Origin of the sequence: Microbispora sp. NPDC049633, assembly GCF_040675265.1 — a bacterium.
GTDB classification, from domain to species: Bacteria; Actinomycetota; Actinomycetes; order Streptosporangiales; family Streptosporangiaceae; genus Microbispora; species Microbispora maris.
The window spans coordinates 1-45706 of the sequence record NZ_JBFAOO010000048.1; the positions used below are offsets into that span (position 1 = coordinate 1).

Annotated in this window: 40 protein-coding genes; 18 read left to right on the forward strand and 22 right to left on the reverse strand. The window is 72.5% G+C overall.

Translation table 11 applies throughout. The annotated features are described in order from the left end of the window. Both AB0J39_RS15235 and AB0J39_RS15240 read left to right on the forward strand, forming a co-directional pair. On the forward strand, positions 1-1095 hold a 1095-nt coding region (locus AB0J39_RS15235; protein ID WP_363464518.1), incomplete at its 5' end, for a 6-phospho-beta-glucosidase. Further along, on the forward strand, positions 1092-2132 hold the full coding sequence (locus AB0J39_RS15240) for a BadF/BadG/BcrA/BcrD ATPase family protein (RefSeq protein WP_363464520.1): 1041 nt from the start codon (positions 1092-1094) through the stop codon (positions 2130-2132). The genes AB0J39_RS15235 and AB0J39_RS15240, both read left to right, overlap by 4 nt. Here AB0J39_RS15240 and AB0J39_RS15245 read toward each other — a convergent pair. After that, positions 2081-2551: an Lrp/AsnC family transcriptional regulator gene (locus AB0J39_RS15245; protein ID WP_363464522.1), complete on the reverse strand. Its 471-nt coding sequence runs from the start codon at positions 2549-2551 to the stop codon at positions 2081-2083. The two genes, AB0J39_RS15240 and AB0J39_RS15245, sit on opposite strands and share 52 nt — an antisense overlap. A 411-nt stretch (positions 2552-2962) precedes the next feature. Between AB0J39_RS15245 and AB0J39_RS15250 the strand changes: the two genes are divergently transcribed. The 4 genes from AB0J39_RS15250 to fxsT all read left to right on the forward strand — a co-directional run bounded on the left by AB0J39_RS15250 (position 2963) and on the right by fxsT (position 11106). Beyond that, complete coding sequence (locus AB0J39_RS15250; protein ID WP_363464523.1) at positions 2963-5194, forward strand: FxsB family cyclophane-forming radical SAM/SPASM peptide maturase; 2232 nt, start codon at positions 2963-2965, stop codon at positions 5192-5194. A 74-nt stretch (positions 5195-5268) separates the two neighbouring features. After that, on the forward strand, positions 5269-5925 hold the full coding sequence (locus AB0J39_RS15255; RefSeq protein ID WP_363464525.1) for a TIR-like protein FxsC: 657 nt from the start codon (positions 5269-5271) through the stop codon (positions 5923-5925). Next, positions 5922-7181: a TIR-like protein FxsC gene (locus AB0J39_RS15260; protein ID WP_363464526.1), complete on the forward strand. Its 1260-nt coding sequence runs from the start codon at positions 5922-5924 to the stop codon at positions 7179-7181. Before AB0J39_RS15255 ends, AB0J39_RS15260 begins: the two co-directional genes overlap by 4 nt. Then, positions 7174-11106 (forward strand): FxSxx-COOH system tetratricopeptide repeat protein, encoded by a 3933-nt coding sequence (fxsT, locus tag AB0J39_RS15265; RefSeq protein WP_363464528.1) that lies wholly within the window; start codon positions 7174-7176, stop codon positions 11104-11106. Before AB0J39_RS15260 ends, fxsT begins: the two co-directional genes overlap by 8 nt. Here the strand turns inward: fxsT and AB0J39_RS15270 are convergent, their stop codons facing one another. Then, positions 11107-12018 (reverse strand): alpha/beta hydrolase, encoded by a 912-nt coding sequence (locus AB0J39_RS15270; RefSeq protein WP_363464530.1) that lies wholly within the window; start codon positions 12016-12018, stop codon positions 11107-11109. It abuts the gene before it with no gap. Positions 12019-12165: 147 nt separating this feature from the next. After that, complete coding sequence (locus AB0J39_RS15275; protein WP_363464590.1) at positions 12166-13284, reverse strand: Xaa-Pro peptidase family protein; 1119 nt, start codon at positions 13282-13284, stop codon at positions 12166-12168. 231 nt (positions 13285-13515) lie between these two features. On the opposite strand from AB0J39_RS15275, the gene AB0J39_RS15280 reads away from it, so the two are divergent. Next, the gene (locus tag AB0J39_RS15280) at positions 13516-14400 is read left to right on the forward strand and encodes a PP2C family protein-serine/threonine phosphatase (protein WP_363464532.1); all 885 of its coding nucleotides are present in this window, start codon (positions 13516-13518) and stop codon (positions 14398-14400) included. Positions 14401-14425: 25 nt separating this feature from the next. Beyond that, a complete protein-coding gene (locus tag AB0J39_RS15285) occupies positions 14426-15316 on the forward strand; it encodes a 5'-3' exonuclease (protein WP_363464592.1) in 891 nt (296 codons plus the stop codon). 36 nt (positions 15317-15352) lie between these two features. Here AB0J39_RS15285 and AB0J39_RS15290 read toward each other — a convergent pair whose 3' ends face one another. Beyond that, positions 15353-16207 (reverse strand): helix-turn-helix transcriptional regulator, encoded by an 855-nt coding sequence (locus tag AB0J39_RS15290; RefSeq protein WP_363464534.1) that lies wholly within the window; start codon positions 16205-16207, stop codon positions 15353-15355. Positions 16208-16348: 141 nt separating this feature from the next. Between AB0J39_RS15290 and AB0J39_RS15295 the strand changes: the two genes are divergently transcribed. Both AB0J39_RS15295 and AB0J39_RS15300 read left to right on the forward strand, forming a co-directional pair. Continuing rightward, positions 16349-17146 (forward strand): alpha/beta hydrolase, encoded by a 798-nt coding sequence (locus tag AB0J39_RS15295; RefSeq protein ID WP_363464535.1) that lies wholly within the window; start codon positions 16349-16351, stop codon positions 17144-17146. A gap of 9 nt (positions 17147-17155) precedes the next feature. Continuing rightward, positions 17156-18583, forward strand: a complete 1428-nt coding sequence (locus tag AB0J39_RS15300; RefSeq protein ID WP_363464536.1) for an RNB domain-containing ribonuclease — start codon at positions 17156-17158, stop codon at positions 18581-18583. An 8-nt stretch (positions 18584-18591) separates the two neighbouring features. Here AB0J39_RS15300 and AB0J39_RS15305 read toward each other — a convergent pair whose 3' ends face one another. Then, complete coding sequence (locus AB0J39_RS15305; RefSeq protein WP_363464538.1) at positions 18592-21309, reverse strand: DEAD/DEAH box helicase; 2718 nt, start codon at positions 21307-21309, stop codon at positions 18592-18594. A gap of 53 nt (positions 21310-21362) precedes the next feature. Further along, positions 21363-22283, reverse strand: coding sequence for a YegS/Rv2252/BmrU family lipid kinase (locus AB0J39_RS15310; protein WP_363464541.1), 921 nt, complete (start codon positions 22281-22283; stop codon positions 21363-21365). Positions 22284-22437: 154 nt separating this feature from the next. On the opposite strand from AB0J39_RS15310, the gene AB0J39_RS15315 reads away from it, so the two are divergent. Then, a complete protein-coding gene (locus AB0J39_RS15315; protein ID WP_363464543.1) occupies positions 22438-23400 on the forward strand; it encodes a bacteriocin fulvocin C-related protein in 963 nt (320 codons plus the stop codon). Between the two features lie 327 nt (positions 23401-23727). Here the strand turns inward: AB0J39_RS15315 and tatC are convergent, their stop codons facing one another. From tatC to AB0J39_RS15340, 5 genes are all read right to left on the reverse strand, one after another. After that, positions 23728-24597, reverse strand: coding sequence for a twin-arginine translocase subunit TatC (tatC, locus tag AB0J39_RS15320; protein WP_363464545.1), 870 nt, complete (start codon positions 24595-24597; stop codon positions 23728-23730). Between the two features lie 46 nt (positions 24598-24643). Further along, complete coding sequence (gene tatA / locus AB0J39_RS15325) at positions 24644-24967, reverse strand: Sec-independent protein translocase subunit TatA (protein ID WP_363464548.1); 324 nt, start codon at positions 24965-24967, stop codon at positions 24644-24646. Positions 24968-25082: 115 nt separating this feature from the next. Beyond that, entirely contained in the window at positions 25083-25226 is a 144-nt protein-coding gene (locus AB0J39_RS15330) for a hypothetical protein (protein ID WP_363464550.1), read from the reverse strand. A gap of 26 nt (positions 25227-25252) precedes the next feature. Beyond that, positions 25253-26203, reverse strand: a complete 951-nt coding sequence (locus tag AB0J39_RS15335; RefSeq protein ID WP_346227332.1) for a WYL domain-containing protein — start codon at positions 26201-26203, stop codon at positions 25253-25255. After that, positions 26200-27141, reverse strand: a complete 942-nt coding sequence (locus tag AB0J39_RS15340; protein WP_346227330.1) for a WYL domain-containing protein — start codon at positions 27139-27141, stop codon at positions 26200-26202. Before AB0J39_RS15340 ends, AB0J39_RS15335 begins: the two co-directional genes overlap by 4 nt. A 40-nt stretch (positions 27142-27181) precedes the next feature. On the opposite strand from AB0J39_RS15340, the gene AB0J39_RS15345 reads away from it, so the two are divergent. After that, positions 27182-28249, forward strand: coding sequence for a DUF3866 family protein (locus AB0J39_RS15345; RefSeq protein WP_363464554.1), 1068 nt, complete (start codon positions 27182-27184; stop codon positions 28247-28249). Here AB0J39_RS15345 and AB0J39_RS15350 read toward each other — a convergent pair. Both AB0J39_RS15350 and AB0J39_RS15355 read right to left on the reverse strand, forming a co-directional pair. After that, positions 28195-28671 carry a DUF3291 domain-containing protein gene (locus AB0J39_RS15350; protein ID WP_363464556.1) on the reverse strand — a complete coding sequence of 159 codons (477 nt, stop codon included), beginning with the start codon at positions 28669-28671 and terminating at the stop codon, positions 28195-28197. The genes AB0J39_RS15345 and AB0J39_RS15350 overlap by 55 nt on opposite strands. A 14-nt stretch (positions 28672-28685) precedes the next feature. Further along, the gene (locus AB0J39_RS15355; RefSeq protein ID WP_363464558.1) at positions 28686-29348 is read right to left on the reverse strand and encodes a transcriptional regulator; all 663 of its coding nucleotides are present in this window, start codon (positions 29346-29348) and stop codon (positions 28686-28688) included. 162 nt (positions 29349-29510) lie between these two features. Here AB0J39_RS15355 and AB0J39_RS15360 point away from each other — a divergent pair, with 162 nt between their 5' ends. Further along, a complete protein-coding gene (locus tag AB0J39_RS15360; RefSeq protein WP_363464560.1) occupies positions 29511-30377 on the forward strand; it encodes a chitosanase in 867 nt (288 codons plus the stop codon). 66 nt (positions 30378-30443) lie between these two features. On the opposite strand, the gene AB0J39_RS15365 is transcribed toward AB0J39_RS15360, so the two are convergent. The 5 genes from AB0J39_RS15365 to prcB all read right to left on the reverse strand — a co-directional run bounded on the left by AB0J39_RS15365 (position 30444) and on the right by prcB (position 35382). Continuing rightward, entirely contained in the window at positions 30444-31409 is a 966-nt protein-coding gene (locus AB0J39_RS15365; RefSeq protein ID WP_363464562.1) for an FKBP-type peptidyl-prolyl cis-trans isomerase, read from the reverse strand. Between the two features lie 72 nt (positions 31410-31481). After that, the gene (pafA, locus tag AB0J39_RS15370) at positions 31482-32840 is read right to left on the reverse strand and encodes a Pup--protein ligase (RefSeq protein ID WP_169982282.1); all 1359 of its coding nucleotides are present in this window, start codon (positions 32838-32840) and stop codon (positions 31482-31484) included. A 69-nt stretch (positions 32841-32909) separates the two neighbouring features. Then, positions 32910-33590 (reverse strand): hypothetical protein, encoded by a 681-nt coding sequence (locus AB0J39_RS15375; protein WP_363464565.1) that lies wholly within the window; start codon positions 33588-33590, stop codon positions 32910-32912. 130 nt (positions 33591-33720) lie between these two features. After that, the gene (prcA, locus tag AB0J39_RS15380; RefSeq protein ID WP_363464568.1) at positions 33721-34545 is read right to left on the reverse strand and encodes a proteasome subunit alpha; all 825 of its coding nucleotides are present in this window, start codon (positions 34543-34545) and stop codon (positions 33721-33723) included. A 21-nt stretch (positions 34546-34566) separates the two neighbouring features. Further along, a complete protein-coding gene (gene prcB, locus AB0J39_RS15385; protein WP_363464595.1) occupies positions 34567-35382 on the reverse strand; it encodes a proteasome subunit beta in 816 nt (271 codons plus the stop codon). Positions 35383-35639: 257 nt separating this feature from the next. Between prcB and AB0J39_RS15390 the strand changes: the two genes are divergently transcribed. From AB0J39_RS15390 to AB0J39_RS15400, 3 genes are all read left to right on the forward strand, one after another. Continuing rightward, positions 35640-36899, forward strand: a complete 1260-nt coding sequence (locus AB0J39_RS15390) for a CehA/McbA family metallohydrolase (RefSeq protein WP_363464571.1) — start codon at positions 35640-35642, stop codon at positions 36897-36899. Positions 36900-36965: 66 nt separating this feature from the next. Next, the gene (locus AB0J39_RS15395) at positions 36966-38180 is read left to right on the forward strand and encodes a Gfo/Idh/MocA family oxidoreductase (RefSeq protein ID WP_363464574.1); all 1215 of its coding nucleotides are present in this window, start codon (positions 36966-36968) and stop codon (positions 38178-38180) included. Between the two features lie 10 nt (positions 38181-38190). Then, a complete protein-coding gene (locus AB0J39_RS15400) occupies positions 38191-40875 on the forward strand; it encodes an alpha-mannosidase (RefSeq protein ID WP_363464576.1) in 2685 nt (894 codons plus the stop codon). A 78-nt stretch (positions 40876-40953) separates the two neighbouring features. On the opposite strand, the gene AB0J39_RS15405 is transcribed toward AB0J39_RS15400, so the two are convergent. After that, entirely contained in the window at positions 40954-41163 is a 210-nt protein-coding gene (locus tag AB0J39_RS15405; protein ID WP_142572552.1) for a ubiquitin-like protein Pup, read from the reverse strand. Positions 41164-41436: 273 nt separating this feature from the next. Between AB0J39_RS15405 and AB0J39_RS15410 the strand changes: the two genes are divergently transcribed. Then, the gene (locus tag AB0J39_RS15410; RefSeq protein ID WP_363464579.1) at positions 41437-42489 is read left to right on the forward strand and encodes a serine/threonine-protein kinase; all 1053 of its coding nucleotides are present in this window, start codon (positions 41437-41439) and stop codon (positions 42487-42489) included. A gap of 19 nt (positions 42490-42508) precedes the next feature. Here the strand turns inward: AB0J39_RS15410 and AB0J39_RS15415 are convergent, their stop codons facing one another. The 3 genes from AB0J39_RS15415 to AB0J39_RS15425 are packed head-to-tail and all read right to left on the reverse strand — an operon-like array spanning position 42509 to position 45001. Next, entirely contained in the window at positions 42509-42946 is a 438-nt protein-coding gene (locus tag AB0J39_RS15415) for a PepSY domain-containing protein (protein WP_363464582.1), read from the reverse strand. A 35-nt stretch (positions 42947-42981) separates the two neighbouring features. After that, positions 42982-44277: a HAMP domain-containing sensor histidine kinase gene (locus AB0J39_RS15420; protein WP_363464584.1), complete on the reverse strand. Its 1296-nt coding sequence runs from the start codon at positions 44275-44277 to the stop codon at positions 42982-42984. 43 nt (positions 44278-44320) lie between these two features. After that, positions 44321-45001 carry a response regulator transcription factor gene (locus tag AB0J39_RS15425; protein WP_363464587.1) on the reverse strand — a complete coding sequence of 227 codons (681 nt, stop codon included), beginning with the start codon at positions 44999-45001 and terminating at the stop codon, positions 44321-44323. A gap of 93 nt (positions 45002-45094) precedes the next feature. Between AB0J39_RS15425 and AB0J39_RS15430 the strand changes: the two genes are divergently transcribed. Further along, the gene (locus AB0J39_RS15430; protein WP_363464588.1) at positions 45095-45598 is read left to right on the forward strand and encodes a hypothetical protein; all 504 of its coding nucleotides are present in this window, start codon (positions 45095-45097) and stop codon (positions 45596-45598) included. Positions 45599-45706 lie beyond the last annotated feature (108 nt).

A 45706-nucleotide genomic window follows, 5' to 3' on the forward strand; every position in this document is an offset into this window, starting at 1 on the left:
GGGCACCCCGCCGCGCTGACCACCGCCACCCGCGTGGAGGACGGCGTCGCCGGGGCCGGGGCGGTGCTGCTGCAGTTGCGCGTCGGCGGCCAGGCCGCCAGGAACGTCGACGAGACCCTGCCGCTGGAATGCGGCTGCGTCGGGCAGGAGACCACCGGGGCCGGGGGTCTCGCCAAGGCCCTGCGGACCGTGCCGGTGGTGCTCGGCATCGCCGAGAAGGTGCGCGCGCTCGCGCCCGGCGCGTGGATCGTCGACTTCACCAACCCCGTCGGCATCGTCACCCGGGCGCTGCTCGACGCCGGCCACCGGGCGATCGGGCTGTGCAACGTGGCCATCGGGTTCCAGCGCCGATTCGCCGCCCTGCTCGGCGTGGCCCCCGAGCGGATCACGCTCGGCCACGTCGGGCTCAACCACCTCTCCTGGGAACGGTCCGTCCTGCTCGACGGCGCCGACGTGCTGCCCCGCCTGCTGGACGAGCACGGTGAGGTGATCGCCGAGTCCGTCGGCCTGCCGGTGGAGCTGGTCCGCCACCTGCGCGCCGTGCCGTCGTACTACCTGCGGTACTTCTACGAGCACGACCGCGTGGTGGCCGAGCAGCGGACCTCGCCGTCGCGCGCGGCCGAGGTGGCCGCGATGGAGGCGGAACTGCTGGAGATGTACGCGGACCCGGCGGTGGACACCAAGCCCGGCCTGCTGGACAGGCGCGGCGGCGCGTACTACTCCGAGGCCGCCGTCGCCCTGGTCGCCTCGCTCGCCGGCGACCGCGGGGACGTCCAGGTCGTCAACACCCGCAACAACGGCACGCTGCCGTTCCTCGACGACGACGCGGTGATCGAGGTCCCGGCCGCCGTCACGGCCGCGGGCGCCGTTCCGCTGCCCGCCGATCCCGTGGAGCCGCTCCACCGGGGCCTGATCGCCCACGTGTCGGCGTACGAGGCGCTCGCCCTGGAGGCGGCCCTGCACGGCGGCGAGGACCGCGTCAGGGACGCCCTGCTGGCCCATCCACTGGTCGGCCAGGCGTCCCTCGCCGGCGACCTGGCCGCGCGCCTGGTGGAGGCCAACCGCGCCTTCCTGCCCTGGGCGGTGTCGAGGTGACCCTGCCGCGTACCGTGCTGGCGGTGGACGGCGGCAACAGCAAGACCGACGTCGCCCTCGTCCGCGAGGACGGCACGGTGCTCGCCGCCGCGCGCGGGCCCGCGTTCCTGCCGCAGAGCGCCGGGGCCGCCGCCGCCGTCGACGTGATCGGCCGGACCGTGCGGCGCGCCCTCGCCGGCGGGACCGCCGCGCCGCCGTACGCCGACCACGTCGCGGCGTACGTCGCGGGCGCGGACCTGCCCGCCGAGGAGGAAGTGCTGCGGGCCGAAATGCTGGCCCGCGGCTACGGCGCGAGCGTGGTCGTCGGCAACGACACCTTCGCCCTGCTGCGGGCCGGGTCGTCCACCGGATGGGGCGTCGCCGTCGTCTGCGGCGCCGGCATCAACGCGGTCGGCGTCTCCCCCGCCGGGCGGATCGCCCGGTTCCCGGCGCTCGGCCGCCTCAGCGGCGACTGGGGCGGCGGGCAGCACCTGGGCGAGGAGGTTCTCTGGCACGCCGTTCGCGCCGAGGACGGCCGCGGCCCCGCGACCGCGCTGACCGAGGCCGTGCGCGCCTGCTTCGGCACCGCGACGGTCGAGGAGGCCGTCGTCGGGCTGCACTTCGGCGATCTGCCGGGCGACCGGCTGCACGCGCTCGTGCCGCCCCTGCTGGCCGCCGCCGCGGACGGCGACGCGATCGCCGGGTCGCTGGTGGAGCGGCAGGCCGAGGAGATCGCGCTGCTCGGCGTGGTCGCCATGCGGCGGCTCGGCCTGCTCGCCGCGCCCTGCGAGGTCGTGCTCGGCGGCGGCGTGCTGACCGCCCGCCATCCCCTGCTGACGTCGCTGGTCGAACGGCACTACGCCGAGCGCGCGCCGCTCGCCCGGCTCGTCGTGACCGGCGTGCCGCCGATCGTGGGCGCCGCGCTGCTCGGCCTCGACCGCCTCGGCGCGCCCCCCGAGGCGTACGCCCGGCTGCGGGCGCACTTCACGCGGGAGGGGGACGGCGCTCAGCCGGTCGCGTCGCCGTCCAGCTCCTTCTCGATCACCGGGGACCGGTAGTCGTAGGGCGTGCTGAGGACGACGGTCGTGCGCGTGCTCACGTTGGCCGACGCGCGGATCTGCTGGAGGAGCTCCTCCAGGGCGAGCGGAGAGGCGACGCGGACCTTGAGGATGTAACTTTCATCGCCCGCGACGCTGTGGCACGCCTCGATGGCGGTCAGATGGCTCAGCCGTTCCGGCGCGTCGTCCGGCGCGGAGGGGTCGATCGGCTTGATCGAGACGAACGCGGTCAGCGGAAGACCGATCTCGTCGTAGTCCACGAGAGCGGCGTATCCGCGGATGACACCGCGCTTCTCCAGCCTGCGTACCCGCTGGTGAACCGCGGAGACCGACAGTCCGGTCTCCTTGGCCAGATCGGTGAAGCTCATCCGGCCGTCAGTCGCCAGCAGGGTGACGATTCGGCGATCGATCTCCTCCACGCCAGCAACGGTAGCGGCGGCGGGACCCTCCCGGGGAATCGTCACCGGACGGTCTCCCCGCGAACGTCCCCGCCCGTCCGCGGGACAGCCGATTCCGTGAACGCGCGGAAACGCCGTTTCCCCGGAGCACGCGATGCGGCGGGCCGCGCGCACTGATGACAACACCGGTGCCGTGACCTACGCTGAAAAAGCTCCTCTCCGGTACCCTCCGGCGCGCGCCCGATACCCAGGAGGAAACGGTCGTGAATGACGGTCGAATTGGAATCCCCGATTTGCGGGACGTGTCGCTCGCGGAATTGACCGCGGACGCGGACGGCGCCGTGAACCGCCTGGTGACGCATGTGCTCGGGGAGACGGAAACGACCGGGACGGCGGTGTTCAATTCGGCCATCTGACGGCGTCGCGCCGCCTTTGGTCACCGAATACGTCCTCAAGATCCACAGCCGCTGCGATCTGGCCTGCGATCACTGCTACGTCTATGAGCACGCGGACCAGAGCTGGCTCCGCAAGCCGCGGGCGATCGGCGGGGCGACGGTGCGGTGGGCGGCCAGGCGGATCGCCGAGCACGCGGCCGCGCACGGTCTCGGCGGGATACGCGTGGTGTTGCACGGCGGCGAGCCCCTGCTGCTCGGGGCCGCGAAGCTGCGTGAGGTCCTGGCCGTGCTCCGCTCCCGCCTCGATCCCGTGTGCCGGCTCGATCTGCGCCTGCACACCAACGGCGTGCTGCTCGACGAGACGCTGTGCGCGCTCTTCGACGAGTACGCGGTGCGCGTGGGGGTGTCCCTCGACGGCGACCGCGCGGCCAACGACCGGCATCGCCGGTTCGCGGACGGGCGGAGCAGTCATCCCCACGTCCGCCGCGCCCTCGAACTGCTGAGGCGGCCGGAGTACCGGCACCTCTACGCCGGGCTGCTGTGCACGGTCGACCCGGCCAACGACCCGATCGCGGTCTACGAGGCGCTGCTCGCCGAGTCGCCGCCCAGCCTCGACCTGCTCCTTCCCCACGCGACCTGGGATCACCCGCCGCCCCGGCCCGGTGGGGGCACGCCGTACGCGGACTGGCTGGGACGCGTCCACGCCCGGTGGGCCTCCGACGGCCGTCCGGTCGCCATCCGCCTGTTCGACTCGATGCTGTCCGCCGCGTCCGGAGGGCCCAGCCTGGGCGAGTCCGTGGGCCTCGATCCGGTGAACCTGCTGGTGATCGAGACCGACGGCGGCTGGGAGCAGGCCGACTCGCTGAAGACGGCCTTCGACGGAGCTCCCGAGACCGGGCTGAACGTGCGCACGCACGCGGTCGACGCGGTGGCGGCCCTTCCCGGCCCGGCGGCCCGGCGCGGCGGCCTGGCCGCGCTGTGCGAGACGTGCCGGTCCTGCGAGGTGGTCAATGTGTGCGGCGGCGGCCTGTACGCGCACCGTTACCGCACGGGGAGCGGCTTCGCCAATCCCTCCGTCTACTGCCCGGACCTCAAGGCGCTCGCCGGTCTCGTCGTTCCGGACGCCGGCCCCGCCGACAGAGCCCACACACTGTCCCCGGCCGCCTTCGACTCGCTCGCGCGGGGCCCGGGCGATCCCGCCGCCGTGGCGGCGCTCGCGCAGGCCGGGCTGTCGCTGACCAGGGCGCTGGTCGCCCACGTCGCCTCCGGGCTGCCGGACGGAGCAGGCGAACTGGAGCAGGCGGCCAGGGAGGGCCTGGCCCTGCTCACCCGCGTGGACCTCGAACGGCCGGCGGCCGTGGCGGAGGTCCTCGCCCATCCCTGCACGGCCGTGTGGGCGTCGCGCTGCCTGCGTCCGCCGCGCGCTGCCCGCGCCACGCTGGACCTCGCCCACCTGGCGGGGATCGCCGCCTCGGCCGCGCTGCACGCCGGAATGGAGGCCGAGTTGCCGCTCCCCGTCCGGGACGGCTCCCTGCACCTGCCGGCTCTGGGCGTGCTCCGGCTGGGGCGGCGGCCGGGCCGTACGATCCGCGTCTCGCTCTCCTCCCGGGGGCTGTTCGCGGCCGGACGGCGGGTCACCGGACAGGACCCGCGCTGGCTGCCCGTACGGTCGGCCGCGTTCGGTGATCACACCGTTCTCGTGGACGACCTCGACGCCTTCCGCGGCCGGTCCGGCTGGCGTCCGGCGGGCCGTCTCACAGGCAGCCACTGGGAGGGCTGGAGGACCTGTCTGGACGGCGCGGGCAAGCGCCTGGAACAGGACACTCCCGCCTACGCCCGCGCGCTCGGGGCGGGACTGCGGGCCGTGGTGCCGCTGCGCCCCGGGCCGCCCCGCCGGCACCGCGCGGGCGGCCTCCGGCATCCGCTGGGCGCGGTCGGGCTGCCGCCGCCGGGCTCCGGCGGTCTCGAGGTCGCGCTGCTCCGCGAGTTCCAGATCGCCAAGCTGGACGCGCTGACGACCCTGCACGGCCTCGTCGAGAGCACCTCCGAGGCCCCCGGCCGGATCCTCCGGGAGGCCTACGCGCGGCTGGCACAGGCGGACCTGTGGCGCGTCACGCCCGGCGCGGACGCCCGGGACAGGTTCGGCGGGCTCAGCGCGGGGATCCGCGAGGCGATCGGCGCCCTCACCGCCTCCGGATCCCTGACACCACACGGCGTCCGGTTCGTCGCGGGCATGCGCGCGACCGTCGACGCGTGGGCCGGGGACTGACCCCGCGAACCCCGGAAGTTTTCCCGGAAAGCTGGTTACCATCAAAGCGATATAAGAAGGCGGGGTGTAGCGGGTTGGGCGAACAGGCTTTCGCCGATCTTGATCCGCGGGCGCCGCTCTTCTTTATGAGTTACGCGCACACCGAGAAGAACACGCCGCCGGGCTCCAACGAGCTCGCCATGCGATTCTTCAATGATTTGTGCGTGGACCTGGCGGTATTGGTGCCCCGTATCCCGGGCGCGCCGTACGGTTTCATCGACAGGTCGATGGGCGGCGGCGAACGCTGGGAGGGCGAGTTGCTCGACGCGCTCGGAACCTGCCAGGTGTTCATCCCCCTGCTGATGGCTCCGTACATGCGCAGCGAGTGGTGCGCCATGGAATGGCACGGCTTCTCCCGCCGGCGGGTCGTGCGGCTGAACCACTCCGCCTCGGTCCGCCAGACCTGCATCCTGCCGATCATCTGGGCGCCGGCGCCGGGCGGTTTTCCCGAGATCGTCGGGTCGGTCGAGCGGTTCGCGGGAGAGGACGACCTGCACATCTTCGCCAAGGAGATCGCTCTGTACGAGGCCCACGGCGTTTTCGGACTGCGCCGGCTCGGCAAATCGAACGAGTACCACACCGTGGTCTGGCTCCTGGCGCAGCGCATCCAGAAGATCCTCATGCACCATCGCGTCGAGCCGCTCGCGCTCGACGTGAGGACACTCGGCACCACCTTCGAGGAGCCGCGATGACCGACACCACCCGGAACGCCCCCTGGGAACGGCATGGCGGCTACTTCTTCCTCAGCTACGCCCACTCGCCTCCCCTGCCGGGCAGTTCCGGCGCCGATCCCGACCAATGGGTCCGGCCGTTCTTCCGCGACCTCAACACGGCCGTGCGGGCACTCGCCCGCCGCGACCTCGGCGTCTCACCGGGCTCCTTCGACCAGGACGTCCGCGCCGGCACGGACTGGAAGGCGTGGCTGTCCCGCGCCCTCGGCTCCGCGGAGGTCTTCGTCGCGCTGTACTCCCCCGGGTACTTCGCCAGGTCCTGGCCCGGACGTGAGTGGGCCTGCTACCGGCAGCGGATGGCCGACGCCGGGGTGCCGGATCCGCTCACCCGGATCGTCCCCGTGCTGTGGGCGCCGCTGCCCGACGGCGCGGACCGGACGGAGCTGCTCCAGCTCGACGCCGACCCCGTGCCCGGCTACGCGGAGCACGGCCTGCGCGCGCTGCTCAAGATCGCTCCGATGCGCGGTTCGTACCACGCGGTGCTCCAGCGTCTGGCCCGGCGGATCGTCGAGCTCGCCGAGGGATCGCCCGTCGGCCCCTCCGAGATCGCGGACATCACGGCGGCCGCCAGCCCGTTTCCCTCCGCCGAGGCCCATCCGGTCTTCGAGGTGACCGTGGCCGCGCCGGCCCTCGCCGCCCTCCCCGCGGGCGCCGACCCCCGCCGGTACGGGACCAGCCCGTGGCTCTGGCGGCCGTTCCCGGACGAGCAGGAGCTCTCCCTGGCCGAGTACGCGGCCGGCGTCGCCGAGCGGCTGGAGTTCGCGGCCGTGGTCAGGGACGTCCTGCGACCCGAGACGGAGCGGCTGCCCGGCGTCGCGCTCATCGACCCCTGGTTCGTCGCGGACGAGGACGCCGCGGGCCGGCTGGACGCCTTCGTCCGGGACCTACCGCCCTGGGTGGTCCCTCTCCTGGTGCCCGATCCCCGCGGGGGTGAGCGTGCGGACCGGCTCGCCGAGCGGACCAGGGCACTGCTCGAACAGGCCGGAGCGCTCCGTACGGAGTCGGCCCGCGAGGCCGTCGCCGGCGTCCGCTCCCTGAAACATTTCGCCTCGATCATGCCGCGCCTGGTGGTGGAGGCCGAGCGGCAGTACTTCCGGCACGGTCCCAAGCCCGACCCGGACGACGTCGCGTCGCCGCGGCACCGGCTGACGGGCGGGCCCGGGCCGGGCACCCTCACTCCGCCACCGGACACCCTCGGCGAGGAGACACATGGCTGACATGGACGACAGCAGGCAGCCGCGCAGCCGCGACGGCCAGATCGTCACGTTCTATTCGTACAAGGGCGGCACCGGGCGCACGATGGCGCTGGCCAACGTCGCGTGGATCCTCGCGTCCAACGGCAAGCGCGTCCTCGTCGCCGACTGGGACCTCGACTCCCCCGGCCTCTACCGGTTCTACCAGCCGTTCATCGACATCTCGATCGCGAGCGAGCCCGGCATCGTGGACCTGATCCGCAGCTACGAGTGGGCGGCGCGGCGCGCCCTGCCGGCCGTGGGGAAGCCGGCCGACGCCCGGGCCCGGCTCCGCAGGGTGATCCAGGAGCAGGCCCGGGTGCGGCCGTACGTCTTCTCCCTCGACTGGTCCTTCCCCGACGGCGGCGTCCTGGACTACCTGCCCCGAGGCCGGCAGAACCTGGACTACACCCGCACGGTCAGCGCCATGGACTGGGACCTGTTCTTCGACGTGCTGCACGGCGCCGACTTCTTCGACGAGCTCCGCGCGGACATGAGGCGCGACTACGACTACGTCCTCATCGACAGCCGCACGGGGCTGAGCGACGTCGCCGACATCTGCACCATGCACCTGCCGGACGTGCTCGTCGACTGCTTCACGCTGAGCAACCAGGGCATCCTGGGCGGCGCCCAGGTCGCCAGGACCGTCCAGGAGCGCATGCTGTCCAGGGACATCCGGATCCTGCCCGTCCCGATGCGGGTGGACCAGGCGGAGATGGACAAGATGGAGGTCGGCCGTGCGTTCGCCTTCCACGCCTTCCGCGGCCTGCCCGCCGGACTGAACGAGGCCGGGCGGCAGGAGTACTGGTCCGCTGTCGAGGTGCCTTACCAGGCGTTCTACGCCTACGAGGAGATTCTGGCCGTCTTCGGCGACCCCCCGGGCAAACCCGGATCCCTGCGGTCGGCGTACGAGCGGCTCACGGCCAGGCTCACCGACGGCGCGGTCACCGCCATGCCCTACCTGGACGAGGCGGTGCGCCTGCGCACGCGGCAGCGGTTCATCCGCAAGCCCCCCAACGAGATCCTGCTGGACTACCTCCCCGAGGACCAGGCGTGGGCGGAGTGGATCGGCGGCGTCCTCACCGCGGCCGGCCTCACGGTCCGCGACCCGCTGGACGAGCCCGACCACGACCAGTGGAGCGAAAGCCTGGCGTCCGTCCTCGCCGTCGTCACCCCGGCGTACATCAGGAGGGTCCGCGGGACCCTGTCCCCCCGGCAGCCCGCCTACGCCCTCTACACCGCGAGCGTACGGCCCGTGGCCCCGCTGTCATCCGCCACCGCGGCCTTCCTCGCCGGCCTGCCGGAGGACGAGGCGGTCGCACAGCTTCTCGAGATGGTCGACATGGGGGCCCCGCCACCCGCCCGGACGCTCGGCGCCCGCTACCCCGGCGCCGCACCGCGGATCTTCGAGGCCCCCGCCAAGAACAAGCTGTTCACCGGCCGGGAGGACATTCTCCGCCACATCCGCGACGAACTACGCGAGAACGGCAGCGCCGTGATGCGCCCGCTCACGATCCTGGGCAGCGGCGGCATGGGCAAGACCCAGATCGCGATGGAGTACGCCCACCGCTTCGCCGCGGCGTACGACCTGGTGTGGTGGGTGGACTGTGAGCAGCCCCAGTTCGTCGACGCGTCGCTGGCCGACCTGGTCGCCCGGATGCGCGGCCCCGCGGCGGCCGGCCCGGCGCTGACCTCCGCCGAGGTCGTTCCCGCCGTCAGGCAGGCGCTGGGACAGGGGGAGTTCGCCCGGCGGTGGCTGCTGGTGTTCGACAACGCCGACGACATGGAGCACGTCACCCGCTTCCTGCCCGGAGGCAGCGGTCACGTGCTGATCACCTCACGCAACCGGGAGTGGGAACACCGGTCCCACGCGGTCCAGGTCGACGTGTTCAGCCGGGAGGAGAGCGTCGCGCACCTGCTCCGCAGGGTCGGCGAGGCCCGCATCAGCATGGCCGAGGCGGGCAACGCCGCAGAGGCTCTGGGTGACCTCCCCCTGGCGGTCGCCGCCGCCGGCGCCTGGCTGGCCGAGACCGAAATCTCCGTGGACGCCTACCTGGACCAGCTGAGGGCACAGCCCCTCCGGGCGATCTCGCGGAGCAGGCTCGCCGAGTATCCCGAGTCGCTGTCGAAGGCGTGGGACATGTCTCTGCAGAAGCTGCGGGACAGGTCCGCCGCCGCCTCCCGGCTGTTCGAGCTCTGCTCGGTGATGGCTCCCCGCATCGGCCTCGACCTGCTCAAGTCCCGGGCCATGGTGGAACTGCTGCGTCCGCTGGACCCGACGCTCGCGGAGCCGCAGGACATCACCATCCTGATCCGGGAGCTCGACCGGCTGGCGCTGATCAAGAACGACACCCCCGCCCAGCGCATCCATGTCCACCTCATGCTCCAGGCGGTCGCGCAGGAGCGGATGACGGAGGAGGAACGCGAGGCGGCCCGCCTCGATGTGCAAGGGGTGCTCGCGGCGGCCCGGCCGGAGAAGGACGTCGACGACCCGGCGAACTGGCCCAAGTACCAGATGATCTGGCCCCACCTGGAGCCCGTGGGCGCCGTGTACTCCGGCCAGGAGGCGGTTCGCACACTGCTCATCGACCGTCTTCGCTACATCTGGCTGCGCGGGGACCTGCCGCAGGCGGAGGAGCTCGGCAGGAGGACCGCGGCGGTGTGGGAGGACATGCTCGCGGCCGAGACGGACCCGGACGCCGCGGCCCGGCTCGAGCGGCAGTTGCTGCACCTCAGGTTCAATCTCGGCAACGTCATCCGCAGCCTGGGCCGTTTCGGCGAGGCCCGGGCGATGAACGAGAGCACCCTCGCCGAGCAGCGGCGTGTGCTGGGCAACCACCGCCACACCCTGCTGACCGCCGGCAGCCTCGCGGCGGACCTGCGGGCCCTGGGCGACTACGCCGGCTCGCTCGACATCGAGGAGGAGACCTATCGGACCTGGCGCGCGATCCACGGCGTGGAGGAGCCGGGCACCCTGGCCTCCGGGAACAACCTCGCCGTCTCCTACCGGGTCAACGGCAGGTTCCGTGAGGCGCTGCAACTCGACGAGGAGACCCTGACGCAGCGCCGCTCGGTGCTCGGCACCGCCCATCCCTTCACCTTGTTCAGCGCGGTCAACCGGGGCCGCGACCTGCTGGAGGCCGGTGACTACGACGCGGCCGCCGCGCGCATGGCGAAGACCGCCGCCGAATGCGCCGAGCATCTGGGCAGCGGTTCGCCCGTCAGCATGAACGCCCAGGTGGTGTACGCGATGGCGCTGCGGGCCACGGGAGCGATGGAAAGCTCGGAGGAGAGGTTCCGGGAGGCCTGGACGCAGCTGCGCCGGCGCTTCGGGGACGACAGCTTCGACACGCTCACCTGCCGCCTGGGCCGGGCGGTGACCTTGCTGGGACTCGACCGGGCCGACGACGCCGTAGGGGAGATCGAGGAGGTCCTGGGGATATACCGGAGGCGCCTCGGCGAGGACCATCCCCACACGCTCGTCTGCAGGCTCGACCTCGCGAGCGCGCTCCACCAGCGGGGCGACCAGGAGAAGGCGCTGACGGAGGTCAGAGCCGCCGCCGACGGCTTCTCGGCGAGGCTCGGTCCCGACCACCCCTATCACCTGGCCGCGAAGGCGGCCGAGGCGGCGATGCTGGCCGACGCCGGCCGGCTGGAGCACGCCGCCGACATACAGAAGGACACCCTGGACCGGATGAGCAGGTCTCTGGGGCCGCGGCATCCCGACACGCTGCGGTGCCAGGCGAACCTGCTGCTGGTGCGCGAACGCCTGGGGGCGGCGGACGCCGCCGCCGAGCGCGAGACGCTCCTCGGTCAGCTCGCCGCGGTGCTGGGCGACGACCATCCGACCGTCACGACGCTGCGGGCAGGGCGGCTGGTGGGCCGCACGCTGGATCCGCAGCCCTTCTGATCAGGGCGCGAAACCCGTCCCGGCCGAGGCGAACCGTGTTCGCGCGGCCGGGTCCACCATCCAGGCGAGAACCTGCGGCAGCACCTCCACAGCGCCGAAGTGCGCCACCCCCGGCTCGACCCTGAGTGTGGCGTGCGCTATCTGGTCGGCCAGCCACAGCGTGTGCTCGACCGGAGAGAACATGTCGTCCGCTCCGTGCCAGAGCAGGACCGGAACGGAGATGTCGGACAGCTCGAACTTCCAGGGCCGGCGCGCGCCCAGCACGTCGTCGATCCAGCCGTCGGGCCCGCGCCGCAACGCCTCCGCGTACGTGTCGATCAGCAGCCGCCGGATGCCGACGTCCTCGATGACCCGGCGGTCGGAGCTGGTCAGCTCGGGCAGGAGGAACCTGAGCAGATACTCCGGATCATGCAGGATGTGGTCCGTGCGCTCGGTCAGGTCGGCCTCGACCGCCGAGACGTCGTCGTCGGCCGAGGTGTACTCCTCGACGTTGGACCTGGTCATCCCGGCGAACCAGTCGAGATCCGGCGCGTCCGCCGGCGCCAGGCCGACGAGGACGGCGGCCCGCTCCACCCGGCCGGGCAGCAGCGCGGCACAGGCCAGAGCGTGCGGGCCGCCCCCGGATCGGCCGACGACGCCGAAGACGCCGAGACCCAGCGCGTCCGCGATGGCGCTGACGTCGTCGGCGCTGTCGGACACCGTGCGTCCCGGTCGCCGGCTGGATTCTCCGTACCCCGGCCTGTCGTAACAGATCAGCCGGACGCCGAGCCGCTGCAGGACGACGCCTCGAGGGCGGGGGCCGTGACGGCTGCCCGGTGTGCCGTGCAGCAGGAAGACGGGCTTGCCGTCGGGCGCCCCGATGCAGTCCACCGCCAGGGCACCGCCGTCGGCAGCAGGGACCAGCTGCGTCAACTTAAGCCTCCAGAAGGGCCCGCATGGCACCGCCCCCGGAAGCAGCGTAAACCGCGGAGGACGAACGCGACTATAGCTACCACCGTCACTGCCGCGATCGCATCCCCGACATGCCGGGTGGGGTGACCCGTTACCGGGAAGCGCGCGTCAGTCCACGACGACCAGGTCCCTGGTGGTGTGGTTCATCCGCTCGCCGGCGGTCTCGCCGCAGACGACGATGTCCTCGATCCGGGCGCCGTGCCGACCGGGCAGGTAGATGCCGGGCTCCACGGAGAACGCGAACCCCGGCCGCATCTCCTCGGCGTTGCCCGTCACGATGTACGGCTCCTCGTGCGTCTCCAGGCCGATGCCGTGACCGGTGCGATGGATGAAGTACTCGCCGTACCCCGCCTCCGCGATCACCTCGCGGGCGGCGGCGTCCACCGACTCACAGCTCACGCCCGGCCTCACGTGGGCGCAGGCGGCCTCCTGGGCACGCTTGAGCACCTCGTAGTACGCCGTGAACTCCGCCGGGGGCTCGCCCACGCAGTAGACCCGGGTGGAGTCGGAGCAGTAGCCGCTCGGCATCGTGCCGCCGATGTCCACCACGACGGGCTCGCCGGGCCGGATGACGCGGTCGCTCAGTTCGGCGTGCGGGCTGGCGCCGTTCGGCCCCGAACCCACGATCACGAAGTCGACCCGCGCGTGCCCGGCGTCGATGATCGCCTCCGCGATGTCCTTGCCGACCTCCCGCTCGGTGCGGCCGGCCTTGAGAAACCGGGGCACCAGGTTGTGCACGGCGTCGATGGCCGCCCCCGCTTCCGCCAGCGCCGCGGCCTCGGCCGGCGACTTGCGCATGCGCAGCTCGCGCAGGACGCTCCCGGCCAGCACCTGCTCGGCCCCGGGCATGGCGGCCCGGAACCGCAGCGACTGCATCGCCCACATCCGGTCGGCCAGCCCGACCCGGGCGACCCGGCCCAACCGCCGGGCCACCTCGGCGAACGGGTCGTCGGTCTCGTCCCACGCCACGAACTCGACGCCGAGCCGGGAGGCCGGCGAGTGCTCGGCGGCCGGCAGTTCCAGGCGCGGCACCATGAGGAACGGCTCGCCGGACGCGGGCACGACGAGGCAGGTCAGTCGTTCCAGCGGCAGGGCGTCGTAGCCGGTCACGTAACGCAGGTCGGGGCCGGGCGTCAGCAGCAGCGCGTCGAGACCGGCGCGGCCGACGGCCTCCCGTACGGCTGCCGGGCGGGTCGTGGGATACAGGTCGGAAGGTTCCTGGGACATCGTCGTCACGCGACCTAATCTAACGAGCGCGGGCTCCCGCGACACACACAGGTGCTTGTACCACAGCCGCCACGCGGGCGAGCTTCGCGGGGCTCTGGCTTATTCCACGGCATAGAAGAAAAGCAACCCCTGGGTGATGCAGGACTGCTACGCTCCGCGTCAGGACAGTCACAGAACGTCCGAACGGCACGTGCACGAGCACCATCGAGAGCGAGACAAATGGTCGGCGTAGTGGGCGGCACAAGGCCGGCCCTTCCCCCCGCGGACGACCGCGACCCGGGCACGACGCCCGGCGCCGCCCCCGTCGGCACCCTTCCGGTCAAGAACATCGGCGGACGGCGGTGGGCGGAGCGGCGGGAACGAGCCGTCGAGGAGCGCCGCGTCACGCTGGCACTGCGGGAGGCGATCCTGCCCGAGCCCGGCGCGTCGATCGACCTGCCCTACGCCCGGATCGCCGTGCGGTACGTCCCGGCGGGCCGCGCGTCGAGCCTCGGGGGCGACTGGTACGACGCCGCTCCGCTGCCCGACGGCCGCATGTTCCTCGCGGTGGGCGACGTGTCCGGGCACGGCCTGCCCGCGATCGCCGAGATGGCGCAGCTGCGGCACGCGCTGCTCGGCCTGAGCATGACCGGAGCCTGCCCCGGCATGCTGCTGACGTGGCTGAACACCATGGTGCTCACCCGGCTGGACGACACCACCGCGACCGCGGTGTGCGGCCACTTCGACCCGGCGACCCGCCTTTTCACATGGGCACAGGCGGGTCACCCCGCCCCGATCCTGGTGCGCCGCGGGGGCGCGCGCCAGCTCGGGGCGCCCCGGGGCGTCGTGCTCGGGGCGACGTCGAGCGTGCCGTACGGGGTGGCCGACGTCCGCCTCGAGCCCGGCGACCTGCTGCTGATGTTCACCGACGGCCTGGCCGAGCGCCGCTCGCGCGACATCGGCGCGGGGGTGTCCCTCATCGTGGAGGCCGCCGTGGCGACCGGCCTCGGCACGGCCGGAGCGGATCTCGACGCGGGCCTCGACGGCCTGCTGGAGGCGATCGGCGGCCCCAACCCCGAGGACGACACCTGCCTGCTGGCCGTCGCGGTCACCGGAGAGTGCCCACCGCACTCCTGACAGGCGTGACAATGGCAGTGTGCTGATGCTTCTCGACACTCCGTCGCTGTACTTCCGCGCCTTCTACGGGGTCCCGGAGTCGGTGACCTCGCCGGACGGCATGCCGGTCAACGCGGTGCGCGGGCTCCTGGACATGATCGCCACTCTGGTGCGGCAGCACTCCCCCGCCCAGATCGTGGCGTGCATGGACGCCGACTGGCGGCCGGCGTTCCGGGTGGCCGCGATCCCGTCGTACAAGGCGCACCGGGTGGCGAGCGGCGACGAGGAACAGGTGCCGGACACGCTGGCCCCGCAGGTCCCGGTGATCGAGGAGGTCCTGGACGCGCTCGGCATCGCCCGCGTCGGCGTCGAGGGCTACGAGGCCGACGACGTGATCGGGACCTACGCGACCGCCGCGACCTCCGCCGTGGACATCGTGACCGGCGACCGTGACCTGTTCCAGCTCGTGGACGACGAGAAGCCGTGCCGGGCCCTTTACACAGTACGGGGCATTCGTAACCTTCAGATCATCGACGAGGCGTTCGTCCGCGAGAAGTACGGCATCCCGGGCCGGGCGTACGCCGACTTCGCGACGCTGCGCGGCGACCCGAGCGACGGCCTGCCCGGCGTCGCCGGCATCGGCGAGAAAACGGCGGCGGCCCTCGTCACGCGCTTCGGGTCGCTGTCCGCGCTGCTCGCCGCCCTGGACGACGGCGGCGCCGACGGCTTCCCCGCGGGCGCCCGCAACAAGCTCGCCGCCGCCCGCGACTACCTGGAGGTCGCCCCCCTCGTCGTCCGGGTGGCCCACGACGTCCCCATCCCGGACGTCGACGTCTCCCTGCCCGCCGCGCCGCGCGATCCCGAGCGGCTGGTCGCGCTGTCGGAGAAGTACGGCCTGGACAGCCCGCTCAACCGCCTGCTCGCCGCGCTGGCCTGAGCCCCGCCGCCCTGAGCCCCGCCGCGCGGGAGGCTCTCATCGGTGGCTGCGGTGGGCGGTCTCCGGGCCCACGACGCGGAGGAGCTCCAAAGCCTCGACGCTCCTGGAGCCGGGCGGTGGCGTGAACAGGCGGAGGCGCTGATCCGCGGCCTGTGTCTGCAGCATCTCGTAGTCGAACTCGATGGGCCCGACGGACGGATGCGTGACACGCATCCGGCTGGCCCGGCGCACGGCGACCTCGTGCCGCTGCCACAGGGCGGCGAACTCCTCGCTCGCTGCCCCGAGCCGGTCGATCAGGGAGCTCGACGGCCGGTCGTAGCCACGACGTGTCGCGGCGGCGCGCAGGTCCGCGACGTGCAGGCGGCCGAGGCGGTCGCGCTCCTCGGCGGGGTACGGCTCGCGCACGGCCGGGTCGGTGAACCAGCGCCACACGATGTTCCGGTCGGGTTCCGCGACGGTGCACACGCATCCGAACAGGGCCTCGGCCAGGGCGTTCTGCGCGAGCAGATCGCCGAGGTCGGTGAGGAGCTGGGCCGGCGTCTCGCCCAGCCGGTCGAGGAGGTAGAGCAGACCGGGACGGACGTGTTCTCCGGCGCGCGCCCCTTCGGGCGGGCGGTGGCCCGCCAGCAGGAAGAGGTGATCCCTTTCGTCCTCGGTCAGCCGCAGGGCCCGGGCGAGTGCGGTCAGCAGCTGGGCCGACGGCTGGGAGCCGCGCGCCTGCTCGAGCCGCATCACGTAGTCGGCCGACACCCCGGCCAGCTGGGCCACCTCTTCACGGCGCAGGCCCGGCGTGCGGCGCCTGGGTCCGGCGGCCAGGCCGACCTCCTGCGGCCGGAGCCGCTCGCGGGAACGGCGGAGGAAGTCGGCCAGCTTGGTCCGGTCCATCTTCATGTCATCCATCCTGAGCGCCCCGGCTCCCTTCCTGTCCCGCGCACGCTAGGAGAGCCGGTCCTAGGGAGCCCTCTCCCCTCCTCATCGCCACACGCTCCTGGCAGTGTCTGCGGCATCCGGCGACGAGGACGGGAGACGGACATGAGAGAGATCAAGGTGGGCACGGCGCGCGTGCCGTACCGGGTGATGGGCCAGGGCCGCCCACTGGTACTCGTGCATGGGGGCAACCCCGGCTCGAAGTCCTGGGACGGCGTGGCCGGGGCGTTCGCGGACACCAGCACGGTGGTGCTGCCGGATCTTTCGGGCAGCGACGCGGCGCGCGACGACGGGGGCGAACTCACGATCGAGCTGCTCGCCGAGCAGCTCGCCGCCGTGATCGATGATCTGGGACAGGGGCCCGCCGACGTGGCCGGGCACTCCATGGGCGCCCTGGTGTCCGCCGCGCTCGCCGCCGTACGGCCCGACCTGGTCCGCGGCCTCGTGCTGGTCGCGGGCCTGGCCGGGCCGGGTGACGAGTACTTCCGCAACGCGCTGACCCTCTGGCGGGATCTCGCCGGTGATCCCGCCGCTTTCGCGCGGTACACGATGCTGATCGCCTTCAGCTCTGAGCATCTGAACTCCATCGGCCGGGCGGCCGTGGAGGAGCTCGCCGCCGCCTATCGGGCCAATGCCGACAGGCTCCGGCAGATCGATCTCGCCCTGCGGATGGACGTCCGCGGCCTGCTGCCGCGGGTCCAGGCGCCGACCCTGGTGATCGGATGCGCCCGCGACGCGCTGGTCCCCGTGGAGAACACCCGCGAGCTGGCCGCCGCCATCCCGGGGGCCTCGTACGAGGAGCTGGACAGCGGGCACATCGCGACGGCCGAGCGGCCGGAGGAGCTCGTGGCGCTCGTCCGCGACTTCATCGGCGGAAAGCCTGGAATGTCCGCACTCGGGTAGGTTGATCGCGTGCCGCGCACGATGATCCGCTTAGACGACACGGCGAACGGGCTCCGCGACGGATTCGCCCGTATTCGCAGCGACTTCGACCTGCCGGATGGTTTCCCCGGCCCGGTGCTGGAGGAGGCCGAGCGGGCCGTCGCGTCCCCCGTCACCCCCGGGGAGGACCGGACCGATCTGCCGCTGGTGACCATCGATCCGCCCGGCTCGATGGACCTCGACCAGGCGCTGTGCATCGAGCGGCGCGGGGCGGGCTACCGCGTCTGGTACGCGATCGCCGACGTCGGGGCGTTCGTCCGGCCGGGCGGGGCGATCGACGGTGAGGCGAGGGTGCGCGCGCAGACGGTCTACATGGCCGGCGAGCGCGTGCCGCTGCACCCGCCGCTCCTGTCGGAGGGCGCGGCCAGCCTGCTGCCCGGACAGGTCCGCCCGGCGGCGCTGTGGCGGCTCGACCTCGCCTCCGACGGGGAGATCGAGGCGGTGGACCTGCGCCGGGCCCTGGTACGCAGCCGTGAGCGGCTCGACTACGACACCGTCCAGGCGGCGGTGGACACGGGCCGGGCGGAGGGGACGCTCGCGCTGCTCGCCGAGGTGGGGCCGCTGCGGCTGGAGCGGGAGCGGGCCAGGGGCGGGCTGTCGCTGCCGACCCCGGAGCAGCAGGTGGTCCCCGACGGGGACGGCGGCTATCGGGTGGAGTTCCGCACCAACCATCCCTGCGAGGCGTGGAACGCCCAGATCTCGCTGCTCACCGGCATGGCGGCGGCCCGGATGATGCTGGACGCGGGCGTCGGCGTGCTCCGGGTCCTGCCCGAAGCGGGCCCGGAGGACGTCGGCAAGGTCCGCAGGGTCGCCGCCGCGCTCGGCGTGCCCTGGCCCGACGGCGTGTCGTACGCCGAGGTCGTGCACGGGATCGATCCGAAGATCCCGGGCCATGCCGCCTTCCTGCACGAGTCGACGGTGCTGCTGCGCGGCGCGGCCTACGCCGCCTTCGACGGCGCCCCTCCGGCGCGGGCGCTGCACGCCGCCATGGGAGCGCCGTACGCGCACGTCACCGCGCCGCTGCGGCGGCTGGTCGACCGGTACGCCACCGAGGTCTGCCTGGCCGTGGCCGCGGGCGACCCGGTCCCCGAGGAGGTCACCCGGGCGCTGCCCGGCCTCCCGGAGCAGATGGCCGCGGGCGGCAGGCGGGCCGGCGGGGTGGAGCGGGCGTGCGTGGACCTGGTCGAGGCGGCCGTGCTGCGGCCCCGGATCGGACAGGTCTTCGAGGCCGTCGTCATCGACGTCACCGACGGGAAGCCGGGCGGGCAGGTGCAGATCGCCGAGCCCGCCGTGATCGCCCGGTGCGACGGCGACCGGCTGCCGCTCGGCGAGCGCGTCCCCGTACGGCTCACGCGCGCCGACCCCGCCACCCGCGAGGTCCGCTTCACCGCCGCCTGAGCCCGCGGTCAGCTGACGGAGGAGTAGGCGACGACCCCGCGGCGCATGGCGTCGATGGCCTTGCCGGCGTTGTCGGCGACCTTGCTCCCCTTGGGCGCGGCGTCCCTCAGCTGGCCGAGCAGGTCGAGCAGCTGCTTGATCCAGCGGACGAAGTCGCCCGCCGCGAGGTCGCAGTCGGTCAGCACGGCGTCGAGGCTGTGGCCCTTGGCCCAGCGGAAGGCCGCCCAGGCGAAGCCGACGTCGGGCTCGCGCACGAACGACAGGCCGTGGTCCTCCTCGATGCCCTCCAGCTCGCCCCACAGCCGCACCATCTCCCCGAGGGCGTCGCGGGTGGCGCCGGCCGGGATCTTGGGGCTGCGGACGTCGTCGGCCTGCCGCGACTCGTACACCAGCGAGGACACGCACGCGGCCAGCTCGGCGGGGTCGAGGCGGTTCCAGATCCCGGCCCGCAGGCACTCGGCGGTGAGCAGGTCCAGCTCGGTGTAGAGCGAGGCGAGCCTGCGGCCCTGCTCCGTGACGGTCTCGCCGTCCAGGTAGCCGAGCTGGTCCAGCACGCCGCAGACCCGGTCGAAGGTGCGGGCGATGACGTGGGAGCGCCCCTCGACCCGGCGACGCAGCCCTTCGGTCTCCCGGAGCAGCTTGTGGTAGCGCTCGGCCCAGCGGGCGTGGTCCTCACGCTCGTCGCAGCCGTGGCACGGGTGCTGGCGCAGCTCCCGCCGCAGGCGTGTGATCTCATCGTCCTCCTGGGCGTGGTCGCGCGCCCGCGGCGGCTTGCCGAGGTCGCGGTCGCCCAGCTTGGCGTGCACGGTCGAGACCAGGTTGGCCCGTTCCTTCGGTGAGCGCGGGTTGAAGCCCTTCGGAATCCTGATCTTGTCGACCGGCTCGACCGGCACCGGGAAGTCGGCCGCCGACAGGCGCTTGACCTGCTTGCCGATCGTCAGCACGAGCGGCGCGGGACCGTCGTGCCCCCGGCCGTTGACGCCGGGGTCGAGCACGACCGCGATGCCCGCGCGACGCCCGCCCGGCACCCGGATGACGTCGCCGGGCTTGAGGACCTCCAGCGACTGCACGGCCTGGGCCCGGCGGGCCGCCCCCCGCTGGCGCGACAGCTCGGCCTCACGGTCCGACAGCCGCCTGCGCATCGCCGCGTACTCCTCGAAGTCGCCGAGGTGGCAGGTCATGGCCTCGGTGTAGCCCTCCAGGGCCTGCTCCGCCTTGCGGAGCTGGCGGGCCAGGCCGACGACGGCGCGGTCGGCCTGGAACTGCGCGAAGGAGTCCTCCAGCAGCGTCCGCGCCCGCTCCCTGCCGACCTGCCCGACGAGGTTGACCGCCATGTTGTACGACGGCTGGAAGCTGGAGCGCAGCGGATAGGTGCGGGTGCTGGCGAGACCGGCGACCGCGAGGGGGTCCATCCCCGGCTGCCAGACCACCACCGCGTGGCCCTCGATGTCGATGCCGCGCCGCCCGGCCCGGCCGGTGAGCTGGGTGTACTCCCCCGGGGTCAGGTCGGCGTGGGTCTCGCCGTTCCACTTGTCGAGCTTCTCGATGACCACGGACCTCGCCGGCATGTTGATGCCGAGCGCCAGCGTCTCGGTCGCGAAGACCGCCTTCACCAGGCCCTTGGTGAACAGCTCCTCCACGACCTCCTTGAACGCGGGGAGCATGCCCGCGTGGTGGGCGGCCAGGCCGCGCTCCAGGCAGTCGCGCCACTCGAGGTAGCCGAGCACCGCGAGGTCCTCGTCGGGCAGGTGCGCGGTGCGCTCGTCGACGATCTGGCGGATCTCGTGGCTCTCGGCCTCGGTGGTGAGGCGCAGCCCCGAGTAGAGGCACTGCATGACGGCGGCGTCGCAGCCGTTCCTGGAGAAGATGAAGGTGATCGCCGGCAGCAGTCCCTCGGCGTCGAGCTTCTCGATCACGTCCGAGCGGCTCGGCGTCGTCCCCCGGCCCGGGCGCGAGTAGCCCCGCCTGCCCCGGGCCTGGGCCAGCCGCATCTCGTCGCGGGCGATCCGCATGAGCGAGGGGTTGACCCGCAGGGTGCCGTCGCCCTCGTCGACGAACAGGTCGAACATCTTGTTGCCGACCAGCATGTGCTGCCACAGCGGGACCGGGCGGTGCTCGTCCACGATCACCGTGGTGTCGCCGCGCACCTCCCCCAGCCACTCGCCGAACTCCTCGGCGTTGCTGACCGTGGCGGACAGGGCCACCACCCGCACCGACTCCGGCAGGTGGATGATGACCTCTTCCCAGACCGCGCCGCGGAACCGGTCGGCCAGGTAGTGGACCTCGTCCATCACCACGTACGCGAGGCCGGTCAGCGTGTTGGAGCCGGCGTACAGCATGTTGCGCAGGACCTCGGTCGTCATGATGACGATCGGGGCCTCGCCGTTGACGCTGTTGTCGCCGGTCAGCAGGCCGACGTTGCGCGCGCCGTACCGCCTGACCAGGTCGTTGTACTTCTGGTTGGACAACGCCTTGATCGGCGTGGTGTAGAAGCACTTGCGGCCCTGCTGCAGGGCCAGGTGGACGGCGAACTCCCCCACCACCGTCTTGCCCGACCCGGTCGGCGCGGCCACCAGCACGCCGTCCCCGGCCTCCAGCGCCTGACAGGCGTCGATCTGGAACTCGTCGAGCTCGAAGTCGTATAGTTCGCGGAACGAGGCGAGCGCGGGTCCGGTTCCGGACTGCCCCTCACGGAAGGCGGCATAGCGTTCCGCTGGCGTACTCATACCGTCAACCCTACCGATAACGGGATTCCGGGTGTCCGCCATCGGTGATCCTTTTACGCGGACGGCCTCGCCGTGGTCCCCGGAGCCAGGACGCGCAGCGCCCCCGGCTCGACGACGCAGGTCAGCGGCGCCGGTCCGGCCCGCTCGCCGTCGGCGTACGCGACCACGTCCCCGGCCCCATCCTCGTTCAGGGCCTCGATCTCGACCCGCCGGGCCCGCCGCAGGGTCACGGCGGGGTGACCGGTGTGGCTGCCCCGGTAGACGCGCGGGAACGTGCGCAGGAACTCGCCCTTGGGCACCGCGCCCAGCACGAGCACGTCGAGCAGGCCGTCGTCGGGCCGGGCGTCCGGGCAGATGCGCATCCCCGCGCCGTACGAGCGGGTGTTGGCCACCGCCACCAGCATCGCCTCGTGCTCGGCGGCCTCCCCGTCGAGAGTGATCCGGAAGGGGATCGGCGTGAACGACCGCAACTCGCGCACGAGCGCGACCAGGTATTTCGCCATTCCGGGCGGCCGGGTCATGGCGTTGGCCCGCTCGTTGACCCGGGAGTCGAACCCGCAGGCGAGGACGCCGGCGAACCACTCGCCCGTGCCCAGCCTCGCGGCGTCGATCGTCCGGCAGGCGCCCGCGGTCACGATGTCCGCGGCGGCGAGGGGATCCTTGCGGGGGATGCCGAGGGCGTCGGCGATGTCGTTGCCGGTCCCGGCGGGCACGATCCCGAGCGGCACGGCGGTCCCCGCCACGGCCTGCACGGCCAGATGGACCAGACCGTCACCGCCATAGGCGACGAGCGCGGCCGGCCCGCCGGCGACGGCCTCGCGGGCCCGGGCGAGCGCGTCGGCGGCCGAGGTGCCGACGATCACGGACACCGGGCGGCCGCCCGCCCGCAGCCGCCGCAGCACCGCGTCGAGCAGGCGTAGCGTACGGCCGCCGCGGGCGGCGGGATTGACCAGGACGACGATCTCATCGGCCATACGCGAAACTCTAGCGCGAATGCTCCCAGAATCGCAGGACACTTATCGAGCCTGAACACGAACATCGCTCAAGCGACCTGAAATCACGAAATGTAACACGGAGAACAATACAAGGCAAGACTTGATCCAGTTTGACAAGACATGTTTGCTTATCATGACACAAATCGTCATCGAGAGGGTCGGATCCGTGAGAGAACGGTGGGTACTGGCGTTCGACGCGTCGTGTGTCCAATGTCAGAAGGTCGCGGATGCCGTCAGCGGAATCGCTGGAGGCAGACTGGACGTGCTTGCACTAGGGCATCCGGACGTGCTGCGATGGCGCGAGACCGCTCTGGGAGCGCAAGCACCATGGGCACCTACGCTGATCCACATCAGAGGCGACGCCGTGAACTGCTGGAGCGGTCGGTCCATGGGCATTCGAATGGTCCGGCATCTCGGAATACGGAAAACCCTGCGCCTCCTCACCGCCTTGGGAGCCCTCAAGGAGGGCGCGGCCAAGACCGACGCCAAAATGGCAGGCGAATCACTCGGTCGTAAACAATTCATGCGACTCGCTGCCGGGACCGGCGTGGCCGCAGGTCTGGTACTTATAGGAAAAACGCCAGCGTTCGCTGAGTCGCCATCAGCGGCGGCGGGCTGGGTCAGGGCTAACTCCGGCAACCTTCCCCAGCACTACGACGACTTCATCCAGTACTCCAAGGTGTACCGCCAGGCCATCTACACCGCGCTGCCTCCACAGGCCCAGGGTCAGCTCTGGTCGGAACACCTTGACCGATATGTCGCGGCTCATCCCGGGCTCACCGCGCAGCAGCGCGAGGTCGTCGCGCAGGCACGGCAGCTCGTCTCCAGCGGGTTGTTGACCGCAGGCGAACCGACTGGGGAGGCGGCCAGCCGCCTTCACGCACTCCGCCTGGCGGCGATTGCCGCGTACGGCCAGGACGAGGCAGGGGCTCTCATCGCCACTCTCGGTCCCAAGGAGTCACGAGCGGCGGCCGCCGCCGTCGACTGTGAGTGCACCACCGCCGACGAATGGTGGTGCGACTGTGTCGCCGCGCTGTGTACGCAGTTCAAGGGGTGCGGCACGCTGTGGCAGTACAGGTGCAATGGTCTGTGCTGAAGTGGTCATCCGACTCCCTGGCCGACCGACCGCGACGGGCCGCGATCCTGAACGGCGGGCGGTTTCCGGGCGGCCGGGACGACGCGCCTCAGGTCATCGCCTAGGGATGTGAGCAAAGAGTCGAGCAGAGGACGCCGGCCGACGGCCTCTGCACCACGGCCTTGGTGTGAACCGCAAGGGCTGAACAGCCGCGCGGTCGCACCAAGGCCGTACGTGTTTCGTCCCGCCGGGGCCGAACGGCGCCTACTGATACACCGTATGTGCGAAGCCGGGGAGCAAGGGCCGTGGTTCGGTTGCGGACGCTTCCGAGGGCTGGCTATACCTTTCTCACTCAGTCCCCTGCACAGCGTTCTCCTGATCGGACGGCCCGTCGAGCTCCTCCTCGATGGCCCGCGCGTGCTCCGCGTCGGCGATGTCGCGCCTCTTGTCGTGGAAGTACATGAACGCCATCGCGACGAAGAACAGGCCGACCATCGGGAGCGCCAGGGCCAGCATGGTGACGGGGTCCTGGCTCGGCGTCGCGACGGCCGCGAAGACGAACATCAGGAACACGACCATGCGGGTGTGCTTGGACACCGTCTTGAACCGGAGCACCCCGATGACGTTGAGGAACACCAACAGCAACGGCATCAGGAAGGAGATGCCGAAGATGATCAGCATCGCGAGCGCGAAGCTGAGGTACTCGTTGATGCTCACCAGCGTGATCGTGCCCTCGGGCGCGAAGCTGAGCAGCAGCGACAGGCCCTTGTCCATCGTGACGTAGGCGAGGGCCGAGCCGGCGGCGAACAGCGGGACGGACAGGCCGAGGAACGCGAAGGTGTAGCGGCGCTCGTTCTGGTACAGGCCCGGGGTCACGAACGCCCAGATCTGGTAGATCCAGAAGATGGCCGAGACCACCACGCCGAAGATCACGGCGACCTTGAGGTTCACGAAGAAGGAGTCGAAGACTCCGTTCACGACGAGCGTGCACTCGGCCTTGTTGAGCTGGTGGGCCTGGGGCAGCCGGCAGTACGGCTGCTTCAGGAAGTTCCAGATGGGCTCGAAGTAGACGAACCCGACGGCGGTCCCTACGACCACCGCCAGAATGGCCTTGATCAGCCGGTTGCGCAGCTCGCGGATGTGCTCCATGAGCGTCATCCGCCCGTCCTCCGGCGTGACGGGCGGCGTGGCGGGAGTCGACCGTTTCAACAGGGCCATCTAGCTCGTCCTGGGCTCGGTGGGGTGTGAGGCGGCGGGGGATGCCCTAGTTGGGGCGCTGCTCGTTCTGCGAGCTCACCGGCTGCTGGCTCTCGCGCAGCTTCCGGTTCTCCTCCTCAAGCGTACGCAGCCGATCCTCGACGGACGGGGTGGCAGGCGGGATCTGCGCCGCCGGCGGGGCGACGGGCTCGGCCTGCGCCTTGACGGTCTGCCGCGCCTCGTCCTCCTCGCTCATCTTGCTGGTTTCCTTCTTGAACATGCGCAGCGACTGCCCCAGGGCCTTGGCGGTGTCCGGGAGCTTCTTGGCGCCGAAAAGAAGGATCAGAACCAGGAGGATCAGAATCCATTCCATGGGTCCGAGGTTGGGCATGTCGTGTCCTTACCGCGAGGGCCGTGGGTACTACTCCTCGATCGTACGCGCACCGCACGCCTAAGTTCACCTGTCTGGGAGCTTCAAAATCACATCATTCGTGGGCAAAATCCCGCTATTCGGACATTCCGAGCCGTCCCTTGGCCCGGTCGACCTCCGCGCGCAGCTCCCGCGCCGCGCTGAGCACCCGGGCCGCCGGCCACGCGAGGACCGCGAGCCCGGCCACCGCGGCCGCGAACAGGGCGAAGATCCATGTCATGCCGGTGCTCCCGAGGTCGACACAGCTCAGACGGTCTCGTAGTTGGCCAGCGCCTGCCTGGCGGTGGCCGTCACCCGCTCGGCGAGCGACGACGGGGACAGCACGCGGCCGCTGTCGCCCAGCCGGAGCGCGAGCCGCACCAGCCAGGACTGGTCACGGGCCCGCAGCGAGACGCGCAGGCGCCCCTCGCCCAGCTCGGCGACCTCCTCGCAGGGGTAGTACTCGGCCACCCAGCGGCCCGCCGGGGTCAGCTCCAGCTCGACCAGCTCGTCGCTGTCCGACGGCCGGAACACGCCCTGGGTCACGTCCATCGGCTCGGCCCCGGCGGGCGGGTCCACGGGCACGTCGAGGACCTCGACGTCCAGGATCCGGTCGACGCGGAACATCCGCATCGCCTCCGCGCGGTAGCACCAGCCCTCCAGGTAGTGCCGGCCGTCCACCAGCACGACCCGCAGCGGGTCGACCTCCCTGGGGGTGATCTCGTCGCGCCCCGGGACGTAGTAGCGCAGCGACAGCCTGCGGCCCCGCCGGGCGGCGTCGGTGATCACCGCGTGGGCGTCCGGGGCCGCACCGATCTCCACCTGCACCTGGCTGCTCACGGTGGCCGCGCCCTCGCCCGCCGCCTGCTCCAGCTTCGCGATGACCCGGCCGAGCACGTCGCGGCCCTGGAACTCGGGCAGCTCGTCGAGCATGCGCAGCGCGACCAGCAGCGCGCTCGCCTCGTCCACGCCGAGCTTGAGCGGCCGGGCGATCGCCTCGGCGTTGTCGATGAGGATCTCGCCGCCGTCCCACGAGACGTCGATGAGGTCGCCGGGGGTGTGCCCGGGAAGCCCGCACATCCAGACGAGCTGGAGGTCGTCGACGAGCTGCTTTTCCGACAGGCCGAACAGCCGCGCGACCTCGGGCACCTGCGCGCCCGGGTGCGACATGAGGTACGGCACCAGCGCGAGCAGCCGCGGCAGCCGGTCCGAGCTCACTGCAACGCCCCCTTCAGACGGCGGATCACGGCCTCGCGCGCGTCCGGCGGGTCCACCACGACGGCGTCGTGGCCGAGGCTGGCCAGCCACCCGGCCAGCCGTTCGGGGTCGGCGAAGGTCACCTCGGCCTCGTCCCACTCGCCCTCGCCCGTCCGTACGGCCTGGGCGGCGTGCCGCAGGCCGAGGCAGGTGCCCTTGCGCACCCGCACCAGGGCGACCCGCTCGTTCGGCAGCTCCTGGTAGCCCACCATGGCGCGCAGGTCCAGCCCCTCGGGCACGGTGAACGCCCCCGGGCGCCCGAGCGTGGACACGGCCCCGGTGATCCGGCTGAGCCGGAAGACCCGGGCGGCGCCGCGGTCGCGGTCGTGCCCGGCCAGGTACCACCGGCCGCGCCGGCTGACGACCCCCCACGGCTCGACGGTCCGCCGCAGCACCGACTCGCTACCGGCCGAGCGGTAGTCGAAGGCGACCACGCGCCGGTCCCGCACCGCCTCCCACAGCGCGGGGAACGCGGGGTCGCGGGTGTCCACCCGCAGCTCCAGGGGGCTTTCGGCGAGGTCGGCGTGCACACCGCCCGCGGTCAGCTTCAGCAGCGCCCCACCGGCCGCCTCCGCGAGGCTCGCCCGCTGCCACACCTGCGCGGCCAGGCCGATGACGGCGGCCTCGTCCGGCTCCAGGGTGATCTCGGGCAGCTCGTAGGCCTCGCGCACGATCCGGTAGCCGGGGTCGTCCTCCCAGGGGTCCTTGTGGACCTCGATGGGGATGCCGATCTCGCGCAGCTCGTTCTTGTCGCGCTCGAACATGCGCTGGAAGGCCTCGTCGTTGTCCGGGTCGTACCCGGGGACGGCCTGCCGGATCTGCTCCGCGCTCAACGGCCGCCGCGTCGCGAGCAGGCAGATAACCAGGTTGAGCAGCCGCTCGGTCTTCCGCCGCGACATCCGGGCCTCCCTTCCAGTCGAGAACGCTACCCTTTTCGGCGTGATCAGATGGCGCAAGGGCGAAGTGGTGCGGGTCCGGCGCGAGTGGCCGGGGGCGGTGGAACTCGACGTCGCCGTCGCCGAGGGCGAGTGCCGGGCCCTCGCCTATCCCCCGCTGGTGGGACGCCCTGAAGTGGGCGACACCGTGCTGCTCAACACGACCGCCCTCGCCATGGGTCTCGGTACGGGAGGGTACGCCATGGTGGTGGCCGTCCCGGACCGTTTGCCGCAAGATCCTTCCGGCCCCGGCCACCTGGTGAAGGCACGCTACACCCCGTTGCAGGCCACCGTGCTCGGCGCGGACGAACAGGGATCCCCGCACCACGAGGCGCTGCGGGAGGCGGACTCGGTCGACGGGATGCCCGTGGTCGTCGCGGACCTGCACTCCGCCCTGCCCGCGATCCTGTGCGGCCTCTACGCGGACTCCCCGGGCACCAGGGTGGCGTACGTGATGCAGGACGGGGGGGCGCTGCCCGCCTGGTTCTCGATGTCGTGCGCGACGCTGCGCGAGCGCGACTGGCTGTGCGGGGTGGTGACGACCGGCCAGTCCTTCGGCGGGGACGTCGAGGCCGTCACGCTGCACACCGGCCTGCTGGCCGCCCGGCACGTGCTCGGCGCCGACGTCGCCGTGGTCGCGCAGGGGCCGGGCAACCTCGGCACCGGCACCCGCTGGGGGTTCTCCGGCGTCGCCGCCGGCGAGGCGGTCAACGCCGCCGCCGTGCTGGGCGGGCGGCCCGTGGCCGCGCTGCGGGTCAGCGAGGGCGACCGCCGCGAGCGGCATGTCGGGGTGTCCCATCACTCGCTCACCGCGTACGGCCGGGTCGCGCTGGCCCCGGCCCGGGTCGTCGTGCCGGATCTGCCCGGCGCGTTCGGGGCGGCGGTGCGCGAGCAGGCCGCGGCCCTGGCCACGCGCCACGAGATCGTGACCGTGCCGGTGGACGGCCTGCACGAGGCGCTCAAGGCGTCACCCGTGCGGCTGTCCACCATGGGCCGCGGCCTGGAGGGGGACCTGGCCTACTTCCTGACCTCCGCCGCCGCCGGGAGATTCGCGGCGTCGCTGCTGTCGTAGAAGTCCTTGAACGTGAACGCCTCCGGGCCCGGCCCCTGCGCCCGGAGCAGGTCCAGGCGTGCCATGGCCTCGCCGAGCGGCGGCAGGTGACCCTCGGGCACCCACCACATCACGGTGTACGGCTCGGCCATCCGGTGGAACCACTCCCGGCGGCGCCGCATCACCTCCAGATGGGCGCTGCGGTAGACGAAGTTCCACAACGTCTCACGGGACTCCCAGACCGACAGGTTCACGACCAGCATCGGTCCGTAGTCGTGCTGGATCAGGTCCGTGGGCTCGTCACCCTCCTTCATGCGCCAGACGAAGCCGGGCGCGGCGTCCGACACCTGGTAGATCGGCGCGAGGGCGGCGAGGAAATCGGTCAGCGCGGGGGAGTCGAGGGGTTCCCTGAGATGGGCGACGTTGAGCTGGGCGAGATGCATGCCCCGATTCTAAGTCAATCTACGTTGTTTTTAGAAGGCGTGAAGGCCACACAACACTCCCCGGGTCTCGGATCGAGCGCCGCGGCGACCCCGGTCTCGCCCAGACCGGCCAGCATCCCCTCGCAGAGCGCGAGGTTCATCGAGCACACGAGCAGCGGGTGGCTTTCGGCCAGCACATGGAAGGGACAGTTGCGCAGCCGCACCCGTCCGCCCTCCTCGTACGGCTCGTAGCCGCGCCCACGCAGCACCTCCACGAGATCGGCGGCCTCGCCGGCGCCGGAGGAGCCGGCCAGGCGCTCCCCCGCCCGCCGGGCGGCCTCCTCGGCCTTCTCCTCGCCGCCCAGCAGGTCGACGGTCTCCGCCAGCACGAGCGCCAGCGTGCGGTAGTCCCGGGGCGGCAGGCTCACGGACCGCTCCTCGCGCACCCGCCGGTAGACCTTCGCGGGGCGACCGCCACCGGGGCCCGCCCGGCCGCTCAGCCGCTTGAATCCCGACTCCAGCAGGCCCGCCTCCACCAGTTTGTCCAGGTGATGGGCCGCCAGCGTGCGCTGGACGCCGGCCGCCTCGGCCGCCTCGTTGCGGCCCACGTCCCGCCCCTGCTCGGCCACGAACCGGTACAGCGCCCGCCGCACGGGATCGCCGAGCACGGTCATCGACTCCAGGTCGTCGCTCGTCACAGCCGGGAGTCTAGGTCGTGCCGCCGGCGGGACCGTTGACACCGTCGCGAGCGTGCTGCTTTCATTAGGAAACCTTCCTAACTAATCCCCCTCACGGAGGGCTCATCCCCGCCCGCCTCCCCCGCCGCAGGCCGGTCGCGGGCGGAGAACGGAGCGACGCACGTGAAAGATCCGCTGATCAGGCGCACTCCCCGGCGCGCGGCTCTGCTACTCCTGGCCGCCGCGGCGGCCGTACTCCCCGCTGGACCGGCCGGAGCCGCGACCGGCGGCCCGGCCGCCGCCGGGGAGCCCCTGAAGGTCACGGTCATGGCCGCCCCGTCCGACCTCACCGACCCGAAGAAGAAGGAGATCGCGATGGAGCTCGTCTCCAGCGCGGAGAACTCCTCCCTCGACTGGAAGGCCCAGTACAAGTACATCGAGGACATCGACGACGGGCGCGGCTACACCGCCGGCATCATCGGCTTCTGCTCGGGCACCGGCGACATGCTCGACCTGGTCGAGCTCTACACCAGGCGCAAGCCCGGCAACGTGCTGGCCAGGTACCTGCCCGCGCTGCGTAAGGTGAACGGCACCGACTCGCACCGGGGGCTCGACCCGGGTTTCCCCGCGGACTGGCGCGCCGCCGCCGCGGATCCGGTGTTCCAGCAGGCGCAGAACGACGAGCGCGACCGGGTCTACTTCGGCCCGGCCGTGGCCCAGGCCAAGGCCGACGGCCTGCGCGCGCTCGGCCAGTTCGTCTACTACGACGCCATCGTCATGCACGGCCCGGGCGACGACGCCGTCAGCTTCGGCGGCATCCGCAAGACGGCCATGAAGAAGGCGAAGACCCCGGCACAGGGCGGGGACGAGGTCGCCTACCTCAACGCGTTCCTCGACGCCCGCAAGGCGGCGATGAAGACGGAGGAGGCGCACAGCGACACCAGCCGGGTCGACACGGCTCAGCGGGTGTTCCTGAGGAACGGCAACCTCGACCTCGATCCGCCGCTGCGCTGGAAGGTCTACGGCGACGCCTACGAGATCCGGAGCTGACGCCCGCACGCCAACGGGGCCCCTCCCGCCGGGCGGCGGGAGGGGCCCCGTTGGCGTATGCGGTTGTCAGGCCGCGCCGAGGACGTCCACGACGAAGACGAGGGTGTCGGTGCCCTTGATGCCGCCCTGGGCGTTGCCCTCCTTGCCGTAGCCGAGGTCCGGCGGGATCGTGATGAGGACGCGGCTGCCGACGGGCACCCCGGTGAGGCCCTGCGACCAGCCCTTGACGACCTGGTTGAGAGCGAACGTCGCGGGCTGGCCGCGCTCCCAGCTGGAGTCGAACTGCTTGTCGGTGCCCCAGATCTTGCCGACGTAGTGGGCGAGGACCGTCTGGTCGGCCTTCACCGCCGGGCCGGCGCCCTTGATCACGGTCTTGACGACGAGCTTCTTGGGCGCCTTCTCGCTGGTCTTGGTGGTCAGCGCCGGGGCCTTGTCACCGCCGGGGTTGCCGACCTTCACCCCGTCGACGCCCGGGTCGACGGCGGTGCCCTCGATCGACTTCAGCGTGGCCGACATGACGTCGATGACCAGCACCTGGGACGTGCTGGTGAAGTCCTGGCCCTGCTGCTTGGCCTGGTCGAGCTGCTCGGCGCTCAGGTTGTCCTTGGCCACGACGGCCATCACCCGACCGCCGGGCTTGGCTCCGACGAGCGCCTCGTGCAGCGCCTTGGGCAGCTGCGGGCTGACCGAGACGAACTCCGACTTGCCCTGGTCGTAGTCCGAGCCCGCCGCCTTGTTCTCCTTGCCGTCCCAGTTGTAGACGGTGACGTTGGCGGTGAGGACGTCGCCATCCTTGGCGGGGGTGCCCTGGCCCTCTACGACCTTGATGGAGGCGGACGTGAGCGAGGGCTGGCCCGACGGGAAGGTCAGGGTGGGCTTCTTGCCGACCTCTCCCGTCACCTTGATGGCCGTGGCCGCGGCCCGGGCCCCGGAGGCGGCGGGGCTCGCGCTGGAGGCGGTCTTCTGCGCGGTTCCGCAGGCGACGGCGAGCAACAGGGGCAGGGCGGCGACGAGTGCCGTACGACGGCGCATGTAGGTAATCCTCAAACAGACAGCGGGTCCGGGCCAGGCTACCCGAACCCGCCGTCAGAGCGGTGTAAGAGATCACATACCGGCGATCAGCTTGTCGACCCTCTCGTCCACGCTGCGGAACGGATCCTTGCACAGCACGGTCCGCTGAGCCTGGTCGTTGAGCTTCAGATGGACCCAGTCGACGGTGAAGTCGCGCCGCTTCTCCTGGGCCTTGCGGATGAACTCCCCGCGCAGCTTGGCCCGTGTGGTCTGCGGCGGAACCGACTTGGCCTCGAAAATCTTGACGTCGTCGGCCACCCTCTCGACGGCCCCCCGCTTCTGCAGGAGGTAGAACAGGCCCCGCTTGCGGTGGACGTCGTGGTAGGCCAGGTCGAGCTGCGCGACGCGCGGCGACGACAGCGGCAGATCGTACTTCTGTCTGTAACGTTCAATCATCTGGTACTTGGTGACCCAGTCGATCTCCCGTGAGACGAGGTCGAGGTCGCCCGTCTCGACCGCGCGCAGCGTGCGCTCCCACAGCTCCAGCACTCGCTTGGCGATGGCGTCGCCGCCCCGCCGTTCGACGAAGTCCTGCGCCTTGGTCAGGTACTCCTGCTGGATCTCCAGCGACGAGGCCTCGCGGCCGTTGGCCAGGCGCACCCTGCGGCGGCCCGTCATGTCGTGGGACACCTCCCGGATCGCCCTGATCGGGTTCTCCAGGGACAGGTCGCGCATCACCACGCCCGCCTCGATCATGCGCAGCACCAGGTCGGTGGCGCCGACCTTGAGCAGCATCGTGGTCTCGCTCATGTTCGAGTCGCCCACGATGACGTGCAGCCGGCGGAACCGCTCGGCGTCCGCGTGCGGCTCGTCGCGGGTGTTGATGATCGGCCGGGACCGGGTGGTCGCGGAGGACACGCCCTCCCAGATGTGCTCGGCCCGCTGGGAGACGCAGTAGACGGCTCCGCGCGGGGTCTGCAGCACCTTGCCCGCGCCGCAGATGATCTGCCGCGTCACCAGGTAGGGGATCAGGACGTCGGCCAGCCGCCCGAACTCCCCGTGCCTGCCCACGAGGTAGTTCTCGTGGCAGCCGTAGGAGTTGCCGGCCGAGTCGGTGTTGTTCTTGAAAAGGTAGATGTCTCCCGCGATGCCCTCCTCGCGGAGCCGCTTCTCGGCGTCCACGAGGAGACCCTCCAGGATCCGCTCCCCCGCCTTGTCGTGGGTGACCAGCTCCACGACGTTGTCGCACTCAGGGGTGGCGTACTCGGGATGGCTGCCCACGTCCAGGTACAGACGTGCGCCGTTGCGCAGGAATACGTTGCTCGATCGGCCCCAGGACACCACTCGCCGGAACAGGTACCGCGCCACCTCGTCCGGCGACAGCCTCCGCTGCCCGCGGAACGTGCAGGTGACGCCGTACTCGTTCTCCAGCCCGAATATGCGTCGATCCATCACCTCACCCTATTCCCCGAAACCGGCGGCCGAACAGTGATCAGGCGGTGGAATGAAGAGAAGGAGCCGTCAGGCGACGTAAATCTCCGTCACCTTGACGATCTGCCCGCCGTCGACGGTGATGAGCGCCCGCAGGTCGCCCTTGTCGGCCCGCAGGATCAGCTTGTCCCTGGAGCAGCGCTGGCTGCCGAGGTAACGGCCGTCGATGGTCTGGTCCTTGCCGTCGCAGCCGACCGCGCTGAGGAACACGACGTTCTTCGCGAGAGGCGCGGCGAAGGCCGTCGCGTCGCCCTCCGGCGGTCCCTCGAAGTGGCCGGTCGTGCTGCCGCCGTACTCCTTGACGAACTTGATCGGCCGGTACTCCGCGACGTTCTCGTCGTGCATGGCGACCAGCTGCCCGCGCACGACACCGTCCTTGCTGGGGCTGAGCCCCTTGGTGAAGTCGTGCCCGGGGTCCGACTGGAGGGTCCCGCCGAAGGGGGCCGGCGTCTTGTCCGTGATCGGCGGCCCGGCCGGTTTCCGCGGGGTCGCGGTCGTGGCCGAGGCGGTGGGAGTCTCCGCCGCCGCCGGGGTGTCGGAGGCCTCCGGTGCGGGGGACGGCTCCGCGGGCGACGCGGGGGCGGTCACCGTCACGGTGGCCGTCACGGTGGGCGAAGCCGAGCTGCCGGAGGCCCCGGAGCAGGCGGTCAGCGACAGGAGGGCGACAGCGGCGGCCGGAACGCCCGCTCGCCGGAAGAGATCAAAAGTCATCACAACAGGATGAGAGTAGCGAAATCGAGGTTTGGTTGAGCCGTAATCCCTGATGCGGCCCCCGCAACAGGACGGCGCCGCGCCCCCGGAGAGGGACGCGGCGCCGCCATGGTACGGGCGGAAGGGCGGGCTACTCGCCGGAGCCCGTGTCGATCTCGCCCTCCGGGGCGATCGGCGGAGTGGCGCCGGGAGGCTGCTCGGCCCGCGCCTCCTCGGACGAGGCCTGCTCGGCGGCCGGCTGCCGCGCGCCTTCCTGGCCCTCCCTGGCACTCTCCAGGAGCTTCTCCAGGCGGGGCCCGGTCAGGCGCAGGAACTTGCGGTGCTCCCTGCCGCGGTCGAGCACGGCGACCTCGAGCTGGGCCGCCGGGGGACGCTCGCCGCCCGGCTCGGTCAGGGCGGCCAGCGCGGCGTCGAGGGCCTGCGGCAGCGGCAGTCCCTCGCTGTAGCGCTCCTTCAGGCGTCCGCCGACGGCCTCGGCCTGGCCGCCGATCACGGCCATGCCCTGCTCGTCGAAGACGGAGCCGTCGAAGGTGATCCGGTAGATCTGGTCGTCCTCGGGGGCGTCGCCGACCTCCGCGACGACGATCTCCACCTCGAACGACTTGATCGACTCGGTGAAGATCATGCCGAGGTGCTGGGCGTACAGGTTCGCCAGGCCCCGGCCGGTGACGTCGGTGCGGTTGAACGTGTAGCCGTTGATGTCGGCGTAGCGGATGCCGGCCAGGCGGAGCGACTCGAACTCGTTGTAGCGCCCGACCGCGGCGAAGCCGATGCGGTCGTAGATCTCGCTGATCTTGTGCAGCGCCTTTGACGGGTTGGGCGCCACGAACAGGATGCCGTCGGCGTACTGCATCACGACCACGCTGCGACCGCGCGCGATGCCCTTGCGGGCATACTCCGCCCTGTCCCGCATGATCTGCTCGGGCGAGGCATATCCTCCGAAGGGGATGGACACCGGGGGTGATCCTCTCTTGGGTTAGCGCAGCGGCGCGGTCGGGCCTTCGGGGGCGGTCATCCGCCTCTCCAGCATGGACTCCACGAACTCGGCGACCTCGTCGTCCGGAAGACGGCGGAAGCCGTCCTCGGTGATGACGGCCACGACCGGCCAGATCTTCCGCATCACGTCGGGGCCGCCGGTGGCCGAGTCGTCGTCGGCGGCGTCGTACAGGGCGTGCAGGCAGGTCAGGACGGTGTCCTGCGGGCTTGCGTTCTCCCGGTACAGCTTCTTCAGCGACCCCCGGGCGAAGATCGAACCCGAGCCGATGGAGTGGAACTCCTTCTGCTCGTACGGCCCGCCGCCCACGTCGTAGCTGAAGATCCGCCCGGCGTCGCGGGCCGGGTCGTAGGCCGCGAACAGCGGCACGACCACGAGGCCCTGCATGGCCATGGGCAGGTTGCCGCGGATCATGGTGGCCAGGCGGTGCGCCTTGCCCTCGGTGGACAGCGAGCGGCCTTCGTTCTTCTCGTAGTGCTCCAACTCGACCCGGTACAGCCGGGCCAACTCCAGACCGGTGCTCGCGGTGCCCGCGATGCCCATGCAGGAGTAGTCGTCGGTGCGGAACACCTTCTCGATGTCCCGCTGCGAGATTATGTTCCCGGAGGTCGCACGCCTGTCGCCCGCCATCACCACGCCGCCGGCGCAGGTCGCCGCGACGATGGTGGTCGCGTGCGGGATCTCGTCGCCCACCGGCGCCGCCAGCGACTCGTTGCGGGCGGGCAGCAGGTTCGGCGCGTGCACGCCGAGGAACTCCGAGAACGACGACGATCCCGTATATGTGAAGAGGCTGTTCATCCAGGCTGGCTGAGATGCCACGCGACTCCCTCCAAGCATGCGTTGTTACGCCCGACCATACTCAGGTCTCAGCGCTGGTTGCACTCTTCCCGATCAGCTCAGCGCGAACCAGACATCCCATAAGACGCCGGGCACCCACCCTTCACTCGTCCGCCGAGCCGCTTCTTTACGTGCCGGTCATCGCGTGCGAAGGTCGTGGCTGGAGCCCGATTCCTCAGGTCGTGCGGGTCTCGGTGGGTGACGATGGCGGCGAGACGATGACCACCAGGGCCGTGGTCGGCGGGACGTGGACGCTGGACGACCGGCTGGCCGGACCGGTGGCGGAGGTGCCGGTGGAGGTGCGGCCTGGCACGGCCGCCCTCACGGTGCGCCTGTCCTACGACCGGTCGGCCGGCGTGCTCGACCTCGGCTGCGCCGGGCCCGCCGGGTTCCGCGGCTGGTCGGGCGGCGCGCGCTCCGAGTACACCATCGCTCCCTCCTGGGCCACCCCCGGCTACCTGCCCGGCGAGATCGAGCCGGGCGTGTGGCGAGTGCTGGTCGGGCTGCACCGCGTGCCCCTCGGCGGGCTGCCGTACGAGATCCGGGTGATCAGGCACGTGCGGCCGCCCGCCCGGCCGCGGCGGCGCCGCACCCGCTTCTCCCGCGTGCCCGGGCCGATCCCGCCCGACCCGGCCGCCGTACGCCGCCGCCTGCCGTCGCCGCCCGGGCACCGCTGGCTCGCCGGGGACCTGCACGCGCACACCGACCACTCCGACGGGACGCTGAGCGTCTACGAACTGGCCTGCGTGGCGGCCGCGTCCGGGCTCGACTTCCTCGCGGTGACCGACCACAACACCGTCAGCCACCACGCGGAGCTGGCCGCCGCCTCGGCGCTGGCCGGGATCGTGCTCGTGCCGGGGCAGGAGGTGACCACCGACCTCGGGCACGCGGGCGCCCTCGGGGACGTCGGCTGGATCGACTTCCGGCTCCCGCCGGACGAGTGGGCGAAGGCCGTACGGGACCGGGGCGGGGTGCTGTCGGTCAACCACCCGGTCGCGGCCGACTGCGCGTGGCGGCACCCGATGGCCGACCGGCCGCGGACCGTGGAGCTGTGGCACCGGAGCTGGCACGACCGCACCCGGGGCGCGCCGCTGGCCTGGGCGCAGGCCTGGGCCGCGAACCTGACCGGCGGCCTGGTCGTGGTGGGCGGCGGCGACTACCACCGGCCGGAGGAGGGCCACCCGCCCGGCGCGCCGGCGACGTGGGTGCTCGCCGAGGGCGACGGCCGGGGCCCCGAGGTCGCGGGGGCCGTCGTACGCGCCGTGGCGGAGGGGCGGACCGCGGTGTCGGCCTCCCTGAACGGCCCGCTGCTGCTGCGGCTGGAGGACGGGTTCCTGGCCGTGGACGCCGACGGACTGGTGCTGTGGGGGCCGCGGACCCGCCGGGTGGTCCGCGGGGACCTCGCGCTCCTGCCGGCCGGGCCGGGGATGCACCGGCTGGAGACGCCCGTCAACGAGCTCATGGCCGTGTGCAGCTGACGTGGTTGCGCCACGCCGCCGGTGGGGAGGTGCAGGGCAGGCCGCCGAGCGGAGGAGGGTGAGGACGTGGAGACGGTGAAGGTGGGGATCGCCGGGCTCGGCGTGGTCGCGCAGGTCGTCTACCTGCCTCTGCTGGCGCGGCGGCGCGACCTGTTCCGGGTCACCGCCGTGTGCGACCTGGACCGCGGGCACGCGGAGACGGTGGGCCGGGAGGCGGGCGTCCCGGCGTACGACGACCCGCGGGCGATGCTGGACGAGGGCGGGTTCGACGCGCTGATCGTGCTCACGCCGGGCTCCCACGGGCCGCTCGTGCGGGCCGCGCTCGAACGCGGCCTGTGGGTGCTGTGCGAGAAGCCCCTCGCCTTCAGCCGGGCCGAGCTGAGCGGCCTGTCCGGCGAACGCCTGATGACCGGCTACATGAAGCAGTACGACCCGGCCTCCCAGCGGCTGCTGGAGGCGCTGCACGAGGCCGGCGGGCCGGGCGTGGTCCGCCACCTGGACGCCACCGTGCTGCACCCGTCGCAGGAGTCCCAGCTGCTGTTCGCCCGCGCGCGGCACGGACGGCCCTCCCCCGAACGGACGACCCCCTACGCGGAGGCCGACGACCGGGCGCTCACCGCCGCGCTCGGCACCTCGTCGGAGCGGCTGCGGCGGCTGTACGCCGAGGTCCTGCTGGGCAGCCTCTGCCATGAGCTGTCGCTGATGCGGCTGTTCACCGGATCTCCGGACACGGTGGACCACGTGGCCGTGTGGCCGGTGGAGGCCTTCCCGCCGTCGCTGGAGGTGAGCGGGACGCTGCCCGTCGAGGGCTCCGGCCGGTACGGCCTGCGGTGGCACTACCTGCCGAGCTATCCGGCCTACCACGAGGTCATGACCCTGCACCACGAGCACGGCTCGCTGGAGCTGCGCTTCCCCTCGCCGTACATGCTGAACACGCCCACCCGGCTGACGGTCACCTGCCGCGTCGGCACCACCGAGCGGACGGTCGTCAACGAGGACGTCGCCGAGGCGTTCGAGCGGCAGCTGCGCGCCTTCCACCGCTTCGTCACCCAGGACGAACCGCCGCTCACCGGACTCGACGGGGCCCTGGAGGATATCGTCACGGCGCAGCGGATCGTGCACCGGTACGCGCGCTGGGCCGGCGTCCCCATCGGCGGGGAGTGCGCCCAGGAGCTCACCGGCGCCCCCCGGGAGGCGACCGCCGGGGCCGACGTCAGCAGTTACGCCGAGGAGGGCGCGAGTGGAGCCATCGGTCACGCCGAGCAGAGCGTCAGCGGGTAGCGGCGAGATCGTGGTGGTCCCGCACACGCACTGGGACCGCGAGTGGTACCTGCCCTTCCAGCGGTTCCGCGTCGGCCTGGTGCGGGTGCTCGACGAGGTCCTGGACGCCATGGCCGCCGACCCCGCCTACCGCTTCACGATGGACGGCCAGCTCGCCGCGGTCGAGGACTACCTGGAGATCCGCCCGGAACGCCACGGCGACGTCGCCCGGTTCGTCGCCGAGGGGCGGCTCGCCGTCGGGCCCTGGCTGATCCTCGCCGACGAGTTCCTGTGCTCGGGCGAGACCCTGCTGCGCAACCTGGAGTACGGCATGCGGGGGGCGGCCGCGCTCGGCGGCGCCATGCCGGTCGGATACCTGCCCGACCAGTTCGGCCACTGCGCCCAGATGCCGCAGATCCTGTCGCTGGCCGGGCTGCGCGCGGCGTGCCTGTGGCGAGGCGTGCCCGCGCACGTGGACCGCGACGCCTTCGACTGGACCGGGGCCGACGGCACGACGATCAGGACGAGATACCTGCCCGGCGGGTACGGCAACGCCTCCGGCCTGTTCACCGGCCCGGCCGAGGGCCTGCCCGACCGCGTGGCGGCCTTCGTCTCGAACGCGCAGGACTGGGCGGCGGACGGGACGCTGCTGGCGATGTACGGCGCCGACCACTCGGCTCCCGCCCGCGAGATCACCGCATCGGGACTGCGCGTCGCCACCCTCGCCGAGGCCCTGACCGGCCTGGACGGTCCCGGCGACGGGCTGCCCCGCGTGACGGGCGAGCTGCGCTCGCACGCGCGGGCCAACCTTTTGCCCGGCGTGATCTCGGCCCGGGTGCCGCTGAAGCAGGCCATGGCGCGGGCCGAGCGGCTCCTCATCCGCTACGCCGAGCCGCTGTCCGCGCTGTGGCTCACCGACCGTTCGGCATGCGAGCGCCTGATCGACATGGCCTGGCGGTCGGTCATCGCCTGCGGCGGGCACGACTCGGTCACCGGGTGCGGCTCCGACGAGACCGCCCAGCAGGTGGCCGCGAGGATGGCCGAGGCAGGGCAGACGGCCCAGGCGGTCGTGGACCTGGTCGCGGCGTCCCTCGCCGGGGCCGCGCCGAAGGACGCGCTCGTCGTCGTCAACCCGTCCCCGTTCGAACGGACCGGCCTGGTGCTCGCCGACCTGCCCGAGGACCGGGCGTCGCTGACGGACGGCCGCGGGCGTCCCGTCCCCTTCACCGTTCCCGTGCAGCGGCTCGAACACGCCGCGACCCTGCTCGACGAGACCGTCATGGACGACCTCTCCCGGCTGCTCGGGCGCGTCCACGAGCGGGAGCTGTACGGCCACGAGATCGTCTCCTGGGCCGGCGTGGACGGCGTGTTCACCGTCACCGTGAGCCGCCACGCGTCCGGCGCGTACGCGTACGAGGACCTGCGCAGGGCCGTCCTCGACGCCGGTCCGGGGCCGTGGACCGTCCGCACGGTGGCCGAGCCCGTGGTCACCGTGGCCGCGCTGGTCACCGTGCCGCCGCTGGGCCGCGCCGTCCTCACCGCACGTCCGGTCGCGCCCGCCGGGCCCGCCCCCGTCCCGGGCGCCCTGCGGACCGACCCGTACGGGTTCGAGCCGGTGCTGGACAACGGCCTGCTGCGGGTGCGCGTGGCCGGCGACGGGACGCTGTCCCTGCGCGGGGCGGACGGCGTCGAGGTCCACGGCGTCGGGCGGATCGTCCACGGCGGGGACGCCGGGGACACCTACAACCACGCGCCGCCGCCCGGCGACCGGCTCCTCGACCGGCCCTCCCGCGTCACCGTCGAGGAGATCTGCTCAGGACCGCTGACCGGCGTGTACGAGATCACCCGCGAGTACGACTGGCCGGCCGGCGCGGGCGACGCCGCGACCGTGCCGGCGGACGTCACGACCCGGGTGGAGCTCAGGGCGGGCGAGCCGTTCGCGCGGTGCGAGATCACCATGGACGTGCGCTGCCGCGACCACCGCGTCCGCTGGCACGCGCCGCTGCCCCGGGCGGCGGCCGAGTCGTACGCGGAGGGACAGTTCGCCGTGGTGCGGCGTGGCCTGTCCGCCGAGGGCGGGGGCGGAGAGCGTCCGATCCCGACCTTCCCCGCCGAGTCCTTCGCGGCCGCCGGCGGCCTGGCCGTGCTGCTCGACCACGTCACCGAGTACGAGATCAGCGAGAGTGGGGCCGAGATGGCGCTCACACTCGTGCGGTCCGTCGGGTATCTGTCCAGGAACCGCAATCCCTACCGCGACGAGCCCGCGGGGCCGGAGGTGCCGGCCCCGGCCGCCCAGTGCCAGGGGCCGCTGACAGTGCGCCTGGCCGTCCTGCCCTACGCGGGCGGGTGGCACGAGGCGGGGCTGCCGCGGCTCGCGGAGGAGTTCCGCCACGACCTGCTCGCCGTGCCGGGCGCCGGCGCGGGCGGTGCGGCGGGGACGGGCTGGGGCGGCCGTCTGTCGGTCGGCGGGGACGGCGTCGTGATGACCGCTCTGCGCGAGCGGGACGGACGGCTGGAGGTCCGCCTGGTGGCCGAGCATCCCACGGCCACCGAGGCGGTCGTACGAGGAGATTTCACCGCGGCCTGGACGGCCGGCATTCAGGGCTCTCCCCTGAGCCCTCTGGAGGTGTCCCGCGACGAAGGGGCCTCATGGCGGACGGCGCGCGTCCCGCTCAGGCCCTTCGAGATCGCGACCGTTCATCTCGCCGGGGCGTGACGGCGCCCGGCGGCACCGCTGCCGGAGGGATCGGTTCCCCCCCGGAGCGCCGCCACCGGGCCGGACGCCTCCGTCGGGTTACTGTCCGCCCTTCTGCACGTAGGAACGGACGAACTCCTCCGCGTTCTCCTCGAGGACCTCGTCGATCTCGTCCAGGATCGCGTCGACGTCGTCGGTGAGCTTCTCCTGGCGCTCCTGAACGTCCGGGGACGCCTGCGCCTCGGTCTCCTCGACTTCGTGCTCCTGACGCCCAGTCTGCTTCTGGCCGCCGGTCTCCTTGGTCGCCATCCCTGACACCTCCGCTGCTCGGGGGGACGCCTCTCCCCATATCTTCCCCGAACCGACCGACAATGCGCGCGAAAGGGCGTGCGATCTTCGGCCCGGCCGCGAGGCCGGCCCACCCGGTGCCCGCAGGCACGGCGAACACGGAGGATTCCGCGCGTCCTTAGACCGGATCGTTATCGACGTCACACTCCCCGTGGCCGCCTTTCGGCGCGGTGCGACCGCATCCGGGACGACAATTGATGGATCACGGATCTGGGGCTAGCGCACGGGTGGTCGATGGCATCGCACGCACGGCAACTGCTGGCGGATCGGTACAAGCTGCTGACGCCCTTCCGGCGGGACTCCGGGGGGATCATGTGGCAGGCCCATGATCTCCGCCTCAAGCGCGATGTCGCGATCAAGGAAGTCCAGCCGCCGTACCGCGTGGACGTGGCCGACCTGGCCGCCGCCCGCCGGCAGGCGCTGCGGGAGGCCCGCTCCGCGGCCCGGCTCAGCCACCCGGCCGTCATCACGGTGCACGACCTGCTGGAGGACAAGGGCCGCCTCTGGATCGTCACCGAGCTCCTGCAGGGCCTCACGCTGGCCGACACCGTGCGCCACCTCGGGCGGCTTCCGGTCCACTGGGCCGCGTGGGTGGGTTTCCAGCTCCTGTCGGGCGTACGGCACGCGCACTCGCTGGGCGTCGTCCACGGCGACATCCGGCCGGCCAACGTGATGCTGACCGAGGACCGGGTGGTGCTGACCGACTTCGGCATCGCCGCCTTCGACCGGGATCCGGCCGGGTCGTCGACCGTGCCGGTGGCGCGGTCCGGCGCCTATCTCGCCCCCGAGCGGCTGCGCGGGAAGTCCCTGGCCCCCTCCGCCGACCTGTGGTCGTTCGGCGCCACGCTCTACTGCGGGGTCGAGGGACGGCCGCCGTACCCGGCCATGAGCCCGCTGCCGGCCGAGGTGCTGCTCGGCCGCGGGCCCGAGCCCCCGCGCCGGGCGGGCCCGTTGCGTCCGCTGCTGGAGGGCCTGCTGCGGCACGACCCGGACGAACGGCTCACCGTCGACCAGGCGATGCACACGCTGGTGGACGTGTTGCGGCGGCAGGGCATCCCGGCCGCGACGCCGGGCCGGACGGCGGGCGAACTGCCGAGCCGTACCGCGCCCAGGCAGAGCAGGGAGCATCCCTACGGCCGTGCCCCCGCGCACGGATCGCCGCGGGCGCCCGGGGAGCTCACGGCCGGGCGCCTTTACGACGTAGATCAGCAGCAGGAGGACTCACCTTACTGGCCCGCCCCCACGACCCGCCCCCGCCGGCACCGCAACGGCCCCCCGGCGCCCTGACCGCGCCTGCCGGTGACGGTCAGTCGTCGTGACCGCGGCCGTGGTGGCCCCGGTCGTCGTGGCCCCTGCCGTGGTGACCCCGGTCGTCGTGCCGGCGGCCGTCGTCCTCGACCCGGAACCTGACGATCCTCCCGCTGGCGACGGAGACGTACACGCGGTACTCCCGGTGACCCTTGCGGAGCTCGACCTTCCACACGCGGCGGCCGTGCTCCCACTCGCGCTCGACCTTGACGACCCGGGCGCCGGGCACCCGCCTCTTGGCGATCGCGACCGCCCGGCTCCGGCTGACGGCTGTGCCGGTCGAAGCGGTGGCGGTCGAAGCAGTGGAGGCGGAGGCCGCGGCGAGGGCGGAGGAGGCCGGCGCCGCGACGGAGGCGGAGGCCACGGCCGTTCCACCGGCGGTCAGGGCGGCGAGGGTCGTGGCGGCCGCGAGAGCGATCTTCGTTGTGTTTCTCATGACCCAACCGTCGCAGCGATCATGCTAGGGCCGCGCTAAGCGATCCCTAAAACCAGGCGTACCTCCGCACCGCCCAGATCGGACGCGCCGAGAGCCAGGAAGCCGCCCGACTCCTGGACCACGCGACGGGCGATGTCGAGGCCGAGGCCGGTCGACCCGGCCCCGCTCTCCCCCCGCCTCAGCGGGTCGCCCGGGCCGAAGCCCGGACCCGCGTCCGACACCGTGAGGACCACCCGGCCGCCCTCCCCACCGGTCCCGTCCGGGGCGGGATCACCGGCGGCGAGGCCGACGCGGAACGACGCGCCGTCGGGGGTGTGCGCGAAGACGTTGCCCAGGAGGGCGTCGACGCAGGCGGCGAGGTCCTCGGCGGAGACCGCCACCGGCAGCGGGCCGGGGGCCACGTCGAGCACGACCGCCCTGGACTGGTCTTCGGCGAGCACCGACCAGAACGCCACCCTGTCGCGCACGACCGGGACGGCGTCGCACGAGGCCCGTTCCCGCGACCGCCGCCGGACGTCGTTGATCACCGCGGTGACCGCGCGCTCCAGCGCGTCCACGCGCGTCTCGATCCTCGCCGCCTCTCCGGGGTCCGACAGCGACTCCGCCTCCAGCCTGAGGCCGGTGAGGGGGGTTCGCAGCCGGTGGGAGACGTCCGCCGCGATCTCCCGCTCCTCGGCGAGGAGGTCCGATATGCGTCCCGCCAGGTGGTTGAGGGCCAGGCCGGCCGTACGCACCTCGGGCGGGCCGAGTGGCGTCGCCCTGGCGGTCAGGTCGCCCGTGGCGAGGCGGTGGGAGACCTCGGCGAGCGCCGTGGTGGGCCGGACGACCGCGCGGGCGAGCCGGTCGGCGACGAGGATGCCGACCCCGACGAGGGCGACCCCGAGGATCAGCAGCGCGAGCCACGTCTGACGTACGCCTCGCATCAGATCGTCGTCGCCGAGGAAGGCGCGGACGACGGCGGTGCCGCCCGGCGCCCCCTCGACCGCCACCAGGATCTCCCGGCCGCCCGGCGCCGCCGCCGACAGGCTGCGGCCCCGCGCCGCGAGGTCCACCGCGGCCGTGCGGGCCGCGGCGGCTCCGAGCACCCGGCCGTCGGCGAGGAAGACCGTCACCGGGTGGCCGCTCGACGCGCTCGCCTGCTCCGCGGTCAGCCGCAGGGTCTCCTCGTCCACGGTGCCGACCGCCACCGCGACCGACTCGGCGGCCCGGGTGGCCGAGTCGACGGCCTCGCTCTGCGCCACCGAACGGACCAGCAGCGCCAGCGGCACGAGCAGCGACACGAGCACGAGTGACGTCGTCGCCGCGACGAGGGCCGCGAGCCAGCGTCTCACCGGCGCTCCCCCGGGCCCGCGCCGGCGCGGGTCGCCGTACCGGTCACGAGGGCCCGGTGAGGCGGACGCCGACGCCTCGGACGGTCTGGAGGTAGCGCGGCTGCTGGGCGGTCTCGCCGAGCTTGCGGCGCAGCCAGGAGAGGTGGACGTCGACCGTCTTGTCGGTGCCCCCGTAGGGGATCTGCCAGACCTCGGTGAGCAGCTCGCGCTTGGTGACCACCTGTCCAGCCCGCGCCGCCAGGTGGTGCAGCAGGTCGAACTCGCGCGGCGTCAGGTCCAGCGGGGCGCCGTCGAGCGTCGCCTCGCGGGTCCGCGGGTCCACGCGCAGCGCCCCGACGGTCAGCGAGGTGTCCTCTGGGGCCGTGTCCACGCGGCGCAGCACGGCCCGGATGCGGGCGTCGAGCTGCGCCGCGCTGTACGGCTTGACCACGTAGTCGTCGGCGCCCGCGTCGAGCAGGCGGATCATCTCGGCCTCCCCGTCCCTGGCGGTGGCCACGATGACCGGGACCCGGCTCACGGCGCGGAGCATGCGCAGCAGGTCCGCGCCGTCCATGTCGGGCAGGCCGAGGTCGAGCACGATGAGGTCCGGCCGGTCCTCCACCACCGACCGCAGGCCGTCGAGGGCGGTGGGGGCGGAGGAGACGGCATGGCCGCGCTCGCGCAGGCTCCGGGTGAGGGAGCCGCGGATCGGGGCGTCGTCTTCGATGAGGAGCACGCTTGGCATTTGGCCGCTACGTTAGTCTCCACGGTCCTGCGGCATAAGTCCGTTATCCGGGCCTTAGCGATCCCTTAGCGTTCGCGGTGGGAGAGTGGGCGCGTGAACACCCGCCTCGTCCTCGCCGTAGCCGGATGGCTGCTGGCCGCCGCGCTCGCCACCGGGGCGGGCGTCGCGGTGCTCGGCCTGCTCGGCCGGCCGCTCGCGGGACCCGCCGGACGGCCCATGACGGCCGAGGAGATCCGCGTCGCGCTCGCCCGGGACACCCCGGCCGCGCCGTTCTCCGGCCCCGCCTCGGCCGCAGCACCGGAACGGTCCCCCGGACGGGCACCGTCCCCCGCGCCGAGCGCCGCGCCCGTCACCGGCCGGAAGCTGATCTCGACCGGAGCGGGCAGCGTGATCGCCAGGTGCGACGGCGGCCTGGCGCGGCTCCAGTCGTGGACGCCCGCTCAGGGGTACGAGGTCCACGACGTCGATCCGGGGCCGGACGACCACGCCCGGGTGCGGTTCGAGCCGGACGAGGGCGGCGAGGGCAGGGTCGAGATCGAGGTGCGCTGCGCCGGCGACGTCCCCGTCCCCGTCCCCCGAATAACCCGGCACGACTGATCACCCGGCACGGCTGATACCGGCCACGACCGGCGCGGCGGTCAGCCCTCGCCGGTGAGCGCGGCGACGAGCTCGGCGGCCGTGCGGCAGCGGTCGAGCAGGTCGCCC

Coding starts and splice junctions, on each gene's coding strand:
- AB0J39_RS15275 (WP_363464590.1), bottom strand. CDS start 13,284: ATGTCCCAGGAACCTTCCGACCTGTATCCCACGACCCGCCCGGCAGCC.
- AB0J39_RS15295 (WP_363464535.1), top strand. CDS start 16,349: ATGAGAGAGATCAAGGTGGGCACGGCGCGCGTGCCGTACCGGGTGATG.
- AB0J39_RS15305 (WP_363464538.1), bottom strand. CDS start 21,309: ATGAGTACGCCAGCGGAACGCTATGCCGCCTTCCGTGAGGGGCAGTCC.
- AB0J39_RS15350 (WP_363464556.1), bottom strand. CDS start 28,671: ATGCATCTCGCCCAGCTCAACGTCGCCCATCTCAGGGAACCCCTCGAC.
- AB0J39_RS15315 (WP_363464543.1), top strand. CDS start 22,438: ATGACACAAATCGTCATCGAGAGGGTCGGATCCGTGAGAGAACGGTGG.
- AB0J39_RS15290 (WP_363464534.1), bottom strand. CDS start 16,207: ATGAAGATGGACCGGACCAAGCTGGCCGACTTCCTCCGCCGTTCCCGC.
- AB0J39_RS15405 (WP_142572552.1), bottom strand. CDS start 41,163: ATGGCGACCAAGGAGACCGGCGGCCAGAAGCAGACTGGGCGTCAGGAG.
- AB0J39_RS15285 (WP_363464592.1), top strand. CDS start 14,426: ATGCTTCTCGACACTCCGTCGCTGTACTTCCGCGCCTTCTACGGGGTC.
- AB0J39_RS15390 (WP_363464571.1), top strand. CDS start 35,640: ATGACCACCAGGGCCGTGGTCGGCGGGACGTGGACGCTGGACGACCGG.
- fxsT (WP_363464528.1), top strand. CDS start 7,174: ATGGCTGACATGGACGACAGCAGGCAGCCGCGCAGCCGCGACGGCCAG.
- tatC (WP_363464545.1), bottom strand. CDS start 24,597: ATGGCCCTGTTGAAACGGTCGACTCCCGCCACGCCGCCCGTCACGCCG.
- AB0J39_RS15310 (WP_363464541.1), bottom strand. CDS start 22,283: ATGGCCGATGAGATCGTCGTCCTGGTCAATCCCGCCGCCCGCGGCGGC.
- prcB (WP_363464595.1), bottom strand. CDS start 35,382: ATGAACAGCCTCTTCACATATACGGGATCGTCGTCGTTCTCGGAGTTC.
- tatA (WP_363464548.1), bottom strand. CDS start 24,967: ATGCCCAACCTCGGACCCATGGAATGGATTCTGATCCTCCTGGTTCTG.
- AB0J39_RS15340 (WP_346227330.1), bottom strand. CDS start 27,141: ATGTCGCGGCGGAAGACCGAGCGGCTGCTCAACCTGGTTATCTGCCTG.
- AB0J39_RS15410 (WP_363464579.1), top strand. CDS start 41,437: ATGGCATCGCACGCACGGCAACTGCTGGCGGATCGGTACAAGCTGCTG.
- AB0J39_RS15425 (WP_363464587.1), bottom strand. CDS start 45,001: ATGCCAAGCGTGCTCCTCATCGAAGACGACGCCCCGATCCGCGGCTCC.
- pafA (WP_169982282.1), bottom strand. CDS start 32,840: ATGGATCGACGCATATTCGGGCTGGAGAACGAGTACGGCGTCACCTGC.
- AB0J39_RS15330 (WP_363464550.1), bottom strand. CDS start 25,226: ATGACATGGATCTTCGCCCTGTTCGCGGCCGCGGTGGCCGGGCTCGCG.
- AB0J39_RS15260 (WP_363464526.1), top strand. CDS start 5,922: ATGACCGACACCACCCGGAACGCCCCCTGGGAACGGCATGGCGGCTAC.
- AB0J39_RS15365 (WP_363464562.1), bottom strand. CDS start 31,409: ATGCGCCGTCGTACGGCACTCGTCGCCGCCCTGCCCCTGTTGCTCGCC.
- AB0J39_RS15375 (WP_363464565.1), bottom strand. CDS start 33,590: ATGACTTTTGATCTCTTCCGGCGAGCGGGCGTTCCGGCCGCCGCTGTC.
- AB0J39_RS15415 (WP_363464582.1), bottom strand. CDS start 42,946: ATGAGAAACACAACGAAGATCGCTCTCGCGGCCGCCACGACCCTCGCC.